The following is a 57,671-nucleotide window of genomic DNA, read 5'->3' as shown; positions in this document are numbered from 1 at the left end:
CTCCCCCGCATCCGGGGCAGTGAGACGAGGCGGCGATCCGCGCACTGACAAATCGGCCATGAGCAAGGGCACACCGGTCAGCCTCGCTGAGGCGCGCGCCGAGGCGGCCAAGACGGCGCGCATCGATCGCGACAAATATCAGACCCTCCGCAGCCTGCCCGAGCTGAACGCCTGGCTTGCCCGCGTCCATGACTTTGGCCGTGTCACCATCGAGGTCAAGGCCAGCTCGATCGATCCGATGCAGGCCAATCTGTGCGGCATCGCGCTGGCGCTGGCGCCCAACGACGCCTGCTACATCCCGCTGGCGCATCGCCAGGCCGGCGACGGCGGCGGCCTGTTCGATGCCGGGCTCGCGCCCGACCAGATCAAGGACGGCGACGCGCTCGAGGCGTTGAAGCCCATCCTGGAATCCGCCGGCATCCTGAAGGTCGGCTTCAACATCAAGTTCACGGCCGTGATGCTGGCGCAGGCCGGCATCACGCTGACCAACACTGATGACGTGCAGCTGATGAGCTACGCGCTGGACGCCGGACGGGGCTCGCAGAAGCTCGACTCGCTGGCTGAACACGTGCTCGGTCACGCCATAATCAGTGAAGGCGAGCTGATCGGCAGCGGCCGGAACAAGCTGACATTCGAGCAGGTCGCGATCGACCGCGCCACCGCGCATTCGGCCGAAGCCGCCGATGTCATTCATCGGCTGTGGCGCGTGCTGAAACCGCGGCTGGTGGCCGAGCGCATGACCGCCGTCTACGAGACGTTGGAACGGCCGCTGGTCGCCGTGCTCGCGCGCATGGAGCGGCGCGGCATCTCGATCGACCGCCAGGTGCTGTCGCGCCTGTCCGGCGATTTCGCCCAGACCGCCGCCCGCGTCGAGGCCGAGTTGCAGGACCTGGCCGGCGAGCCGATCAATGTCGGCAGCCCGAAGCAGATCGGCGACATCCTGTTCGGCAAGATGGGCCTGCCCGGCGGCAGCAAGACCAAGACCGGCGCGTGGTCGACATCCGCGTCGATTCTCGACGACCTCGCCGAGCAAGGCAACGATTTCGCGCGCAAGATCCTGGAATGGCGCCAGGTCTCCAAGCTGAAATCGACCTACACCGATGCGCTGCCGACCTACGTCAACCCGCAGACCCATCGCGTGCACACCACCTACGCGCTGGCCGCGACCACCACGGGCCGGCTGTCGTCGAACGAGCCGAATTTGCAGAACATCCCGGTGCGAACCGAGGACGGCCGCAAGATCCGCCGCGCCTTCATCGCGACGCCCGGCCACAAGCTGGTCTCGGCGGACTACTCTCAAATTGAATTGCGCCTGCTCGCCGAGATCGCCGACATTCCCGTATTGAAGCAGGCCTTCAAGGATGGGCTCGACATTCACGCCATGACGGCCTCCGAAATGTTCGGCGTGCCGATCAAGGACATGCCGAGCGAGGTCCGCCGCCGCGCCAAGGCGATCAACTTCGGCATCATCTACGGCATTTCCGCGTTCGGCCTCGCCAACCAGCTCGGCATCGCCCGCGAGGAGGCCGGGGCCTACATCAAGCGCTATTTCGAGCGCTTCCCGGGCATCCGCGCCTACATGGACGAGACCCGCGAGTTCTGCCGCAAGCACGGCTATGTCACCACGCTGTTCGGCCGCAAGTGCCACTACCCCGAGATCAAGGCGTCGAACGCCTCGGTCCGTGCCTTCAACGAGCGCGCCGCGATCAACGCGCGGCTGCAGGGCACGGCTGCCGACATCATCCGCCGCGCCATGACGCGGGTGGAGGATGCGCTCGCGCAGAAGAAGCTCTCGGCGCAGATGCTGCTGCAGGTGCATGACGAGTTGATCTTCGAGGTCCCCGACGACGAGGTCGCCGCGACCTTGCCGGTGGTGCAGCACGTGATGCAGGACGCGCCGTTCCCAGCCGTGCTGTTGTCGGTGCCGCTGCACGTCGACGCCCGCGCCGCCAACAATTGGGACGAGGCGCATTGAGCTGCGCGCACAGCCCTCTCCTCCGTCATTGCGAGCGCAGCGAAGCGATCCAGACTGCCGCCGCGGAATGATTCTGGATTGCTTCGCTGCGCTCGCAATGACGATGCGGCGAGGCTGCTTTGATGTGTCATCGCATCGCTCAGCCCAGCGCGAGGTGCCACCCTCCCCTGGAGGGGGAGGGTCGCACCGCGAAGCGGGCGAGCGGGGTGGGGTGAAGCCGCAGACGCTGGTGCGTGTGGAGACATCACCACACCCCGCCTCACATTCGCTGCACTCATGCCAGGCGACCCTCCCCTGGAGGGCAGGGCTATCGCATATGAAGATCTGAGTCGTTTCGCTCCGCTGCCTCCACGTCGTCATGCCCGGGCTCCGTCCCGGGCATCCACGTCCTTCCCAGGATGCCGAACGACGTGGATGGCCGGGACGGAGCCCGGCCATGACGGTGTGGAGGGAGCCGAACTCAAAGTTGGACCGTCACATGCGATAGCCCTGCCCTCCAGGGGAGGGTGGCAGTGTACGCCGTGGCGGGCATCGCACGCGCAATGGAAAATCCTTTTCAACTAACAAATAGCGCAAGGGATGAAACGAGGTGTGGGCACGCCTCCATGTTCTCGCGGCACGATCTGCCCAAGCGATGCATGGTGCCCGCCCTCCAGAATTCGATGAGGGCGCAGGGAAGGCCGGACCTCGACTGAGGCCCGTGGCCCGCCTGCTCAAAAAAATGCAGGCGGCAGGTACCACAGGTTCAGCCGGATGACCCGGCCCTCCCTGCGCGACGGCTTTAACGGCTGCTTCGCGTTCTCCCTGGTGCGCCGGGCTTGTTGGCCACCATCCCCACGCGAAGCGAAGCTTCGTCATGAGTTGATATCAGCATCGGGATATCAGGACCGCGCGACTTGACCGTGCATGCCCTGCTGTTCGTCCGCACGGTCAGACCATGCTGCAGCAAGACACACCCATCGCATCCCACTGCCAACGGTCCGTGACGTTCGCGAAACGCCCCTCATGCGGCAACGGGACGTGCGGAAATGTGCGGCTGATTTGCCCGACGGTGCAACATCGTCGGCCTGCGACAAAGTAACCCGACGGGCAGTTTGCGCATGGGACGCATGCGACGCTTGCGGTTGGTTGCACGTCATCCCGGGCTCGTCCCGCCTGCGCGGCCGAAGCCGCTTCGGCGCGGACAGCGCCCGGCCATGACGACGCGGAGAGAGCTGACAACGAACCATGATCCTTGTGGGCGACGCGCTGCCGCACCTCGCAGCAATCCAGCGGCGACTTTACCCTTCGTTGACCATGATGGGGATCGGCGGGCGCCGACCTGCGCGCCGGTAACACGGCTTGCAACGGGCTTGGGCAAGACTGGCGCAGGAAGCGCATGCGAGCCATCGCGTGACGTCTTCAATCATCCCGATGTTACAGCCGCGCCCGATCGCGCCGAACACGAACACGCTGGCCCGAAGAGTCCCATGACCGCGACGTCATCCGCAGCATCCAATCAGACGCGCGATCGCAATGCGCTCCTGATTCTGCTGGTTGCGCTCTGGCTCTACAACGGCCTCTATCTCGTCAGCTGGTGGCTGTCATCGCCGCAGCCGGCATTCGGCGATTTCTCCGGCCTGTGGTCGTTCGGCAAATTCGCGGCGCAGTCGGGCGCGGGGATCTACGATCCGTTCGCGCTCGCCGACTATCAGCAGAAGCTGGATCCCGGGCTCAATGGCGGCGGCTTCCCTTATCCCTATCCGCCGACCTTTCTGCTGGCGCTCATTCCGCTCGGCATGATGGCGCTGCCCTCAGCCTATGTCTGCTGGATCGCCACAACATTCGCGCTCTACGTCCTGGCGACCTTGGGACGCGAATGGCGCTCGCTATCCGGCCTCGCCCTGCTCGCCGCGCCGACGACGCTGATCAACGCGATTACCGGCCAGAACGGCTTTCTGTCGGCCGCACTCCTGATCGGCGGATTGCGCCTGCTCGCAAGCCACCCGATGACAGCCGGCGCCCTGCTCGGCCTGCTCGCCTACAAGCCGCAATTCGTGCTGCTGATGCCCATCGTCCTGCTGGCGTCACGCAATTGGCGCGCCATCCTCTCCGCGATCGCCACGACCGTGATCGTCGCCGTCATCACGAGCGCTGCGCTCGACTGGTCGATCTGGATCGAGTGGATCGCACGCTTTCCGAGCTATCAATCGCTGTTGCAGGCCAACCAGGCCAGCCTCGACCACATGATGCCGACGGTGATCGCCGGCGTGCACGCGATCGGTGCACCGATCGCGATCGGCTATGGGCTGCAGGCGCTGTTGTCCGGCGCCGTCGTTGTGCTGGTCTGGCGCGCCTGGCGGCGCGGCATGACCGATCAGGCGATCGCGCTGGTCGCGATCGGCAGCATCGTCGTCACGCCCTATGCGATGATCTACGACATGCCGATGGTCGCCGCAGGGATCGCGATCCATTGGAAGGCGCGGGTCGACGCCGGTGAGCCGATCGCAGCACTGGAGATCGGCCTGGCGATCGCGCTGTCGGCGTGTCTCCTCGCCATGATCGGACATTCCGTGCCGTTCGCAGCGGCGATCCTGCTGGTGCTGCTGCTCTCGAGCGTGGCGGGTGTGTTCAGCCGCGTTGGGCGTTCGGCACCGACGCTCAACGTCGCGCCGCCGGCTACCAGCTGACACGATGATCGACGCGTGAGATGGCGTTGCACTTCGACGTCGCGCAAAACCGGACCATTCGCACCGGGACAGGCCGTTCGCGGCACGATCGCGATCATCTTCTATTTGGCATAGGCGCCGCGATAGCGCCCGGCGCGGATGCTGGCCATGATCTCTGCTTCACGCTGCTCCTGGGCGCGCACGGCGTCCAGCAGCGCAGGCGCGATCGCCGGCGCGAATGCGACGACACCGTCGGCGTCCCCGACCACCACGTCACCCGGCGCGACGATCATGCCGCCGATCGACACCGGCACGTTGATCGCACCCGGACCGTTCTTGTAGGGGCCGCGATGATTGACGGCGCGCGCGAACACCGGGAAGCCGGAGCTCATCAGCACGCTGGAATCCCTGATGGCGCCGTCGACGACGATCCCGGCCGCGCCGCGCTGCTCGGCGATGGCGGCGATGATCTCGCCCACCAATGCCCGCGTCTCGTCGCCGCCGCCATTGACGACGATGACATCGCCCGGCTTCACGAGATCGAGCGCCCGATGGATGAAGAGGTTGTCGCCCGGCGCCGTGTTCACCGTCAGCGCGGTCCCGGCCATCGGTGCGCCCGTATAGAACGGCCGCAAACTCGCGGCCCCCGGCAACCGTTCCAGATTGTCGCTGATCACGGCGGTGGCAACGGACTTGAATGCCGCCATGATGGCGGGATCGACCGCCGTGCCGGGTTGCGTGTCTCCGTGGCTCATCCGCGCTGATCCCTCGCCCGCACTGCCCATCGCTCTCTCCCATGCCATCGCGGCACCGGATGTGACGATGCCGCTCGCGTCAAGTGATCCAGCGATGTAGGACTCGCCATGAATTCGGAAAACAGATAAATAGCGATGCTGACGCATCTCTTTTTCGAATGTCGGCATGATCACGCTGAAGCAGCTCGAGGCCTTGAACTGGATCGCGGAGCTCGGCACCTTCGAGCGTGCCGCGGCCAAGCTCAACACGACGCAATCGGCCATCTCCAAACGCATCCAGGAGCTCGAGGCCTCGGCCCGCGCGCCGCTGTTCGACCGCAGCCAGCGCGGCGCCCGTCTGACCGAGCGGGGCGAGCAGATCCTGGCGCTCGGCCGCCAGATGCTGGCGCTGCAGGACCAGATCCTGGAGCTGAAGGACGGACGGCAGGCGCCGGCCCGCCGTCTCCGCCTCGGCGCAACGGAGCTGTCGGCGCTGACATGGCTGCCGCGTCTGGTCTCGGCCATTCGCGAAGCTCATCCGGCGGTGATGATCGAGCCCGAGGTCGACACCAGCCGCAGCCTGTACGATCGGCTGATCGAAGGCAGCATCGACCTCATCGTGATCCCGGACGTGTTTTCCGATCCGGAGGTGACGTCGGTCAGGCTGGCCGAGGTCCAGAACGTCTGGACGGCGCGCCCCGGCCTGGTGCCAACGCGCCGGGCTCTCGGCTTCGACGAGCTCGGCGAGCACACGATCCTGATGCAGGGCCGCCGCTCGGGCTCCGGCCTGTTCTTCAACAAATGGCTGACGGCAAACGGCGTCTCCTTCAAGCGCGCCATTTCGATCGATAACCTGACCGCGCTGGTCGGACTCGCGGTGGCCGGCCTCGGCATCAGCTATCTGCCGCAACGCTGTTTCCGTCCGCTGTTCGAGGAGCGAAAGCTCGCCATCGTGCCGGTCAAGCCGGCGCTGCCCGCGGTGCCCTATGCGGCCATGTATCGCAACGACAGGCCCTCGGCCTTCACCGCCGCGATGGCCGAGCTGGCGCGCAGGACCTGCGACTTCGGCCGCCAGCTCCAGGGTTAGCGCGGCGCGTGATCCGGACGCCGTCAGACGCCTGTCAGGCAGCAATAATCTCTTTTTGGAATGAAACATGAAGCATTTTTATCCCTTTTCATCGTTGCCCGCGACAGCGAGGCTGGCATCGACAGCACGGGCAGTCCGCTGCGGCGTGCCAACAGGATTGCTGCGAGGAGGGGCTTCAATGCGCGTATGGGGATTTCTGCTGACGGTGGCGCTCGCTGCCAACGCTGCGAGCGCCGAAGAATTGACGGGCACGCTGCAGAAGATCAAGGAGACCAACCGGATTTCGATCGGTTTCCAGGAGTCGTCGGTGCCGTTCAGCTACCTCGACGGCAACCAGAAGCCGGTCGGCTATGCGCTCGATATCTGCGCGCGCATTGCGGATGCCGTGAAGAAGGAGCTCGGGCTGCCCAACCTCACGGTCGAAACCGTTCCGGTGACGTCCTCCAACCGCATTCCGCTGATGACCAACGGCACCATCGACCTGCTGTGCGCATCCACCACCAACAACGCCGAACGCCAGAAGCTCGTGGCCTTCGCCAACACGCACTTTCTCAGCGCCACCCGCTTTGCGGCGAAGAAGTCGCTATCGATCGACACGATCGACGACCTGAAGGGCAAGACGGCCGTCGCGATCGCCGGATCGACCAACATCGCGCAGCTGAACAAGGTCAATGTGGAACGCAAGCTCGGCATCAACATCGTTCCGGCCAAGGACCAGGCCGAGGCATTCCTGATGCTGGAGACCGATCGTGCGCAGGCCTATGTGCTCGACGACGTCCAGCTCGCGGTCGCGATCGCGCGGTCCAAGGACCCCGCGGCATACGCGATCAGCAAGGACGAGTTCTCGAAGCCGGAGCCTTTCGGCATCATGCTGCGCAAGGACGATGCGCCGTTCAAGGCCATCGCCGACCGTGTCACGGCCGAGATCTATCGGAGCCCGGAGATCGAGGCGATCTACAGGAAGTGGTTCGAATCGCCGGTGCCGCCGATCGGGATCAATTTCAATTATCCGATGCCGTCGGCCCTGCGCGCCGCATTCAAACAACCCAGCAGCAGCCCCGATCCGGACGCCTACGCGCAGAACTGAGGCCGGACGCCGCTGTCATGCAATCGGCGGAGGAACGAGCATCGGCTGCTGGAGGCAGCCGATCTCGAACCGGGACGCCTCGGCAAGGCATCCGGCCGCTGCGCGATCTCGGGGGCTTCAATCCAGCTTCGCCTCCATGCCCCGCTTCACCGCCGGCCGTGCCATCAGGGTGTCGTACCAGCGCTTGACGTTGGGGAAGTCGGCGAGATCGACCTTGTGGCGCGGATGGCGCCAGGCCCAGCCGAGGATCGCGAAATCGGTGATCGACAGCGGGCCGGCAACGAACTCATGTGACGCGAGCCGGCGGTCGAGCACGCCGTAGAGCCGAACCGTCTCGGCCATGTAGCGCTTCAGGCCGTAGGCACGGTCCTGCTCGCTATCGAGCGCGATGAAATGATGCACCTGGCCCGGCATCGGGCCGAACCCGCCCATCTGCCACATCAGCCATTCATAGACCGGGATGCGCTCGGAGAGCTGCTTCGGCAGGAATTGGCCGGTCTTCTCACCGAGATAGAGCAGGATCGCGCCCGATTCGAACACGCTGACCGGCTTGCCATCGGGGCCATCGGGATCGACGATCGCCGGGATCTTGTTGTTCGGGCTGATCGCCAGAAACGCCGGCGCCATCTGGGCGCCCTTGGTGATGTCGACGGGGACCACGCGGTAGGGCAGCCCCATCTCCTCCAGCGCGACCGAGATCTTGCGGCCGTTGGGGGTGTTCCAGGTGTGCAGCTCGATCGTCATGGGCGGTCCTTCCGGGAAATTCCTGCTTGCAGGCTGGCTCCCCCATTAGCTCGAAACTGCGCCCGCTTCCAAACGTACCGTTGTTGATGGGGCATCCTGGCGGCTGGCCTACGCGGCCCGACCCCGATAGATTGCGCCACCCAAGAATCCTGAAGACCCCCAGGGGAAAACGCCGTGTCCAAATCCGCCTCCCGCGCCCGCCTCTTCGAGATCATCCGCAGGCGCTCGTTCGGCCGTGGCGAGGTCACGCTGGCCTCCGGCCGCAAGAGCGATTTCTATTTCAACCTGAAGCCGACCATGATGGACCCGGAGGGCGCCACCCTGCTCGCCGAGCTCACCTATGAGGCGCTGAAGGACGACGGCTACGACTATATCGGCGGGCTCGAGATGGGCGCGGTGCCGCTGGCCGGCGCGATCGCCCAGATCTCCTGGATCAAGGGCCATCCGATCGCGGCCTTCTTCGTCCGCAAGAAGCCGAAGGAGCATGGCGCCAGGCTGGCGATCGAGGGCCTGACCCGGGACGAGACCCTGGCCGGCAAGCGCATCGTCGTGGTCGAGGACGTCACCACGACCGGCGGCTCGGCCATGAAGGCGGTGGAGGCGCTGCGCGAGGCCGGCGCGGAGGTGGCGCTGGTGTTCACCATGGTCGACCGCGAGGAAGGCGCCGCGGAGACCTTCGCCGAGGCCGGCCTGCCGTTCCGGGCGCTGTACAAGGCGCACGAGTTTATCTGACGCGTTTTCGTCCGGCCGCGCGCATTTTGCGACCCCGGCGCCCCGCGCGCACACGGCTCATTTACCAACGCCCGTTAAGGTTACCGCAAAGCTGATGGCGCCGTGCCTTGGGCATGGCCCGTTCGATCGCACATGATCGGAGGCGCGCGGGCTGGCCCGCGTCCGGGCAGGGCTTGCGGTGGATATCTTGGCGGTGACGGTGGGAGTGGGTGTTGCGTAGCGTGTCGTCGTTTCGGCGGGTGCCCCGCCGCGTGCTGTTCGCGACCGCGATCGGCATCGCCGTATCGGTGGCGCTGACGCCGCACATGGCCGCGGCCCAGGGCCTGTTCGATTTCCTGTTCGGCGGCTTCAACAAGCCGGCCTCGCAGCGCCAGGCGCCGCAGGGCAATTTCTTCTCCGATCCGTTCGGCAGCAATCCGCAAGCCGCACCGCAGCCGCGCGCGGCCTCCGGCGGATCCGGCGCGGCATTCTGCGTGCGCAGCTGCGACGGCCGCTATTTCCCGCTGGCGCGCGGCCTCGCCTCACCCGTCCAGATGTGCCAGGCGTTCTGCCCGGCCAGCGCGACCAAGGTCTATTTCGGCTCCAACATCGACTACGCGACCGCGGCCAATGGCGAGCGCTACGCCGATAGCGACAACGCGTTCGCCTATCGCCAGGCGCTGCGTCCCGACTGCACCTGCAATGGTCGCGATCCGGCCGGGCTGGCTCCGGTCGACCTGTCGCTCGACACCTCGCTGCGACCCGGCGACGTGGTCGCGACCAGCGACGGACTCGTCGCCTATTCGGGCCCGCGCGGCGGCAACAGCCAACCGGCCGATTTCAAACCAGTGGCGTCCTATCCCGGGTTGAACTCGGATACCCGCGCCAGGCTCAACGAGATGAAGGTCGCGCCGGTGCGTGCCGACACTGTCGGCGCCGACTTGCCACCTGCGCCCGCACCAGCCGAGGTCAATGTCAGCGTCGCGCCGCCGATAAGCATTGCGCCCAAGCCTGCCGTGAGCCGCGAGAAGCGCGCGGATGTGAATTGAGGTCTCGATAAGAGACCCTGCCCGACTCGAGATGCCGCGTTCGCGCCGTGCGCGCCCGGAATGACGGCCGAAGTCTTTAACGCCCGACGATGACGCCGATGACGTTCGGTGCGGTGAGATATTTCTCCTCGATCGCCACGCGCGCGGCCTCGCGGTTGTCCGGCGTCAGCAGACCCCGCTTCTCGGCCAGGATCATCCAGCAGAAGCCCCACCAGTCGGTCAGCATGCCCTCGTCGTCGACGAGATCATAGCCCTGCTCGGCGGCGAAGATGCGCGCCCGCGCCTCGTCGAGGCCATCGAGGAAGGTGTGGTCGGTGGCCGAGAACAGATCGTCGGAAATGTCGTCGGTCGTGTAGCCCCAGACCGACATGCAGACGGCGTTGAACGCACGGTCGATCTGATCGTCGTCGACGGCGCGTCGCCGCGCGGTCTTGTGCAGCCGCGTCAAGGTGCGCGCGAAATCGGCAATGCGGGTCAGGGCCAATGGATCGAAGGCGGTGGTGGACATGGTATCCTCGCGTGATGCGCTGATGCCGGGAGCGTCTGGCGGAGAGATCGAATCGAACCACAGATAACGATCGCTTGCTAAATTGTTCTTAATTTGTTCTTGCCGAAAAGGGAAGTGCTCATTTATCGTCGTCCCGGCCCCCGAGCCGGGACCCAGACCCACCGCAGCTGTTTGGTTTGCACGACCGATGAGCACCGAGGCCGCATGGACGGTCTACATCCTCGCCAGCGGGCATCACGGCACGCTGTACATCGGAGTGACGAATGATCTGAGACGGCGGCTGGAAGAGCATCGTGCTGGTCGAGGGTCTAAGTTTGTCAGCAAGTACAGGGTTTTTCGGCTCGTTCACGTCGAGCGCTTTGCGAGGCCGCTCGAGGCGATCGCCCGCGAGAAGCAGCTGAAGAACTGGCATCGCGATTGGAAGGTCGAGCTCATTCAAAGAGACAATCTCGATTGGAGCGACCTGTCGGGCCTCATCTTCGGCCGGTGAGTCTGGATCCCGGCTTCCGCCGGGATGACGACGGAGGACCATGTGCACATGCAGCATTATCGCCCCCGTTCCTCATCGGAACCCGGCCCGAACCTTGCATAATTTTCTATCACCGAGCTGTGCGGACCGGCCCTTCCCCGGGTTTCGATCCGCACCCAACCATCGTATGCTTTTTTCTGGTTCCACGTAGCATCACAGGTTTCCAAGGTGACAGACCACCCGCCCCAGCGCAGCTTCGCCACCTCTGGCCAGCCCGTCGACGAATTGGCGGTCGCCGAGATCAAGAGCGACGTCCTCGCCAAGCTCCGGCTTGCCATCGGCAAGGAAGCAAGCCAGGCGACGGCGCAGGACTGGTACCATGCCGCGGCGCTGACCCTGCGCGACCGCATCGTGCATCGCTGGCTGACCGCAGACAAAGAGAGCTACGACGCCGGACGCAAGCGCGTCTATTATCTCAGCCTGGAATTCCTGATCGGCCGCCTGTTCACCGACGCGCTCAACAACATGGGGCTGATGAAGGTGTTCGAGACCGCGCTCGGCGATCTCGGCGTCGGCCTGACGGATCTGCGCAAATGCGAGCCGGACGCCGCACTCGGCAATGGCGGCCTCGGGCGGCTCGCGGCCTGCTTCATGGAGAGCATGTCGACGTTGCAGATCCCGGCGATCGGCTACGGCATCCGCTATGATTTCGGCCTGTTCCGGCAGGTGATCGTCGACGGCTGGCAGCACGAATATCCGGACGTCTGGCTGTCGTTCGGCAATCCCTGGGAATTCCAGCGTCCCGAGGTGGTCTATCACGTCCATTTCGGCGGCGGCGTCGAGCACATCGACGACAAGGGCCGCGCCCGTGCCGTCTGGCATCCCGGCGAGACCGTGCAGGCCGTCGCCTACGACACGCCGATCGTCGGCTGGCGCGGCCAGCACGTCAATGCGCTCCGGCTGTGGTCGGCGCGCTCGCCCGATCCGCTGAAGCTCGACGTGTTCAACTCCGGCGACTACCTCGGCGCATCGGCCGAAGAAGCGCGTGCGGAAGCGATCTGCAAATTCCTCTATCCGAACGACGAGAGCCCGGCGGGACGCGAACTGCGGCTGCGCCAGGAATATTTCTTCGTCTCGGCCTCGCTGCAGGACCTCGTCAAGCGCCATCTCGGCTCCGACGGGCAATTGCGCAGCCTGTCGCAGAAGGCCGCGGTGCAGCTCAACGACACGCATCCGTCGCTCGCGGTCGCCGAGTTGATGCGCATCCTGGTCGATCTGCATAATTTCCGCTGGGACGAGGCCTGGAAGGTCACGGTCGCGACCCTGTCCTACACCAACCACACGCTGCTGCCGGAAGCGCTCGAGACCTGGCCGGTCGAACTGTTCGAGCGGCTGCTGCCGCGGCATCTCGAGATCATCTACCGCATCAACGCGCAGCATCTGGCGCTGGCCGAGGAGCGCGCGCCCGGCGACATCGACTATCGCGCCTCGGTGTCCCTGATCGACGAGAGGAGCGGACGCCGCGTGCGCATGGGCCAGCTCGCCTTCGTCGGCTCGCATCGCATCAACGGCGTCTCGGCGATGCATTCAGACCTGATGAAGGAGACCGTGTTCCACGATCTCAACCATCTCTATCCCGGCCGCATCACCAACAAGACCAACGGCATCACCTTCCGCCGCTGGCTCATGCTGGCCAATCCGAAGCTGACCAGCCTGTTGCAGGAAGCCTGCGGCGACGCCATCGTCGATGATCCGACCCTGCTTCCGAGCCTGGAGAGCTACGTCAGCGACAGCGCCTTCCATCAGAAGTTCCGCGCCGTGAAGCATCACAACAAGGTGCAGCTCGCGCGTCTGATCGGCGAGCGCATGAACGTGCGCCTCGATCCCGCCGCGCTGTTCGACGTGCAGATCAAGCGCATCCACGAGTACAAGCGGCAGCTGCTCAACATCATCGAGGCCGTCGCGCTATACCAGGACATGAAGGACGACCCGCAGCGCGACTGGGTGCCGCGGGTGAAAATCTTCGCCGGCAAGGCGGCGGCGAGCTACCGCTACGCCAAGCTTATCATCAAGCTGATCAACGACGTCGCCGAGGTCGTCAACAACGATGCCGCGATCGGCGGCCGGCTCAAGGTCGTGTTCCTCGCCGACTACAATGTCAGCCTGGCGGAAGCGATCATTCCCGCGGCCGACCTCTCCGAGCAGATCTCGACCGCCGGCATGGAGGCCTCCGGCACCGGCAACATGAAGCTGGCGCTGAACGGCGCCCTCACCATCGGCACGCTGGACGGCGCCAATATCGAGATCCGCGACAATGTCGGCGCCGACAACATCGCGATCTTCGGCATGGAGGCGATGGACGTGATGCTCCGGCGCAAGCAGGGCCTCGACGCCACAGATCTCATTCGCCGCTCGCCGCGGCTCGCGCGCGCCATCGATGCGATCGCCGCAGGCGCCTTCTCGCCGGGCGAGCCGGGCCGCTTCGAGCCGATCGCGCATGCGCTGCGCCATCTCGACCACTACATGGTCTCGGCCGATTTCGATTCCTACTACGAGGCCCAGCGCGGCATCGATGCACGCTGGCAGACGGTGCCTGCCTGGACGCGGGCCTCGATCCTCAACGTCGCGCGCATGGCGTGGTTCTCCTCCGACCGCACCATCCGCGAATATGCCGACGACATCTGGAACGTGCCGGTCGGTCCTATTGCGGCAACACCGGTGCATGCGCAGCGGGCGTGAAAAGGTGACAACGCTCCGTCGTCATTGCGAGCGAAGCGAAGCAATCCAGGGCAAAGTGAAAAGACTGGATTGCTTCGTCGCGAGAGCTCCTCGCAATGACGGCAGTGGTCGAGAGTAGTCAGCGCCAATGCAGCCCCGCGAATATGTCAGCCCCGACGGCCTGCTTAAGTTTCTGGTCATCTGTCCTGACGGCGATTTGACGATGGGGTTCGACGGCTGTCCCTGGCATACCCACGGCAGCACCCTGGCTGACCTGTCCGGGTTGAGCGAGACTGAAGCGACCGAGCGCCTGGTGACTGACCTCATCACGAGCGTCAGCGTCATCACCGTACAGCGTATCGGCGGCAAGATCACCGACGCGTGGATCTCGGCTGATCCAGCCGGTGATCTTGCCGGCTATCGACAATACGGTGAGCTGACCGAAACGATCGAATTTCGGCGGTGGGATGGCACGCAAGTCGAGGTGCGGACGGATCATGCTTCCTGAAAGCTCAGCTCACCTGTTCGACGACGCCACCCGCGTCACCGCCGGCGACAGCCGCTGGCAGGGCCGGACCAGCCCGGACTACTGGGCCTTCGTCGGCCCGTTCGGCGGTGCGACCGCGGCGACCGTGTTGCGCGCGCTGATCGAGCATCCGCAAATCCAGGGCGATCCGCTGGCGCTCACGGTGAACTATTGCGCGCCGATCGCGGAGGGGCCGTTCGATCTCGACGTGCGGCTGGTGAAGGCCAACCGCTCCTCGCAGCACTGGTGCGTCGAGCTGAGCCAGGGCAATGCGGACGCTGCGACGCTCGCCACCGCCGTGTTCGCCGAGCGGCGGCCGTCATGGTCGCACCAGCCGGCCGTCAAGCCCGAGGCGCCGCCGTTCGATCAGGTCAAGCGTCATCCCAATACGAACATGTCGTGGACGAAGCAATACGACTTCCGCTTCATCGAAGGACGCCCGGCCTCCGGCGCCTCACCGTCGGGCGAGCCGCACAGCAGCTATTCCCGTCTCTGGATCTCCGACCGCAGGCCGCGCAAGCTCGATGGCCTGTCGCTGCTGGCGATGTCGGATGCGTTCTTCGGCCGCGTCTTCCATGCCCGCGGCGAGCTGGTGCCGTTCGGCACAGTGTCGCTGACGACCTATTTCCACGTCAGCCGCGATGAGTTGGCCGCCGAGAACATCACGCATGTGCTCGCGACCGCGGATGCCAAGGTGTTCAACCGCAGCTATCAGGACCAGCACGGCGAGCTGTGGTCGCCGTCGGGCCGGCTGCTCGCGACGACGACGCAGATCGCGTATTTCAAGGCGTGAGACGGATGGTCGGCGCCACACTATCGGTGTCGTCCCGGCCTTGAGCCGGGACCCATAAACACCGTCCTAGATTTGGCGGAGGCTGAAGCTGCCCGCACGCCTCACTACGCTGTCCTGTGGTTATGGGTCCCGGCGTTCGCCGGGACGACAGCTGTGGATGCAGCTTAACCTCGCCCATCACGGGGAGAGGTTTGGAGACAGCTACTCCGCCGCCAGCTTCAGATCCGGCGCGGCGGCGCGGACGTCGGCGTCGACCTGGGCTTCGAACTTGGCAAAGTTCTTCTGGAACATGCCGACCAGCGCGCGCGCGGTCTTGTCGAACTCGGCCTTGTCCTTCCAGGTGTTGACCGGATCGAGGATCTCGCTCGGCACGCCCGGCAGCGCTGATGGCACCGCGAAGCCGAAATATTTGTCGGTGCGGAACTCGACGTTGCGCAAGGAGCCGTCGAGCGCCGCCGTCAGCAGCGCGCGCGTCACCTTGATCGGCATCCGCGTGCCCGTGCCATACTTGCCGCCGGTCCAACCGGTGTTGACCAGCCAGCAGTCGACATTGTGATCGGCGATCAGCTGCCGCAGCATGTTGCCGTAGACCGAGGGGTCGAGCGGCAGGAACGGCGAGCCGAAGCAGGTCGAGAACTCCGGCTGCGGCTCGTTGCCGAGGCCGCGCTCGGTGCCGGCGACCTTCGCCGTGTAGCCCGACAGGAAGTGGTACATCGCCTGCGCCGGCGACAGCTTGGCGATCGGAGGCAGCACGCCGAAGGCGTCGGCAGCGAGCATCACGACGTTCTTCGGATGCGGCGCGCGGCCGGTGCGCGAGGCGTTCGGAATGTAGTCGAGCGGATAGGCCGAGCGAGTGTTCTCGGTCTTGGAGCCGTCGTCGAAATCGGGAACGCGCGTATCCTCGTCGAGGACCACGTTCTCCAGCACCGCGCCGAACCGGCTCGACGCCGCATAGATCTGCGGCTCGGCTTCCTGCGACAGCTTGATGCACTTGGCGTAGCAGCCGCCCTCGAAGTTGAACACGCCGGACGGACCCCAGCCATGCTCGTCGTCGCCAATCAACGTGCGGTTCGGATCGGCCGACAGCGTCGTCTTGCCGGTGCCGGACAGGCCGAAGAAGATCGCGGTGTCGCCCTTCGGACCGACATTGGCCGAGCAGTGCATCGGCATCACGCCGCGTCCGGGCAGATAGTAGTTGAGCGTGGTGAACACGCTCTTCTTCATCTCACCGGCATAATAAGACCCGCCGATCAGGACGATCTTGCGGGCGAAATCGATCGCGACGACGTTCTGCGAGCGCACGCCGTGACGTTTCGGATCGGCGCGGAAGCTCGGCATGTCGATGATGGTGAGCTCCGGCACGAAGGTATCGAGCTCGATGGTCTCGGGGCGGATCAGCAAGGTGCGGATGAACAGCGAGTGCCAGGCGAGCTCGGTGAAGACGCGCGTCTTGATGCGGAAGGTCGGATCGGCGCCGCCATAGAGATCCTGCGCGAACAGGGTCCTGCTTTCGGCATGCTTGACGAAGTCCTGATACAGCGCCTCGAACTGCTCGGGCGTGATCGCCTGGTTGCCCGCCCACCACATCTTCTCGGTGGAGGCATCGCGAACCGTGAACTTGTCCTTCGGGCTACGACCGGTGAACTCGCCGGTATCCGCGCACAACGCACCATCGGAAGACAGCACCGCCTCGCCCGCCGCCAGCGAATATTGATAGAGCTGGGGAGCGCCGAGATTCCAATGCACCTGCTTGAGATTCTTTAAGCCGAACTTGTCGGCACCGAAGGCACCGTTGCGTAGACCCGTCTCTTGCACGAAAGTCCCTCCTGAGAACCCGCATCTGTTGCGCGCGAAAATTCGTGGCGCGTCGCGCGGTGACCGTTACCGTTTACATCGCCTTACCAAAGCGCGGTCGTCGACCTAATACTGATCAACGCTGGTCTTGCCAAGACGATCCGGTCGAATTGGTTATTGCCGGCAGCTGATGCGCGTAGCTCATTTTTGGCAGGCAATTGCTCATCAGAGCAGCAAACGGCACCAGGCCCGAAGCATGCTGCAGCGCAACAGATATATCAGCGCACTTCGGTTTCGCCGAGAAGCAGGAATGCCGCCCAAACCGAAGGATACGCGCTGGCCGGCGAAGATCGATCATCGAGGACGGCCAGCATGGCGCGCCGCAGCGCCTCGCTGCGACCAATCGTCGGACTGTCCTTGAGCCGGTGGAACGTATCGGTCATCAGCCGTGTCGCAGCCGCCGAATCGACGGCCCAGTGCGTCACCAGCAGTGCCCGCGCACCGGCATAGAAGAACGCCCGAGCAAGACCCGACAGCGCTTCCGCCCCAGGCCTGTCTCCTGCGATCGTGTTGCAGGCCGACAGCACGACGAAATCGGCGTTGAGCTTCAACTGCGCAACTTCGCTGGCCGTCAGGAGTCCGTCGTCGAGCGCCGACGGCACGGCCGGAAGGCTGAGTGCCAACGACGGCTCGGCGATGCCTTTGACGTCGCCGGCCACCAGGCCGTGCGTCGCGAAGTAGACGATCCTGTAATCCGTCAACGGCGCGCGCTTGACGGTCGTTTCGCTGGCATCAATGCCGAGATGAACATCCGACGGGGCGACGCCCAGATCGCCTGCGATCGCATTGAGCTCATCCGCCGTATCGGGCAGTTGCGGCAGAGCGCGCGCGAGCTGGGCGCGATCGACGCCGGCGCCGCGCCAGAAGTCGGTGTAGGCGAGCGTCGCGATGTTGCGCGCGGCCTGCTTGGCGGCGCCCGTGGGGGGCGCGCCGGTACGAGTGGGATCGAAGACGGGATCGCCGAAGCCAACCATGGCCTTGCCGCCACGGTCACCCCGCGCCGTGCCGCGCAACGCCTTGAGGCTGCCGAGCGACGGCAGCACCGAGACCGCCTGGCGGCGCAACAGCCAGGCCGCATCCCGGTAACCGGTCACGGCATCGGGAACCGCTTGCGCCGGCGGCTCCGTCACCAGCAGATGGAACGGCAGTGCGGTCAGCGCGGCTGCCGGCACGATCAGCAGACTGCGCTTGTCCTTCGTCAGCGCTTCGACCGGCGCCAGCAACGTGGTGTACAGCTCGCTGGCGACTGCGAGATCGAACAGGTCGGACCTGGCGGCGCCCTCCGTCACAGCACCGGGCGCGAGACCACGGCGAAACCGCACGACATCGCGCGCGAGCGCAGCGGCGCCGCGCGGAATCTGTTGCCAATCGAAGCCATCGCGCGTGATCGCCAGGACGAAGCAGCTGTGGTCGAGCACCGCAAACGCGACCAGCGCCTCGCCGTCGGCCAGCAGCGGCTGGATCTCGGACAAATTGAGCGGCAACGGATTCGACAGCGCGGCAAAGTCCGGAAACTCGCGCGCAAGCGCCGCTCGCAATCCGACGCGCTCGGCTGCAACCGCGGCAACGCGCGCCTTGTCGCGCTTCTCGGCGGCGAGATCGCGCTGCCGGGCAGGACGCGTCACCGCGGCGATGATGGCCTTGTCGAGCGTCTCGCTTTCGGCAGCGAGATCCTGATCCCTGCGCACGAGCTCGGCGAGCCGGTCATTGCCGGCGGCGAGCCGGACGGCAAGCTTGTCGACGGCGGACGCGGCCTGCGACTGCGCGCTGCGCTGAAGCACGTCGATCGCGCCGTCGAACGCCTTCCCCGCCGGCAGGCTGCCGTCACGTCCCGCCGCAAACAGCACCGGCAGCGCCACCTTCGGCTGCGCCTGCCCGCGCTGGACGGTGCGATCGACCAGCGGCAGCGCATCCGAGTTGCGCCCGGCAGCCTGATACAGCCCGGCGAGGTTGTTCAACGCAGCGACGGTGTCGGGATGATCGGGCCCCAGCGCATGCTCGCGGATCGAGAGCGCGCGGACGAACAGCGGCGCCGCGTCGTCATAGCGCTGCTGACGCTGCTTGAGGTCGGCGAGGTTGTTGAGCGAGCGCGCGACGTCCGGGTGGTCGGCGCCGAGCAGCGTCTCGCGAATGGCAAGGGACTGCCGGATCAGCGGCTCCGCCTCCGCGAGCCGGCCGTCGCTCTTGGTGAGCTGGCCGAGATTGTTGAGCAGGGTCGCGGCCGGCGCGCTCTCGTTGCCGACGGCCTTGCGGTAGATCGCGAGCGCGCGCTTGAACAAGGGCTCGGCGTCGCCATGGCGATCCTGACGCTCGTAGAGCGTGGCGAGATTGTTCAGCGCCTGTCCAACATCGGGATGACCGGCTCCGAACGCCTTCTCGCGGATCGACAGCGCGCGCTTGAACAGCGGCTCGGCCTCGGCGTAACGCTGCTGGCGCTGATACAGCGCCGCGAGATTGTTGAGGGCCGGCGCGATCTCCACGCTGTCGAGCCCGAGCGCCGCTTCATAAAGCGCCAGGGCGCGCTTGGAGATCGGCTCGGCCTCGGCATCGCGGCCGAGCGAGGCCTGGACCTGACCGAGATTGGTGAGCGCCGCCGCAAGCTCGCGCTTGTTGGAGGTCGCTTCGAGGCTCGCCACCATGGCCTGCGCCAGCGGCAGCGCCTCGCGGTATTTTCCGGCACTACTCAGCGCAATGATCCGCCCGCTCTCGGCGGTGAGATCGGTCTTAGCCAGGCACGGCTGCAGCAACCCGCTCGCGATCAGCGAGGTCCAAACTGCGATTGCCACGCGCTTGCAGATTCGCATGTTCGGACCTCCGCCACGACGGAGATAGGTCGCAGCGGCGCGCGGCGGCGTTCAAGCGCGCCGTCCTCGTCTTAGGCTACAGGACCTTGCAGCGTGCGCGGCGTTCACCTGTCCCGCAAGCGCGGCGAGGGAGCCCATCGCCTGCATGGCCCGAGCGCGGCTCCAACTTCAGGAGAGCCAGGCTCAAACTAATCATCACTCCTTCGCGCGCGCCTCGTCGGCGAGCCGCACCAGCATCTTGCGCAACTCGCCGGGCGAGGTCACGCGCTCGGGGAAATCCAGCCGCAATGTCTTGCCGTCAGCCGTCAGATCCAGCCCTTCGGGATCGCAGCCGCTGCAGCGCCACTCCAGAGCTTCGGCGCCGAGCAGCTTCGTCGCGTAGAGGGCGAGAGCATCGCGATGATCCGCATTCATGTGATCGACGGCGCCCTGCTCGGCAGCGAGCAGCGAGGCCGCATCGGAAACGTCGGTGAGAAACTGCTCGGGCTTGAGATCGACGATGCGGCCGAAGCCCGCGACGAGATGCGTGCCGGAGGGACGAATGAGGAAGAACGAGAAGTCGGCGAAATCGGCGTAGTCCGCGGCGGAAGGATGCGCATTGAGATACCGACGGCGCAGCGCTTCACGATTCTCGTCCGTGGCCTGCTCGGCCTTTCCCGACAGCATGATTCGCGCGCCTTCCAGCGGATCTCCCGGCGCGCGTTCATCGAGCATCAGCGACACCCGCGAATCCGCCACCACATTCTTCGTGTGCACGGCTAGACGCGAGATCAGGATGATCGGTGCGCCATCAGCGGCGGAGGCGACGTTGACGAGGGAACAATAGGGATCGCCCGAACCCGTCATCAGGGTTGCAAGTGCACCCTGCCGGCTCCGTCGCAGCAGGGAGGCGGTGACGCGGTTAGGGTTAAAGCTCGGCTGCATCGTCTTTCCCTCGTCCATCCTGTTGCAATGAAGGCCTTTTTTCGGCTAAACGGGCTGTAGACTTAGGCACGGCACAAGACTTTGCCATGGTATTTGTGGAACTCGGTCACACTTCAGCCCAGCTTGCATTGCTCGTTGACCATGTTCGAAGCCCATTTATGCGGCCCTTATCCGGATTATCGCAGTCTCGGCTAACCAGACTCTGAAAGCAGGCTCATGCCCACAATCGCCTTGGTCGATGACGACCGCAACATTCTTACATCCGTCTCGATCGCGCTCGAGGCCGAAGGCTATCGCATCATGACCTACACTGATGGTGCGTCGGCGCTCGACGGCTTTCGGACGAGTCAGCCGGATCTCGCCATCCTCGACATCAAGATGCCGCGCATGGACGGCATGGAGACATTGCGGCGGCTGCGGCAGAAGTCCGACCTGCCGGTGATCTTCCTCACCTCCAAGGACGAGGAGATCGACGAGCTGTTCGGCCTGAAGATGGGCGCGGACGACTTCATCCGCAAACCGTTCTCGCAGCGGCTGCTGGTCGAACGCGTCAAGGCCGTGCTGCGCCGCTCGCAGCCGAAGGATCCGACGGCGCTGCCGAAGGAGAACGACGCCAAGGCGCTCGATCGCGGCCTCCTGCGCATGGACCCGGAACGGCACACCTGCACCTGGAAGAACGAGCCGGTGACGCTGACCGTCACCGAGTTTCTGATTCTTCAGGCGCTCGCGCAGCGTCCGGGCGTCGTCAAGAGCCGCAATGCGCTGATGGACGCGGCCTATGACGATCAGGTCTATGTCGACGACCGCACCATCGACAGCCACATCAAGCGGCTGCGCAAGAAGTTCAAGATGGTCGACGAGGAGTTCGAGATGATCGAAACCCTCTACGGCGTCGGCTATCGCTTCAAGGAAACCTGAAGCATCGCCTGGGCGGCGTCACGTGACCTTGCGCGCTGACGTCGCGAACGGGGTTGGGCAGGATGGGCGGGCTCCGGCGCCTCTCGAGCGCAGATGCCGGAGACGGGCAGCTGGTGCGGCGAACTTGACGTTCTCATTGGAGCCGTCGCACATGCCTTGCGAACGTCGGAATCGGAGCACTCACATTGCTCGATCGAACGCATCCTGACCCAGGTCTCAGCGCCGAGGGCACCGCGGCTTCCGACGTGACCGACGGCGCAGCCGACGAGACGCCGCAGGTCTCGGGCTGGCAGCGCCCGGTGAGCTGGCTGCGCCGCGCCGGCCAGTTCCTGTTCGCGCTGTCGTTCTCGAGCCTCACCCGCCGCATCGTCTCGCTGAACATCGCCGGCCTGCTCGCGCTGGTCGCCAGCATCCTCTATTTGTCGCAGTTCCGCGCCGGCCTGATCGACGCGCGGGCGCAGAGCCTGCTGGTGCAGGCCGAGATCATCGCTGGCGCGATCGCGGCCTCGGCCACGGTGCAGACCAACACGATCACGATCGACCCCGATCGTCTGCTCGACCTCAAGCCGGGCGAGAGCTACGGCGCGCCCGACGAATATTCGCCGCTCGATTTCCCGATCAATCCGGAACGCGTTGCACCGGTGCTGCGTACGCTGATCTCGCCGACCAAGACGCGTGCGCGCATCTACGATCCCAATGGCGGCCTCCTGCTCGACAGCCGCAACCTGGAGAACGTGCTGCGCTTCGATCTGCCGCCGCCGTCCAGCGAAAAGCCGGGCCTGGTGGAGCGCGCCATGATCTCGGTGCGCACCTGGCTCAACCGCGGCGACCTGCCGCTGTATCGCGAATACGGCCCCGAGAACGGCAACGGCTACGAGGAAGTCACCGACGCGCTGAAGGGCCAGAAGCGCAGCATGGTCAGGGTCAATTCGCGCGGCGAGGTCATCGTCTCGGTCGCCGTGTCGGTGCAGCGGTCGCGCACCATCCATGGCGCGCTGATGCTGTCGACGCAAGGCGACGACATCGACCAGATGGTCACTGCAGAGCGTCTCGCGATCCTCAAGGTCGGCGGCGTCGCCTCCGCCGTGATGATCGTGCTGTCGCTGCTGCTCGCCAGCACCATCGCAGGTCCCGTGCGACGCCTCGCCGACAGCGCCGAGCGCGTCCGCCGCCGGATCAAGACGCGCGTCGAAATTCCCGATTTCACCCGTCGCCGTGACGAGATCGGCCATCTCTCCGGCGCACTGCGCGACATGACCGACGCGCTCTACAACCGGATCGAGGCGATCGAGATGTTCGCCGCCGACGTCGCCCATGAGCTCAAGAACCCGCTGACCTCGCTGCGCTCGGCGGTCGAGACCCTGCCGCTCGCGCGCAACGACAACAGCCGCAGCCGCCTGCTCGCGGTCATCGAGCACGACGTGAAGCGGCTCGACCGCCTGATCTCCGACATTTCCGACGCCAGCCGGCTCGATGCCGAGCTGCAGCGCCAGGACATGACCCTGGTCGACATGCGCCGCCTGCTGACGACGCTGACCTCGGTCGCCAACGAGACCAAGCTCGGCACCGACGTCACCGTCGAGGTGCGGTTCGAGGGCCGCGGCGCCAACGACACCTTCTCCGCGCCGGGCCACGATTCCAGGCTCGGCCAGGTCATCTCCAACCTCTTGTCGAATGCGCAATCGTTCTCGACGGCGGCGGGCAAGGTGCGCATCACCTGCCGGCGGGTGCGCTCCGAGATCGAGATCGTGGTCGACGACGACGGTCCGGGCATTCGCGAGGACGCCCTGCAGCGCATCTTCGAGCGCTTCTACACCGACCGGCCGCATCAGGGCTTCGGCCAGAATTCCGGCCTGGGGCTGTCGATCTCGAAGCAGATCATCGACGCCCATGGCGGGCGGATCTGGGCCGAGAACCGCCCCGGCCCAGTGGATGACGAAGGCAATCCGACCGTGGCCGGCGCGCGCTTCATCGTCCGGCTGCCGGCGTCGTGACCAGCGCAGCGCCGAGCATCCATGCATCAGCCGTTCGGGTGGGGGAGCTCGCTGTCCTCATCCGGGGCCCTTCCGGCTCGGGCAAATCGCGGCTCGCCTTCGATCTGATCCTGGCGGGCCGGTCCGGACAGCTGCCGCAGGCGGTCCTGGTCGGCGACGACCGTGTTCATCTCGCCACACGCGGCGGAGAAATGTGGGTCAGCCCCGCCCCTGCCCTGGCCGGCCTGATCGAGATTCGCGGCCTTGGAATCCGCTCCTGCGACCATGTGTCAGAGGCAAAACTGGGGCTGGTGGTCGACCTGATGGCGGAGGACGCCGCCCGGCTGCCGAACGCCGAATCGCTGTTCGTTCATCTGAACGGTATTGAATTGCCACGAATACCCGTCGGACCGGGCTTTTCACCCCTCCCTCTGGTTGCAGCAGCACTGATTACCAGCATGACTTCATGTTCCGGTAATCTTTCGGACGATTGTGTGAGGCAAATTGGTAACCATATCAGCCCCACAATTGCCACCGAGTAGACCTTCGCCAGCTTCCCCTTCCGTATGCCAGAATCCGGGAGTATCGCGAACATGCCCTCTTGCGCAGGGGCTCCGGATGGTCAAAGTGGCGCGTTCGTGCGGTGCACCCAAGGCGCCCGCGAGGAGTATCCGATGATTGGCCTGGTATTGGTGACCCATGGGCGCCTCGCCGACGAGTTCCGAGCGGCGCTCGAACACGTTATGGGTCCTCAAAAACAAATCGAAGCGGTCACGATTGGCGCCGACGATGATTCCGATCTCTGTCGAAGCGACATCATCGAAGCCGTGAACCGTGTCGACACCGGTGACGGTGTCGCCATTCTCACCGACATGTTCGGCGGCACGCCGTCGAACCTTGCCATCTCCTGCATGAGCCGGCCCAAGGTCGAGGTGCTCGCGGGCATCAACCTGCCCATGCTGGTGAAGCTCGCCAAAGTGCGCGAGGAACGCTCTCTGCCCGATGCGATCGCGATGGCGCAGGAAGCCGGCCGCAAATACGTGACCATCGCCAGCCGGGTGCTCGCCGGCAAATGAGCGACGAGGACGCGCCGCAGGACCATGTCGCCGGCCCGGCCGTGCCTGCAGGTGCATTGTCCCGGGAACTGCTGATCACCAACAAGCGCGGACTGCATGCGCGCGCCTCGGCCAAGTTCGTTCAGATGGTGGAGCGCTTCCAGGCCGAGGTCTGGGTGACGCGCGGTGGCGAGACCGTCGGCGGCCGCTCGATCATGGGCCTGATGATGCTGGCGGCCGCACCGGGGACCACCATCCTGGTCTCGGCGGCCGGCCCAGAGGCGGAGGCCGCCCTGCAGGCGATCACCGATCTCGTCAACGACAAGTTCCACGAAGAGGGCGTGTAGGCGCCATCCAGTCAAACCCGTCATTCCGGACGACGCGCCCAGAGCGCGTCGATCCGGAATCTCGAGCTTGTTGTGCGAAACTGAACCCCAGCTCGAGATTCCGGGACGTATCTCCGTGACGAACGTCACGAAGATACGTCCCGGAATGACGTGCTCTGGATTATTGTCCCGGCGCCTGAATATACACCTTCCAAACGATTGCAGGGCCCGCCTGGCCGTGGAAGAAGCGCTGCGTGGTCATCACCAGCGGCTCGCCCTTGGGCGCCTCCTTGGCCATCCAGGCCTCACAGGCGGCGATGCGGTTGTCGGTGGTGTCGCAGACGCCAATGAAGCCTTCCCGTTTCAGATCGTCGAGCGAGCTGAGGCCGGAGCCCCAGGTCTCGTCCGCCGTGTAGGGCACCGTGTACGGCCGCGGATGATCGGGGCTGTAGAACGTCATCGGCGTGTTCATCTCGGAGTAGCCGGCGACCAGCGGCCAGGGCGAGCCGAACCGCGCGTGCCAGGCCCGCGTCAGCTGCACGGCCAGCTGCGACCGCGCACCATAGCCGGTGGCGCCGTTCGGATTGGCGGCCATCTCGCGCGCCGCGATCCATGGTGAGGCGGCCAGCGTGATCAGCGACAGCACCAGCCAGACGGCCGCCAGCCGCGGCAGCATGGCGCGCCGCAATCGCAGCGCGGGGATCGCGACCAGTGCCAGCGGCACCAGGAAGAACAGCGAGATGCCCCAATCGGTCTTCATATAGATCGTGAAAGCCAGCCCGCCGAGCGGCGGTCCGATCGCGACGATCGCCTGCACCAGCCAGACGTTGAGCGCCTGGCTCACATCGACGCCCGGATTGGGGCCGCGCCGCCAGTTGCGGAACGCCAAGCGCGGCGGCCAAGCCAGCACCAGCGCCGCCAGCGCGACCGGCAAGGCGAGCAGCGCGGCATTGTGGCCGATATAGCCAAGCACCAGTTCGGCAGCCCGGCCGCGATCGGACAGCGTGTAGACATCGCCTGCATAGGTGAGCGGAACGAAATCGACTCTCCAGAGCCAGACCAGATGCGGGATCATCGCGACCAGCATCGTGACGATGGCGACCCAGGGCGCGGGCGAAGCCAGGAAGCGCAGCCGCTCCGGATGCAGCAGCGCCGCCAGCCCGATGGCGCCGATCATGGTCAGCACCCAGTATTTCGTCATCAGCGCGGCGGCGCCGGCGAGGCCCAGCCAGAGGCCGGAGGCGATGCTGCGCTTCTCGAAGGCATGGAGATAGGCCAGCACCAGGAGCGGCAAGGTCAGCAGCTGGACCAGGTCGGCGTTGTATTTGAAGCCCTTGAAATTGAAGATCGGGTACAGCGCGACCATGACCACGACGAAGAACGCCCTGCGACGGTCGACCACCTTGAGGCTCGCGAACCAGCAGACGACGAGACCACTGCCTGCCACAGCCATCGCCAGCGCATACGTCGCCCAGTCCTTGACCGGGAACACCGTGAACCAGAGGCCCGCGATCCAGCCCGACAGCGGCGGATGCTTGCCGTAGCCGAGCAGAAACCGGCTGCCCCAGGCATAGGCCTCGGCGACGTCCATGTGAACGTCCTGCGCGGCCTTCAGATTGGTCAGGATCACCGTCCACAGCGCCGCATGAGCGACCGCGAACGCTAGGACGGCCCAAAACGATGTCGCAGGCGCGGTGGCGCGCGCCACCAGCCAGGCGGCTAAACGCTGCGGTCCGAGGCGGCTGCGCGGCCGGGTCGCCAGATGCGGGAGAGAGGTACTCGACATCCGCCCTCGGTAGCCTGTTTTCGGCGCACAGGAAATCAGCTTGCCGTGAAGAAAGACCCTGGAAATTCAGCAATATGGTTGCTGCTCGGGGGCTTGGGATGCTATCTGCGCGGCGATGACGACCGTCCCCATTCCCAACATCCGCAACTTCTCCATCGTCGCCCATATCGACCATGGAAAGTCCACTTTGGCCGACCGCCTGATCCAGATGACGGGCGGCCTGTCGGACCGCGAGATGGCGGGCAAGGAGCAGGTGCTCGATTCGATGGACATCGAGCGCGAGCGCGGCATCACCATCAAGGCGCAGACCGTGCGCCTGAACTACCGCGCCAAGGACGGCAAGGATTACATCTTCAACCTGATGGACACGCCCGGCCACGTCGACTTCGCCTATGAAGTCTCGCGGTCGCTGGCGGCCTGCGAAGGCTCGCTGCTGGTCGTAGACGCGAGCCAGGGCGTCGAGGCGCAGACCCTCGCCAACGTCTACCAGGCGCTCGACAACAACCACGAGATCGTCCCGGTCCTCAACAAGATCGACCTGCCGGCGGCCGAGCCGGACAAGATCAAGCAGCAGATCGAGGACGTCATCGGCATCGACGCCTCCGACGCCGTCATGATCTCGGCCAAGACCGGCCTCGGCATTCCCGACGTGCTGGAGGCGATCGTCACCCGCCTGCCGCCGCCTAAGGGCGATCGTAGCGCGACCCTGAAGGCGCTGCTGGTCGACAGCTGGTACGACGTCTATCTCGGCGTCGTCGTGCTGATCCGCGTCGTCGACGGCGTCATGAAGAAGGGTAGCCGCATCCGGATGATGGGCACGGGCGCGGCCTATGACGTCGAGCGCGTCGGCTTCTTCACGCCGAAGATGACACAGGTCGACGAGCTCGGCCCCGGCGAGATCGGCTTCATCACCGCGGCGATCAAGGAGGTGGCCGACACCCGCGTCGGCGACACCATCACCGACGACCGCAAACCCGTCACCGAGATGCTGCCGGGCTTCAAGCCCGCGATCCCCGTCGTGTTCTGCGGCCTGTTCCCGGTCGACGCCGACGATTTCGAGACTCTTCGCGCGGCGATGGGCAAGCTCCGCCTCAACGACGCGAGCTTCTCGTTCGAGATGGAGACCTCGGCCGCGCTCGGCTTCGGCTTCCGCTGCGGCTTCCTCGGGCTCTTGCACCTGGAGATCATCCAGGAGCGGCTGTCACGCGAATTCGATCTCAACCTGATCGCGACCGCGCCAAGCGTCATCTACAAGATGAAGCTGACCGACGGCGAAGAGATCGAGATCCACAACCCGGTCGACATGCCCGACGTAGTCAAGATCGCCGAGATCCAGGAGCCCTGGATCGAGGCCACGATCCTGACGCCCGACGAATATCTCGGCAGCGTGCTGAAGCTGTGCCAGGACCGCCGCGGCAATCAGAAGGAGCTCACCTACGTCGGCGCCCGCGCCATGGTGAAGTACGAGCTGCCGCTCAACGAGGTCGTGTTCGACTTCTACGACCGGCTGAAATCGGTCTCCAAGGGCTACGCCTCGTTCGACTACCACCTGACCGACTACAAGCCGGCCGACCTCGTCAAGATGCAGATCCTCGTCAACAACGAGCCGGTCGACGCGCTGTCGATGCTGGTGCACCGGACGCGTGCGGAAGGCCGCGGCCGCGCCATGGTCGAGAAGATGAAGGAGCTGATCCCGCCGCACATGTTCCAGATCCCGATCCAGGCGGCGATCGGCGGCAAGGTGATCGCGCGCGAGACCGTGCGCGCGCTGCGCAAGGACGTCACCGCCAAGTGCTACGGCGGCGACATCACGCGTAAGCGCAAGCTTCTGGAGAAGCAGAAGGAAGGCAAGAAGAAGATGCGGCAGTTCGGCAAGGTCGACATCCCGCAGGAAGCCTTCATCGCAGCCCTCAAGGTCGACAGCTGAGACGGCCGTGCCTGTCCGATCGCTGAACGTTCGGTCGACACACAGCGAGGACCGAGGACGACGCCACGCGCTCAGCGTTCTGCGCGCTGGCGCCTGTTTGGTTTGGCCGCAGAAGGCGGCTCCCTCAGACCGAGCAGCGCGTTGCGGACGATTTCAAGCGCGGGCTCATTCATCTTGTTTCGGTGTTCGATCAGCGCCAGCGTGCGCGACAGCGGCGGGCTCAGCGGCCGCACGATGAAGTCGGACTGGTGCATGGCGACCGCGATGTCCGGCACGACGGCCATGCCCAGATTGGCCGCAACCGCGCTCTTCAGCGCCTCGACAGTGCCAAGCGGCGTCGGCCCTCGTGCCGGTAACCGCCCCGACAGCCAGCCGATGACCAGCGAATAGGCCGCGCTGCTGGCCTGCTCGACCAGCAGATTGTGCTGCACGACGTAGTCGGGAGTGATCTCCTCAGGAACGCCGCGAGTCCCGGCCGGAAAGATCGCCACCATCGCCTCCGAGAATAGTGGCGTGATCTTGAGCTGCCGCTTGCTGATCGGCATATGCACGAGCGCGAGATCGACGCGGTTTTCAATCACGTCCTGGACGCCTTTTTCCGTGGGCATGTTGGTGACGACGAGATCGATCCCGGGATGGTCGAGACGCAAACTGCGAAGCAGAGGCGGCAAGCGGTAGATCATTGCCGTCAGTGTCGTTCCGACCTGCACGCGACCGGCCCAGCCTGCTCGAAAACGCTGCATCGCAGCGTCGGCATGGTCACACTCGCGGAAGATACGCCTCGTCGCTTCTACGAGCTCGACGCCGGGCGCGGTCGCGTGCGCCTGCTTGCCCAGGCGTTCGATCAGGCGCAAGCCGAAGCGTCTTTCTAGTTCGCGAATCTGCAGGCTCACCGCCGGCTGGGTCAGGTTGAGACGACGCGCCGCAGCGGAGAAGCTGCCCTGCTCGACCACCTCGAGGAGAGCTCTCAGTTGGTCGAGGTTGAGGCCACGCAATCAAAGTTCTCCTTATCAAAAGGATTGCGACAACAAATTTGCCTTCTGAGGGCAAACGTTTCAAGTTGTTGTTCGCACAAGGATTGCAATCATAATCGGAACCTCCTGAAGTCGCATCGCCCGAATGAACGACGGCGAGGCCCGGCGAACTGTCCGGAAGCCCTGAAGATCCGATCAAACAGGCCAACTTGTAATATGAGTGAAGACGAAAAGTTGAACTCCGTCGTCAGTGACATTTATGACGCAGTGCTCAATCCCGGGCTTTGGGGAGTTGCGCTGCAACGAATTGCGAGATTCGTCGGCGGCCGGCGGGACGAGCTTCGCTTCGACGATCTGGCTGCCGGGTTTGTCCTCGCGGGCCACGATATCGGCTCCGACCTCGAATACATGCTGATGCATTCGGAGCTCTATGGCGACTTCGATCCTTTCACAGCGGTATCGCTTCTCGATGTCGAAGAGGTCTTGAGTCTTCTCGAACTTACGCCTCATCGTGACGAATGCGCCCACCTCGTCTACCGGGAGAGAAGACGATCCAACGGCACAGCCACAGGGTTGATGATGGGCGCACGTCGAGACCCGCATCGGCGGGTCGACGTGAACCGAAACGACTCCGATGACGCGGTCGACGATGACATGATCGGGCGCATATCGCTCGTAGCGCCCCACGTAAGGAGGGCAATTCTCATCGCCAAGGTATTCGGCCGAAAGCTGAGCGAAGCGGCCACGTTTTCCAGCATCCTCGACCGGCTGCGGGCGGGCCTGTTCCTCATCGACCGTGACGGACGCATCGTTCACGCCAATGCCCCCGGTCGCAAAATCCTCAACGCCGACGAGGTTCTACAAATCGTCAACGGCCGGCTTGTCGCGCGCGATGTCGATGTCAACCGGACGATACAGGACGCCATCGCACGACGGGGCAACCTCGACTTCAACATGAATGTCATCTCACTTCCGCTGACGACTGAAAATCTCGAGCGTCACGTCGTCCACGTCCTGCCGCAGGGATTCGGCGGAGATTCCCACGGCGGAAGGCCCGGCAGCGTCGCGTCCGCCATTCTCGTCTGCGAGGCCCGCCTCAAGGGCCTCGCCAACGAAGACGTCATCCGGCGCGCCTATCAACTGACGCCGACCGAGCTGCGCGTTCTGCTCGCCCTGTTCGACGTCGGCGGCATCTCCGAAGTCTCGGCCTCTCTCGGCGTCTCCAAATCGACCGTCAAGACGCATGTCGCCCGTCTGTTCGCAAAAACCGGCGCCAGCCGGCAGGCTGACCTGGTCAAGCTGGTCGCCGGCTTCATGCCGATGTTCACGACATGACGAACGGCCGTTCGGGGATGCTGACGGCGATCGGCGGCCACGTGTCCCCGACGCCGAAGGCGGACGGTGGTCCCGCCAGCCGATGGCGCAGGGTGCTCTGCGGATTGAGTCGGGACCATTCGCCCTGCTCGGGTCGACTCGCCAAATTCAACAGCCGTATAATTACGGTATCCGTTCCTTAATGAAATTTTGGGACCTTTGCGCGGCAGCAAGGAATGTCCCATGTCCCGTCTCCGGTCGATCTCCGCCCGTCTGATCATCGCCCTGTCGCTCACGGTCGCCATCGCCTGCGCCGTTCTGGGCACCTTCTCGGTGCTCCAGCAACGCGCCCTGACCCGGCTGGCGCTGGAGCAGCAGCTGAAGCTGCAATTCGACAGCGTCGTCGCCGGCATCGACTACGAGGGCCGCGCCGCGCTGGCGGTGAGCTCGACGCTGGCCGCGCTGCCGCCGATCGCCGACGCCTACGTCAAGGGCGACCGCGAGGCGCTGGGCGCCCTGCTCGGCGGCGCCATGACCTCGCTGAAGGCGCAAGGGATTCCGCTGGTGAACGTGTGGGCACCGCCGGCCACCAACTTCTACCGCGTGCACGAGCCGAAAGTATTCGGCGACGACACCTCGAAGCGACGGCTCACGGTGGTGCAGGCGAACCAGACCGGCCGGCAGATCGCCGGCGTCGAGCAGAGCCGACTGTCGCTCGGCATCTTCGGCATGACGCCGATCGTCCGCGACGGCAAGGTGATCGCAACGGTCGATGTCGGCGCGGCCTTCGGCAAGGAATTCGTCGATCGTGCCAAACAGCGCTTCGGCATCGATCTCGCCGTCTACTGGATCGACAACCAGCAGCCGAAACGGCTCTCCTCCACCTTCGGCGACGATGTCGTCGCGACGCCGGACGAGGTGCTCGCAGTGTTCAAGGGCACAGCCCTGCAGCGCGACGCGACGCTGGCGGGCCGGCCCGCCGCGGTCTATGTCGGCCAGATCAGGAACTACGCCGGCGACCCGATCGCCGTGCTCGAACTGATCAAGGACACGACCGCCTATGAGGCCGCGGCCGCCGGCGCGCAGCAGCAGCTGATCATCGGCACGATCGTGATCCTGCTGCTCGCCGTCATCGTCGCGCTGTTGGTCGCGCGCGGCATCTCGCGTCCGCTGGTTGCGATCACCGCCGTCATGCGCCGGCTGTCGAGCGGCGACACCGAGGTCACCATTCCCGGCGGCCAACGCAAGGACGAACTCGGCACGATGGCGCAGGCGGTCGACGTATTCCGCCGCAACATGATCGAGACCAATTCGCTGCGCGAGGCGCAGGAGGCGACACAGCACCGCGCCGAGCGCGAGAAGCAGGCGCTGCAGCGCCAGATGGCCGACCGCTTCGAGGCCGACGTCAAGGGCGTGGTGTCCTCGGTCGCCCGCGCCACTGAAGACATGGAGCGCGTGGTCCGCGAGATCACGGCAAGCGTCAACGGCACCTCGCAGCGCGCGGCGGCTGCAGCGTCCGCCTCCGAGGAAGCCTCGAACGGCGTGTCGACCGTCGCCGCAGCGTCCGAGGAACTCGCTTCCTCGGTGACCGAGATCGGCCGTCAGGTCGCGCATTCGAGCAAAGTGGCCGACTCGGCGGTGGTCAAGGCCCGACAGACCACCGAGATGGTCGGCAGCCTTGCGGCGGCCGCCGAGAAGATCGGCGACGTGCTGCGCCTGATCGACGCGATCGCGAGCCAGACCAATCTGCTCGCCCTCAACGCCACGATCGAGGCGGCGCGCGCCGGCGAGGCCGGCCGCGGCTTCGCGGTCGTGGCCGCCGAGGTCAAGGAGCTGGCCGGCCAGACCGCGAAGGCGACGGAAGAGATCGCCGGCCAGGTCAGCTCGATCCAGGCCGCCACGTCCGACTGCGTGACCGCGATCGGCGGCATCAGCGGCACGATCCAGGAGATCAGCGGCATTGCCGCCACCATTGCCGCCGCTGTCGAGCAGCAGGGTTCGGCGACGCGCGAGATCGCGCGCAGCGTCCAGCAGGCCGCCTCCGGCACCAATGAAGTCTCGCAGAACGTCGCCGGCGCCAGCGATGCCGCCGAGCAGTCGCGTCAGCTCGCCGACCACGTCATGGTCGCCACGCGCGACCTCGGCAAGCATGCGGACGCCCTGTTCAAGAGCGTCGACACGTTCCTGGCGGGCCTGCGCAAGGCGGCCTGAGGCTCTGGGCGGCGGAGGCAAAGTCGCAATCCGCCCTGTTCGCCGCGGCTCCCGATCATGGCCGGCGTTACCGTCCTGCGTTAGTCTGCGTCCAGCTGACATTCGGAGGCAGGCATGCAGGCAACCGCTTCTCACACCAGACGGCATCGATTGCGCACGCCGACCGCGCCAGCCGCCGTCGCCGCCGTTTTTGCAGGCTATCCGCAGCGGCTGCGCCGACGACTGGAGACGCTGCGACGATTGATCCTGGATACGGCGAGGACAACGACGGGTGTCGGTACTCTGCAAGAGACCCTGAAATGGGGCCAGCCCAGCTATCTCACGACGGAAACCGGCAGCGGCAGCACCATCCGCATCGACCGGATTGAGTCAGAGCCCGATCGCTATGCGCTCTATGTCCATTGCCAGACCGACCTCATCGCGACCTTTCGCGAGCTCTATCCGGAGCTGAGCTATGGCGGCAATCGCTGCATCCTGCTCGACGCATCCGCGGACGTGCCGGAGGACGCATTGCGGCACTGCATCGCGCTGGCGCTGACCTATCATCGCCGCAAGCGCAGAGCGGCGAGCGGATAGTTGATCCCGCCGGTCAGGCGACCCGCGCTTCTCGATCGAGCGCATCCGCACCGCACTGCGCATTCAGGAGCGCGACGATCTCGACATTGGGCCTGGGACGGCTGAACAGATAGCCCTGCCCTTCATGGCAGCCTTCGGCGCGCAGGCAGCGCAGCTCCGCCTCGGTCTCGACACCCTCGGCCGTGATCGTGACGCCGAGACCCTTGCCGAGGCTGACGATCGAGCGGACGATCGCCTGGGCCTCGCGATTGGCGGCGAGACCGCGGATGAAGGACTGGTCGATCTTGATCTTGTCGAACGGAAAGCTGCGCAGATAGCTCAGGCTTGAATAGCCGGTGCCGAAATCATCCATCGAGATGCGCACGCCGAGCGCGCGCAGCGCATGCAAGGTCGCCAGCACCTGGCCGCTCTTCTCGAGCACCAGCGTCTCGGTGATCTCGAGCTCGAGCCGGCTCGGCGGCAGGCCGGACTGCTTCAGCACGTCCATCACCTGCGACAGCACGTTGCCGACGCGAAACTGCAGCGGCGACATGTTCACCGCGACACGCACCTCGTCCGGCCAATTCGCAGCATCGCTGCAGGCCTGGCGCAGCATCGAGCGACCGAGCGCGGAGATCAGGCCGGTCTCCTCGGCGATCGGAATGAACTCGGACGGCGGGATCATGCCGCGCTCCGGATGCGGCCAGCGCACCAGCGCCTCGAAGCCCGTGATGCGTCCGGTCGAGAGGTCGATCAGCGGCTGGTAATGGGGGCGTAGCACATCGCGCTGGATCGCGTCGCGCAGCTCGATCTCGAGTCTGCGCCGGCTCTGCGCCCGCGCATCCATCCCGTTTTCGAAATAGCTGAAGGTGCCGCGGGTCTCGTTCTTCGCCCGCGAGAGCGCCATGTCGGCGTTCTTCAGCAGTTTCTCGGCGTCGTCACCGTCATTTGGCGCCATTGCGATCCCGATCGTCGCGCCAATCGTCACGGAGCTGCCGTCGATCAGGTATGGGTCGGCGATCGCCTGCAGCAGCCGGCGGCAGAGCTGGGCCGCGTCATCCGGCCGCGCCAGTCCGCCCTGCACGATCGCGAACTCGTCCGAGTTGAGACGGGCGACGATGTCCTCCTGGCGCAGGATCGAGCGCAGCCGCTTGCCGACCCCGCGCAGCAGCCTGTCGCCGGCGGCATGCCCCAGCGTGTCGTTGATCGACTTGAAATTGTCGAGACCGAGCACGAGCACCGCCATCTTCTCGGAGCCGCGCCGCATCTGCGCGAGCTTGTCGTCGATCTGCTGGCGCAGCAGGTTGCGACTCGGCAGGCCGGTCAATGCATCGTGGTGGGCCAGGAAGGCCAGCCGCGCCTCGGCGCGCTTGCGCTCGGTGATGTCCATCAGCGCCAGCAGCACCGCCGGCTGATCGTTGTGGACGAGGTGGCGCGAATAGATCGCGAGATCGATCAGGGTGCCGTCGGCCCGAACGTGCTTCCACGTGCGCGCCGCCTGCTCCTCGCTGGACTGCTCGCCGGCCCAGGGCGCCTCGCTCTCATAGGCCTGCAGGTTGCGGATGCCGAGCTGCTCGAACGCGGCGCGGCTGTAGCCGTAGTGCTTGGCTGCGGCCTCGTTGACGCCGAGCACGCGCCCGTCATCCCTGGCGCAGACAATCATCGGAACCGGATTGCCGTCGAACAGCAGCCGAAACGATTCCTCACGCTGCTTCAGCTCGGTGATGTCGACGCGCAGGCCGACGATGCCGCCATCGCCGGTCAGGCGTTCCTCGATCAGGATGGTGCGGCCGCCCGACAATCTCTGCTCGTGGCGTCCTTTCGGCTGAAACAGCCTCTCGAGCCGCTCGGCGATCCATTCCTCCTCGCGGCCGGCCGCCTCGGGATAGTCGCCGCGCGCAACGCCGACGCGGATCGTGTCCCCGAGCCGTGCGCCCGGCTTGAACAGGTCCGAGCTGCGGTTGTAGATCTCGGCGTACTTCTTGTTCCAGAGGATGTAGCGGCCGTCGGAATCGAGGAACACGATGCCCTCGGGGAGGATGTCGATCGCCTCGATGAGCCGGTCATGCGCCTTCTTGGCCTCGGCGACGGCGGCCTCGGCCTCGGCGCGGGTGCGGGCGACGTCGTCAGCCACGACCAGCTTGCCGGCGTGGTGGCGGCCCAGTCTCGGGCTCGGTCTGACCGGGCAGATCGAATCACGGGCGCGGGGCGCGCGATTGAGCTTCTTGGGCTTGTTTGGCCGAACGGGCCGCATCGCGTGCCTCACTCTCCTTCTCGCGGGCAGTCTTCGGCCAAGTTTCTGAAAAAATGGTATCTTGATGCGGGAGAAGACACCTATCGGTTGCGCGAACACAGCAAAATACTCGCGTAATACGCGCATCGATATCGGCAGGGATGGCCACCCAAAAGCTGCAACACAACCAATGGTAAGTGGAGCGGGCTCCCGAACGCTGTGAAAGACGCGCATTCCGTGTAACTCGTCCGACCTTGGCGTCCATGTACCGAACAAAATCAGGCAATTGAGCCATGTTCGGCCGGTTCCACCAATTCCGCGGCAGGGTTACCGAGCGCTTAAGACCCTCAATTGCCATCCCTGCGAACCGGCGTTCGCTCGCCGAGACACGGCCTTCCATGCCGATGGACAGCCGCTAAAGTGCCCTCATGCAGGTCCGCCTGATTCTGATTGCAGTCATGAGTTCCGCCGTCATCGCCGCGGCGGCGCCGGTCCACGCGCAGGACAAAGGCAGCGTCGAGCCGAAGGCGCTGCCGCCGCTGGCCCATCCCGACGATCCCTCGACGCCGGCCAAGGAGCTGTTCGCCCGCAGGCTGTTGCCGTCGGCGCAGCCAACCAAGGTGATCGGGACCTACAATCGCGGCTGCATCGCCGGCGCCGACCGCATGCCGATCAACGGCGAGGCGTGGCAGGTGATGCGGCTGTCACGGAACCGCAATTTCGGCCACCCGGGCATGATCGCGCTGCTCAAGCGCCTGGCTGCCAGAGCCCACAAGGACGCCGGCTGGCCGGGCATTCTGGTCGGCGACATCGGCCAGCCGCGCGGCGGCCCGGCGCTGAGCGGACATGCCAGCCACCAGATCGGGCTCGATGCCGACATCTGGCTGACGCCGATGCCTGAGCACCGGCTGTCGCGTAACGAGCGCGAGGAGATGTCGGCGGTCATGATGGTGCGCCAGGATCGCCTCGACGTCGATCCGCGCGTGTTCACGAAAGGCCACGTCGCGGTGATCCGCGCGGCAGCGCAGGAACCGTCTGTCCAGCGCATCTTCGTCAATGCCGCAATCAAGAAGGCGCTGTGCCGCGATGCCAAGGGCGACCGCAGCTGGCTCACCAAGGTACGTCCCTGGTGGGGCCACGACTATCACTTCCACATTCGCATGGTCTGCCCGCCCGGAAATCCGGACTGCCATGGCCAGACCGACCAGGCCGGCGGCGACGGCTGCAGTGCGGACGATCTCGGCTACTGGTTCTCGGACGCGGTGCTGCACCCGCCGCCACCGAAGGAGCCGCCGACGCCGCCGCAGCCGGTCACGCTGGCGCAGCTGCCGCCGGCCTGCCGCGTGGTGCTGCACGCCCCGGATGCCAAGAACTGACGCGCCGGGGGCCGACGCGATTGCGAGTCGCGATCGCACGACGCCCCCGTTAGGGTGATGTCCGCTCGCGCTGTCAGCGCGACGATCGAACGGGATGACGGTCCCTCCACCCCTTGCTATTGCGGTATCAAAATGCCGCGCGCGTTGCGCGGCACAACTCTGCGAGTCCGTCATGATCCTGGTCCGTCCCGCCGCGACTGCCCTCCTCCTCACGCTGGCCGCGAGCACGGCCGCCCTCGCCGCTGAACCCAGCGGCTGCGACAAGTTCAAATGGGACATCGCGCGCGAGCGTGCAGCGTTGACTGCCGCCGACCGCCAGAGCCTCACGTGGGGCGCTGAGGTCGCGACCGTTCCCGCCACCGGGATCGTGCTCGGATTGCGCCCGGCGGCTGATGCCAAGCTGCCGACGGCGCCGGAGCGCGCCCCCAAGGACGGCACGTTCGCAGGCGTCGCGCGCTTTACGGCGGCCCCGAGGGCGGGCGTCTACACGGTCGGCCTGTCGGCCGCGGCCTGGATCGACGTCGTGCAGGATGGAAAGACCCTCAAGCCGATCGCCTTCAGCGGCGCCACCGATTGCGACGGCATCCGCAAGACCGTGAAGTACGAACTGGGATCGCAGCCCTTCGTGCTGCAGATCAGCGGCGCGCCAGAGGATGCGATCTCGGTCGCGATCCTGCCGGCGGAGTGAGGCTCAAACCCCCGCCACCGACGACCAGAAATCGGCGAGCTTGCGCTTCATCTGCTCGGTGCGCGTCAGCACCGGCGCTTCCTCCTCGTCCTCGGGCAGCCGCAGACCGACCACACTGACGCGACCGCCGGAGATCGAGCGCGCCACCAGCACGATGGTGTCGAGCGCCATGGTGGCGCCTTCCTTCGGCGCGTGGTCGAGATGGATGTCGAAATAATCAGCGAGCGTCAGCTTGTCCTCGCCCTCGCCAAGCTTGACGCCATAGATGCCGGCGACCTCGTCGAGCGTGTGCTCGGCCGAGACCATGAAGTCGCCGAGCAGATGCGGGTCGGGCGCGGCCGACGGCGGCATATCGACGAAGAAGCGGTCGAGCGACTCGGCCTTTTCCGGCGGCGCCAGCAGATAGAGGTAGTCGCCCGGCGCGATCGGCTCGGCCTCGGGCGGCGACAGGATCTGCTGGTTGCGGATCACCAGGGTCGGCTTGGACCAGGACGGGATCAGGCCCCGGCGAAAATACAGGCTCTTGGAGCGGATCGCATAGCCGACCAGCTGCTGCTCGAGCTGTCCGGGCAGATCGAGCTCGATGCGGCGTGGGCCGCGATCGGTGCGCGGCAGCGCCACGTGCAGCTTGCGCGCGGCGACGCCGAGCGTCCAGCCCTGCGCCAACAGCGAGATGATCACGACGACGAAGGCGACGTCGAAATAGAGATAAGCCTTGGACAGCCCGACCAGCATCGGGATCGAGGCCAGGAAGATCGCGACTGCGCCGCGCAGGCCGGTCCAGGCGATGAAGGCCTTCTCCCGCCAATTGAAGCGAAACGGCATCAGGCAGAGAAACACCGCGGCCGGCCGCGCGACCAGCATCAGCACCAGCGCCACCCCGATCGCCGGCACGATGCTGTCGAGCAGCCGCTGCGGCGACACCAGAAGGCCGAGCAGCACGAACATCACGATCTGCGCCAGCCAGGTCGCGGCATCGAGGAAGGTGACGACCGAATTGTGCGCGCGTGTCGGCCGGTTGCCGATGATGATGCCGGCAAGATAGACGGCGAGGAATCCGGAGCCGTGGGCGATCTGCGCCATGCCGAAGATGACGAGCGCGGCCGTCGCCACGAACGGCGCGTGCAATCCCTGCGGCAACGCCACCTTGTTGAGACCGATCACCACCAGCCGCCCGCCGACGATTCCGAACAGCGTGCCGAGCACGGCCTCGCGGAGCAGCTCGATCGCGAAATGCGAGAACGAGCCGTGGCCGACCGAGATCAGCTCGACCAGCATCAAGGTCAGGAACACCGCGAACGGATCGTTGCTGCCGGACTCTGCTTCCAGCGTCGCCCCGACGCGCGGCCGCAGCCGCAGCCCCTGGGCATGCACCAGCAGGAACACGGCCGCCGCATCGGTCGAGGCGATCACGGCGCCGACCAGCATCGCCTCGGTCCAGCCGAGGTCCAGGGCATATTTCGCGACCGGCGCGGTGATGAACGCGGTCATCAGCACGCCGATGGTGGCGAGCACCATCGATGGCGCCAGCACGGTGCGGATGCTCTGGAAACGCGTCCGCAGGCCGCCGTCGAACAGAATCAGCGCCAGGGCGACCGAGCCGACCAGATAGGTGGTACGGACGTCCTGGAATTCGATATGACCGGGGCCGGAATCACCCGCCAGCATGCCGATCACGAGGAACACCAGCAGCAGCGGCGCGCCGAAACGCAGCGCCAGCAGGCTGGACAGGATCCCGGCCATGACCAGGACCGCGCCGAGGAGGATGGCAATGCTGACGGCGTCGAGGGATGTCATGAAAAAACGTTGATGAATCCGAGTTTTACATCCTTATCGTCGCCACACTTACGCGCCAACCGGATTTGCTCATATCGCGGCGATATGCCCATTTTTCCATCCCTGCCCGCGTTCGGGGTATATTTCATCGCAATCACGCATCACGAAAACGAGCTAAATCCTACGCGTCGGGTCCCCCCGCGCCTCCATTCCTCTCCGAGACCCTGCTGATGGACCTCGACTTAAAAGACGTTCTCGAATTCCTGCAGACCGTGGCGCGCTCGATCGGCGCCGAGGTCACCTCGCCCTGGTTCTACCTTCAGCTCGGACTGGTGCTGAGCGGCGCCGGCATTGCCTTTGCGGCAAGCGCCGCGGTGCGCGCGCGCATCGACTTGACCTCGCTGGCAATGGGCTGGCCCGGCCCGCTGCGGCAGCTGCTGCGGGTCCTGCTGGAGAGCGTCGCCACGGTGGTGTTCGTGATCCTGATGCGGATCGCGCGCACCGGGATGGTGCTGTGGACCTGGCCGAGCCGCAGCTATCTGCTCGCGATCGCGCTCAAGCTCGCGCTGGCCTGGCTCGTGATCCGGCTGATCACCTCGGTGATCCGCAGCACCTTCATCGTGCAGATCGTGTCGATCTCGGCCTGGCTGGTCGCGGCGCTCAGCATCATCGGCCAGCTCGACAACGTCGTCGATGCGCTCGACTCGGTGTCGGTCGTGCTCGGCGGCCTCAGGCTGACGCCGCTGCTCGTCATCAAGCTCGGCGTGCTTCTGCTCGCAGTGCTGTGGCTGACCAACGTCGCGAGCAATTTCGTCGAAAGCCGGATCACGCGCTCGACCGACCTGACGCCGTCGATCCAGGTGCTGCTGATCAAGATGGTCCGCATGGGCCTGATGATCCTGGGCATCGCGATCGCGATCAGCGCGGTCGGCATCAACCTGTCGGCGCTCGCGATCTTCTCCGGTGCGGCCGGTGTCGGTATCGGTCTCGGCCTGCAGCGCATCGTCGCCAATTTCGTCGCCGGGATCATTCTGCTCGCCGACAAATCGGTGAAGCCGGGCGATCTCGTCACCATCGGCGACAGTTCGGGACGCATCAGCGCGATGAACACGCGCTACATCTCGGTCGCCGCCGGCGACGGCCGCGAGTTCCTGATCCCGAACGAGGATCTCGTCACGCAGAAGGTCACCAACTGGACCTATACCGACAAGAACACGCTGGTGAAGGTCAATTTCGGCACCAATTACGACGCCGATCCCAGGGTCGTCTGCAAGCTCTCCACCGACATCGCGGCCGAAATCCCCCGCACGCTGAAATCGAAGGCGCCGAACTGCCTGCTGACCGAGTTCACCGAGGCCGGCATGAAATTCTCGCTGACCTGCTGGATCGCCGACCCCGGCTACATGGACAGCGTCAAGAGCGAGGTCATGCTGTCGCTGTGGGAGGCCTTCAAGCGCGAGGGCATCCGCGTGCCCTATCCGGTGCGAGAGCTTCGTATTCGCGGCGGCGCACTCCCGGTGGAAACCACCGTCGAGGTTCCGACCGGTTAGCGGACCGGCCGTGCAGACCCGGCTTGCGCCGGCCGGCACGATCATTAAATTAGGCGGTCACCCCACGACCATTCCGGGAACGAAACAGGCCCATGAGCTACATCGAAGCCACCGACACCGCTGCGCGCAAGAACGGCCAGATCAAGCTGCATGGCGCGAGCGGCCTTGCCGCCATGCGCAAGGCCGGCGCGCTGGTGTCGAAATGCCTTGATGCGCTCACCGACATCGTCAAGCCGGGCGTCCCGACCTCCCGGATCGACGATTTCGTCCGCGACTTCGCCTTCAGCCATGGCGCCTATCCGGCGACGCTGATGTATCGCGGCTACCGCTACTCGACCTGCACGTCGATCAACCACGTGGTCTGCCACGGCATGCCGAACGACCGGCCGCTGAAGGAGGGCGACATCATCAATGTCGACGTCACCTTCATCGTCGACGGCTGGTACGGGGACTCGAGCCGCATGTATGCGATCGGTCCGATCTCGCGCAAGGCCGAGCGGCTGATCGAGGTGACCTACGAATCGATGATGCGCGGCATCGCCGCGGTGAAGCCCGGCGCCACCACCGGCGACATCGGCCACGCCATCCAGAGCTTCGTCGAGCCGCAGGGCATGAGCGTGGTACGCGATTTCTGCGGCCATGGCCTCGGCCGCCTGTTCCATGACGAGCCGAACATCATCCATGTCGGCCGCCCCGGCGAGGGCGTGCTGTTGAGGCCCGGCATGTTCTTCACGATCGAGCCGATGATCAATCTCGGCAAGCCACATGTGAAGATCCTGTCCGACGGCTGGACCGCGGTGACGCGCGACCGCTCGCTATCGGCGCAGTTCGAGCATTCGGTCGGCGTCACTGCCGACGGCTGCGAGATCTTCACGCTGTCGGAGCGTCATGGCGAGAAGCCGCTGACGCAGGTGTGAGCGGCAACGCCGGACACACTCGGCTCAGGCAAGCAGCCTGTGACGGGCGAACTGCTCAGCCGGGCTCGCGTTTCGGCAACGTCACCTCGCCACGGTGAGGCGCGCCATTCAGTAGCGAGTCGAAGACGACCACGAATCGAACCGTGCCGTCCGCGACATCCAGCACGGTGAGCCCCTCGGCCTTGCCCGCCGTCATTTTTCCTTTCACCTTCTGGCTGAGGCCCTCCAGCGTGCCGAGGTCGGCTTTCGCGTTGTTCGCCGGCTCGACGAGGTACAGCTTGTAGGACAAGTCCGAGTCCTGGGCTGGACCCGCGAGAACCAAGATGCGTCCGTCAGGCAGCGGCGCGAGGTCGCGGATGCCGCGGCCGTCCAGCTTGATGCCGACGGTATTCACCGATCTCACGGACTGATCATGTCCAGCATGGAAGAGTTCCGAGATGCTGCCGGACACCAGATAAGCATCGCCGTCCTCGGTCACCGGTGCGCGCAGGCCTAGCCACAGCGTATCGTCGATGGCGGCGATGCCCTCGATGTTCAAGCCGTTCTCTTTCGCGTCGAGATTCTTGGCGAAGAACGGCGCCACCTTGTCGGATTTCTTCAACAGATCCGACACCCGGTAGGTTGTCGTGACGTCGTTCGAATCCAGGCTGACCCGCGCGAGGATGAAGGACGACAAGTGAAACTCGCCGTGCTTGCGCGAGCAGCCATGCGACCCGACCACATAGAAATAGGAACCGGCATACGCAACGCCTTCGCCGTCGAGATCATCGAAGCTGTCGTCTTGACAGCCTCCTTCGGCAGGTTTGGGTGGCTGTCCAAGTGTCTCGGGATCAGGCCTCTTGCCGATCAGCTTTATAGTCTCGCCAACCTTGAACTTGTCCTTCCTGTCATTGAAGGTTGCGAACTGCGCCTCCCTGTTTTGGTCATTGACGAGCAGGCAGGTTCGCTTGCCGTTCTTCGGCGACAGGCAGGAAATGCCAGAGATGTCGGCGGCGGTCTTGCCGTCCTTGCCCTCGAAATCGCGTGAGACGTCCACCGGCGTGAGCTTGATCACCTTCTGCTGGTCGGCAAACTGCTGGTCGGCAAAGCACTGCTGGCCCGTCATGCAGCCGATCAGAATCAGCGCGGCGGCTGGAATTTTCGCGCGCATGGAGCGCTCCCGACATGAAATTCATTGGCCCCTGAAATCAACCCAGGCTTGCATTTTCGCCAGGAGACTGCAACGTCGTCAGGCAATATGCGCTGAACCAACCGGCAGCATGTCTGACCTTCCGGCATCGTCCGATTGTTGCCATGCCCTGGTGATTTGACTGCGGCATCAACCTTCGTCGGAGGCGCTCTTGGCGAACGCAACCCGCCGCGGCTTTCTTGGGCTCGTCTCCACGAGCGCCGCTCTGCTCGCACCCTCGGCCCGCGCGGCGTCAGAGGCCGTCACGCCATCTGCAGGCGCCGACGACGCCTGCATCCTCACGCCGCAATCCGAATCCGGCCCCTATTATCTCGACCCCAAGCTGGTGCGCGCCGACATCGCCGAGGGCCGGCCGGGCGTGCCGTTGAGCCTGCGGCTGCGCGTGATCGAGGCGGGCTCGTGCACGCCGATATCAGGCGCGCGCGTCGATATCTGGCACTGCGACGCCCGCGGCATCTACTCCGGCTATCCCGGCCAGAGCGACGATCACAAGGTCGACCAGACCGGCAAGACCTTCCTGCGCGGCACGCAAATGGCCGACAATTCGGGCTGGGCCGGCTTCAGGACCATCTATCCCGGCTGGTATGCGGGGCGCGCGACGCACGTCCACTTCAAGGTGTTCCTCGACGAGGCGACGGTGCTGACCGGACAGACCTTCTTCCCCGAAGCCCTGAACGAGTTCATCTACAGCAACGTGCCCGATTACACCGGCCGGCCGAAGCAGCGGCTCGTCATCAACGCCAATGATCGCGTCGCCACCGAGGCCGATCCCGATCACCGCGCCTATTGCGCGATCAAGGAGGAGCGCGACCATTATCTCGCGACCTTGACGCTGGCGGTGAGCCGCAAGGCGGCCGCGCCGGTCGAGATGCCCACGGGGAAGCTGCCGCCGGCGCCCTGGATCAAGGACCGGCTGGCGGCGCTGGTGCCCGGACTCAAGCGCACCCCGTTCTGATCGCCTCTATTCCGTCGACAGATAGGCCAGCGCCGCGACCGGAAGCGCGATTCCGAGCGCGGCCGCAAGCGTCCAGCCGCCATGCGCATAGGCGAAGGCGCCGATGCCCGAGCCGGCTGCACCCGCGACGAAGAACGTCGTCATGTACAGTCCGTTGAGCCGGCTGCGGTGGCCGGCGCCAAGCACGAACAGCACACGATAGCCGAGAATGAGGCTGAGCTGCGCGCCGCAATCGATCGCGATCGCCGCGACCACCAGCGTGGCAAGCGACCAGTTCGTCCCGAGCGGAAATGCCAGCGTCAGCGCGAAGCCGATGGCGCACAGCATGATCGCCGCCACCGTGGCCGGCTTCGTCCAGCCGCGATCGGCAATGCGGCCCGCCACCGGCGCCATGATCGCACCGGCGACGCCGGCCAGCGCGAACAGCGCAATGCCGGTCTGCGACATCCGGAAGTCGGGTCCCGCCAGCAGCAGCGGCGTGGTGGTCCAGAACACGCTGAAGCAGCTGAACAGCGCGGCCTGGTACAGCGCCCGGCGGCGCAGCGCCGGCGTGTCGCGATAGAGCTGCACCATGGAGCCGAGCAGCTGGCCATAGTTCAACTGCGTCTGCGGCCTGCGTGGCGGCAGGGTCAGGCGCAGCACGATGGCCAGCGTCACCATGGCCAGCGCCGACGCCGCATAAATGACGTGCCACGAGGTGTGCGCCGCGACGAAGCTCGCGACCGGCCGGGCCAGCATGATGCCGAGCATCAGGCCGGTGGTGACGTTGCCGACCGTGCGGCCGCGGATCGCCTCCGGCGCCATGTGTCCGGCATAGGGGATCAGGATCTGCACCGCGACCGAGCCAAAGCCGATCAACAGCGCCGAGACCAGGAAGGTCGACGGGCTGGTCGCCAGCGACGCGCAGGCCAATGCGACGGCGCCGACGATGACCGTCGCGATGACGAGCTTGCGGTTCTCGATGAGATCACCGAGCGGAACGACCAGCAGAAGCCCCGCGCCGTAGCCGACCTGGCTCATGGTCACGAGCAGGCCAGCCAGTTGCGGCGGCAGGCCGAGATCGGCGCTGATCGGCCCGATCAGCGGCTGGGCATAATAGATGTTGGCGACGATCAGCCCGCAGGAGAAGGCCAACAGCAGAGTGATCCAGGCCGACAGGCTGTCGGCGGAATCGGATGTCACGGTGGTCAATGCAGATATCTCCCAGGTCGGCCCCCGTCAGGCCCGGCGAGCCACCGGCAAGCGACGGCTCCGTCGCCCGATGCGCTCGCAGGTCGTGCAGGCGGAAACCTCCCAATAGACGAGGCGGGTTGGCGAGACGACGCCGCGGGCGCGGCATCCAGCGAGAACACCGATATAGGAAACGATCGCTTCCTATACAAACTCACGTCTGCGTGGGCGCGCCGGTGGGCAGGACGCCGACAAAACCGCCTGCCCTGCACCGACGATCCGATCAATCAGGCGCGGCGTCCGAACATGCGCGGCAGCAGCATCGGAACCCGCTGGCGATAACGCTGGTAGGTCTCGCCGAACTGGGCGATCAGATCGCGCTCCTCGAACTGCAGTCCGACCAGGATGTAGGCCGTCGTCATGGTCGCAAACAGCAGGTGGCCGATCGTCATCTCCGGCGTGGCCCAGAATGTCAGCAGGAAACCGAGCATCAGCGGATGCCGCACCAGGCGATACAGCAGCGGCGTCTTGAACGGCTGAGCCGGCGCCTCGGCGCCGCGCCAAGCGAAGTAGGCCTGGCGCAGGCCCGACAGATCGAAATGATCGATCATGTAGGTCGAGGCGAGAACGATCGCCCAGCCGAGCCAGTGGATGCCGATCAGCACCCCGGCGGCGAGGCCCTCGACCTGCCAGACCGGAGACGGGATGGGTCGCCACTGCCAGAACAGCAGCAGCAGGATCAGGCTGGACAGCAGCACATAGGTGCTGCGCTCGCTGGCCGCCGGAATGATGCGCATCCACCATCGTTTGAAGACCGGCCGCGCCATGACGCTGTGCTGGATCGCAAACAGCGCAAGCAGCAGCAGGTCGACCAGGATGGCCTCCACGACATTGGTCGGGTCACCCACGTCGATCGATTTGGAGGCGAGCTGGTTGTAATTGCCGACGAAGCCGACCGCCCACATGAACGAAACGAGGAAGACGGCGTAGCTCGTGATGGCGTAGAACATGATGAGGAGACGGACGAACATGACTGTTTCCCTGTTGAGCGGACGGTGGCGCTGCCGGCGAGATCGGATTCATCATCCGAGGGCACGCAGCGCGATCGGACCTGATCGCTAGCAGGCGGCCGTCCCCTGAGCGTCCCCCCGGACGCCGTCATTCCAGGTCGTGTCACGATGGTTCGGTTCAGCGTACGGACATTTGGCTTTCCGGAGATCCGCCGGGACGATCAATTGTGCCGGTTGTCGCTGCGCAAGGGGCTGGCATTGCTGGTCTATCTGGCCGAGGCCAAAGGTGCCGTCGCGCGCGAACTGGTCGCGACGATGTTCTGGCCGGACAGTTCCGAAGAGGTGGCGCGAGCGCGGTTGCGGCGGCTGTTGCACCGCCTCCAGCTCACGCTCGGCGACGGCAGCCTCACGACCGACCGGACGACGATTCGCTGGTCGGCGGCGATCGACCTGCAGGTGGAATCCGGACGGTTCGAAACGGCCTGCGATCGCGGCGATTTCGAACTGGCCTGCCGCCTCTATCCGGGTGACTTCCTCGAAGGCTTCACGCCGGGCGACTGCCCGCAGTTCGACGAGTGGGCGTTCTTTCGCCGCGAGGCCCTGCGCGGCAGGGCGATCCAGGCGCTCGAGCGCGTGGTGCACGACAGGAGTGCTGCCGGCGACCACGCGGCGGCGGCCGCCCACGCTCGCCGCCTCGTCGAGCTCGATCCTCTCAGCGAGGTCTATGGCCGCGCCCTGATCCGCAATCTGATGCTCGCGGGCGATCGCGCCGCCGCCGAGCGCCACCTCGAGGCCCTGACGCAGCGCCTTCGCGACGATCTCGACATCGCGCCCGAAGCGGAGACGCTGGCGCTTCTGAATCAAGGCGCAGCGGCGCGAAGCCAGGACCCACCGCCGACACGCTATGTCAGCGGAGACGGCGTTCATCTCGCATTCCAGACCGCCGGCGCAAGCCAGGTCGACATTCTGCTGCTGCCCGGCTTCGTGTCCCACGTCGAACGGATCTGGGAGGAGCCGCGCTGTCGGGCCTTGCTGTCCTCGCTCGCGACGATGGGCCGTCTCATTCTGTTTGATCGCCGCGGCATCGGGCTGTCCGACAGGGTTGGATTCAACCCCGGCGTCGATGCCACGGCGCGGGACATCGAGACGGTGCTCGACGCCGCCGGCAGCCGGCGCGCCGTGCTGCTCGGCGCGTCCGAAGGCGGCCCGGCCTGCATCAAATTCGCCGCCGATCGTCCCGATCGCGTCGCCGGACTGATCCTGTTCGCCTCACTGGCCAAGGGCAGCGCCACCCCCGATTATCCGCACACGCTGCAGGCCGCCCAGTACGACATCTGGCTGCAGCAGCTGGTTGCGGAATGGGGTGGACCTGCCGGCATCGAGACCTTCGCACCGAGCCTGTCCGGCGATCCCCAGGCGAGAGCCTGGTGGGCGGGCCTGCTCCGGGCCGCATCGAGTCCGGGCGCCATCAAGGGCCTGATCGAGGCTCTCAGGGATACGGACGTCCGGCATCTGCTGGGCCGGGTATTGGCGCCGACCCTGGTGCTGCACCGTCGCAATGATCGCGCCGTCCGCATCGGCGCCGGCCGGCATCTCGCCAGCCACATCCCGCGGGCGCGCTTCGTCGAGTTCGACGGCGCCGATCACTGGATCTTCGCCGGCGAGCAGCGGGAAGTCCTCGCCAGCATCGAATCATTCGTCGGCAGCCTGATGGCGTGAGCACGATCGGCCGTGGTGACCTGGCGCGCGGCGCGGCCTCGGAGGCTCACTGCGGACACTTCGAGGTTGCAAAAACGCCGCGGCGCGGCATGCTGACGCCGATGCCGGAGAAAGCCGTCCCACCGAACGATCCGCCGCCCGAGACGCCGCATTATCACGGCCATCGGCAGCGGCTACGCGAGCGCTTCCACAGCGCCGGCCCCGATGCGCTCAACGACTACGAGCTCTTGGAGATGGTGCTGTTTCCGGCGCTGCCGCGGCGCGACGTCAAGCCGCTGGCGAAGGCGCTGCTGAAGACATTCGGCTCGTTCGCGGAGGTGATCCACGCGCCGGAGCCGCGGCTGCGCGAGATCGACGGCGTCGGCGACGCCTCGGTCACGCAGCTCAAGCTGATCGCGGCCGCCGCGCACCGCATCGCCAGGGGCGAGGTGCGGCAGAAGCACGCGCTGGCGTCGTGGCAGGACGTGATCACCTATTGCCGGACCAGCATGGCGTTCGCCGACAAGGAGCAGTTCCGGCTGCTGTTTCTCGACAAGCGCAACCAGCTGATCGCCGACGAGGTGCAGCAGACCGGCACCGTCGATCATACCCCGGTCTATCCGCGCGAGGTGATCAAGCGCGCGCTGGAATTATCGGCCACCGCGATCATCCTGGTGCATAACCACCCCTCGGGCGACCCGACGCCGTCGCAGGCCGACATCCGCATGACCAAGACCATCGTCGACATCGCCAAGCCGCTCGGCATCACCGTGCACGACCACATCATCGTCGGCAAGAACGGCCATTCCAGCCTGAAGGGGTCGGGGCTGATGTGAGGCCGTTTCGCTCGAGGCACGGCGCCGGAGCTGGAGTGGTCAGGTCAGTTCTTTGAGCCCGGCGGGTGTTTCGATGAGCGCGCGATAGCGCAAGGTGGGGCCGGTCACCACCATCGGTCCGCCATCGATGTTGAGGTCTCGGTAGAGCGCCTGCACGGCGCAGGGGTCCGGATGTTCGAGCGTCAGAGACATCAGTCGCGCGCCGAGATCCGCTATCGTGGCCATCGTCCGCGGCCTTCCGCGCCGGTCGATGATTGACGGAGCCGCACCGTCGAGCGGAAGCGAACCATCATCCGGAATAGCGAAATCAAACGACGGGTCGGCCGGCGGAAGCGGCACTTTTTCTCCAACGATGTCTCCATGGGTTGCCGTGATGACATCGATCATGTCCGTTCTCGCCACCCAGCCGCGCAAGCGCCGGCCTTGCTCCCAATCGGACCGGACCCTGTTCTGGTCATCAAGACCGAACCAGCGTGGGCGGTCCGGCGAATTGGCATCCGGGTCGAGCGCTATGACTTCCAGATAGACCGTATCTCCGAGCTGGAGCAGGTGATTGTAGGTGCCCATGTACGCGTGGCGCTGTCCAAACGGAATATCGAGTCCAAGACAGTCTCGAACGTGCCGAACTCCTTCCGTCAGGCTCGGGGCGATCACAGTGATATGGTCGAGCTTGAGCATCTCACAGGACCAGCTGGCGACAGCCGCATTATGGCTCACTGTCTCGCGCTGACAACATCGGCTTGCATGTCTGGCTCAAGGCGACGCCGCTGCAAGCGCGATCAGGGCGCCAAAGACGCCGGCCGCGAGCAGCCGGATTGAAGAAGCATGCACCATCTCAAGCGAGCCCGATGATCAGAGGCACGGCCGCCAGGACCATGATCACGGCGGTGAGGCCGTGCATGCCGAAGGCGAGCTTCGCCGAGCCCTTCGCTGCGAGGATGACCAGCATATCCCCCACGGGGATGATGGCCTCCACGAGCAGAATGATGCCGACCGCGCCGGGCGAGCCCCACATCATGAACGCCAGCACGGCCAGCCCCGATACGATGTCGCGCACGCCCTTGAGGCGAAGCCACCACGCGATGTTGGCGCCGGTCTCGGAAAGCGGCAGACCGAAGCTGCGTGTCGCGGTCAAAGGGCGCGCAACATATTGGATGCCGATCGCGATGATCCCGACAGCCAGGAGAGACGCCATTCCGAGCGCAAGCCAATGCATCATGGTCTCCATTTCTAGCCGCGAATGACAATCTAGCGGCGCTAGATATCTAACCTAGCATTGCTAGATCGTCAAGCGTCGGTATGATGTGGGCCGTGCAGGTCTGGGAGATCGCGGATTGGGTGTCGCCGAGCGGAAAGGCAGGGAGCGGGCTGAGCGCGAGCATCGCATTGTCGCGGCAGCGCGCGCGATCGCGGAGCGGGACGGATGGGGTGCCGTTACAATCCGTCGCCTGGCCGAAGAAATCGAATACAGTCAGCCAGTCCTCTATTCGCATTTCGAGAACAGGGATGCGATTGTCGCGGCAGTTGCAGTCGAGGGTTTCAAGGACATCACGCTGGCTCTTCGGGAAGCGGCAGGCGAAGCGACCGGACGACGAAATGCCCTCAAGAATGTCGCCATGGCCTATCTCGCCTTTGGGCTCAGTCGTCCTGCACTCTACGAGGCCATGTTCGTCCTGCCGACGAATTTGCAGTTCGCCGAAGCTGGCACCAGACCAGAACTGCAGGCCGCCTTCGACGCGCTTGCGGCTGTCGTAACGCCGTTCTGCGCTGATGTAGAAGCCGTGACCGAGACGTTCTGGGCAGCGCTTCACGGGCTCGCAGAACTCGAACGTTCAGGCCGAATCAGGCCCACGGCGCGTGGCGAACGCATCGCGCTTATTGTCCAGGCGATCGCCGGTTCCGGAACCAGGCCGCCTGCTCGCGGCCGATAACATTCAGTTGATGGCTTCGACGCATCGTCCGACACGACCACGACGCCTGAGCCACGCGGTGTTCGTCGTCTCTCTGACTGTCGGCTACTGACCCAAAGCGAACAATATCGGTTGGTCGAATGACCGCTTTGCGCCACCAGCAGTCGTTCGATACCAAGTAAAGAAACGGTCGTCGAAAGGTACCGCTTGTGATCTGGTCAGGTGCCTCTATCAAATATCGTCAAGACCATGGGCAAGGAGATACGAGATGGCCAATACACCTTCTCCGTCAGCTTCCGCGATCCCCGCCGACGATCCCGGCCGCGCCTTGACGGTAGCCGATCCCGACGGCGCCGGCGTGCCGCATATCTCGGTGGCCGGCGGCACCTACACGGTCCTGGTGTCGGGCGCGCAGACCGCGGGACGCTATTGCCTGGTCGACATGCTGGTGCCCGCCGGCGGCGGGCCTCCGCCGCACCGCCACGACTTCGAGGAAATGTTCACGCTGCTCGAGGGCGAACTCGAGTTCACCTTTCGCGGAAAGTCGCACACGGTGCGTACGGGATCGACCGTCAACGTTCCCGCCAACGCCCCGCACGCGTTCAAAAACGTGTCCGGCAAGACGGCCCGTATGCTCTGTATGTGCACGCCGGCGGGACAGGACGAATTCTTCCTGGCGGTCGGATTTCCGGTCGAAGGCCGCACATCGCCACCGCCGAAGCCAACCCCGGAAGAGATGGCCGAGAAAGGCAAACTGATCGCGGCGCTGCTGCCGAAATATCGCACCGAGATGGTGAAGATGTGAGGCGCGCCGGACCCAGCCGATGTTTGGAATGACCGGCTTGCGCCAATAGCGGACATTCGGTGCAAGTCAGGTTTTGGCCCACAGCCGAACTCTCCGGCCCTGCCCGGTGATACCTGCTTCTGACAGAAGCAAGACATTCCTCGTATCGACGGAATGGCTCGAATCGCACGGCGTCGAGGCCTCATGGTCCCGGTCGCAGCGCCGGGGTTGCCGGCATGCTCTCCTTGAACCGATCGCGCGTTGCAAGCCACTCAATCTCGGTGAAGCATGAGCAGGGACTTGCAGATGCGCGCGGCCTCGATCGGACTTCTGTTGGGCCTTCTGGCCGTCACGCCGGCAGCCGCCTATGACGCCAACGATCCGGCCAACTGCAACGGCATCGGCTGGGACGATGCGCGGCCACTCACGGTCGCCAAGGTGAGCGGACAGGCCCGCATCAACTTCGTCAAAAGCCCTTATGACGATGACTTCAAGGCCGCAGGCTGTCCAGCCATGACCGACGCTTGCCGCAAGAAGGCGTATCTCGTCAGCGACGATCTCGTGCTGGTCGGCAAGACCAGCGGCGAGTTCACCTGTGTCAGCTACCAGGCGCCGCGCGCACGAAGCCAGAGCTGGACCACGGGATGGCTGCCGAGCGCGGCACTCACGAAGGTCGCGCCGATGGCCGCGCCGGCGCCCGCGGATTGGATCGGCAGTTGGGAGCATCCCGGCGGCGGCCTGACGATCAGGACGGCGGGTGGCGGACGGTTGAGGATCGAAGGCGACCAGGTCGTGCCGGCCGGACGCGACCTGCACAATGGATCGCTCGGCGCGACCGCAGAACCGAAGGGCGGCGTCGTTGCCTTCGTCGATGATGGGACGACGCCGTTCGAGCGGCCCAACGCGGGCGACGAGTGCCGTGTCCGTCTGCAGCGTGTTGGTCCTTCGCTGCTGGTCGAGGACAACAATGATTGCGGCGGCGCCGGCGTCAGCTTCACCGGGCTTTATCATCGCAAATGAGCACGCCGCGTCAGGCGAAGCGCCGCGCGGTGGCGACGCACAGCACGACGACGCCGGCTGTGCCGATCATCGTTGCAGACACCGGCTCGTGCAGCAGCAGGCTGGCGAAGGCGAGGCCGAGAAAAGGCTGCAGCAACTGCAGCTGGCCCACCGTCGCGGTGCCGCCGCGCGCGAGGCCGTGGTACCAGAACGCGAAGCCGATGAACATGCTGAAGACCGAGACGTAGGCCAGCCCGAGCCAGGCCGGCGCCGTGATCTCGTGTGGCGAGACCGGCAGCGTCAGGACCGACAGCAGCAGCATCAGCGGCGACGACAGCACCAGCGCCCATGAGATCACCTGCCAGCCGCCGAGCCGTCGCGTCAGCATGGCGCCTTCCGCGTAGCCAAGGCCGCAGACGATCACGGCCGCGATCATCGCGAGATCGCCGATGGGAGACGCCACGCCATCCTGCGACAAGGCAAAGCCCGAGACGGCGGCAGCGCCGAGGCCCGAGAACAGCCAGAACAGCGGCCGCGGCCGCTCGCCGCCGCGCAGCACGCCGAACAGCGCGGTCGAGAGCGGCAGCAGGCCGATGAAGACGATCGCATGGGCTGACGTGACGTGCTGGAGCGCGAGCGCGGTCAGCAGCGGAAAGCCGACGACGACGCCCAGCGACACGGTCACAAGCGAAACCAGCTCGCGCCGGCCGGGAAGCGGCTGGCGCAGCAGCGCCAGACAGAGCGCGGCAAGGGCCGCCGCGAGCGTGGCGCGTGCGCCGGTCAGGAACAGCGGCGGGAAGCCTTCGAGTGCGGCGCGGGTCGCCGGCAGCGAGCCGCTGAAGATCGTCATGCCGACGACGCCGCTGCCCCAGCCCTCGATCGATCCCTTCATGGCCGCGTCCTCCTCATGAGGTCCGCTTAGCCCGCCACGCCTTGTTACGGCAGCCACAGATCGATACAATCTGGCCAAACTGTATCAAAACAAATGGCAGTACACCTGACATCAGCGATGCCAGACCCGCGCCGCGCCGGCGCCCGAACCGCCGCCGTGATCGAAGCGATCCGGCAGCGGCTGGCGACGCGCGCGCTTGCTCCCGGCCAGCGCCTGCCGTCGATCCGCGCCTTTGCCGCAACGATGGACGTGTCGCCGGCAACGGTGGTCGAAGCCTATGACCGGCTGGCGGCCGAGGGGGTGATCCGCGCCCGGCGCGGATCCGGATTCTATGTTGCCGACATGGCGCTGCCGCCGCTCGCCCTCGTTGCGGGCGAGCCGCGCCGTCCACGCGCGGTCGATCCGTTCTGGGTGTCGCGGCAATCGCTCGATGCCGACGAGGGAACGCTGATGCCCGGCTGCGGCTGGCTTCCTGCGGACTGGATGCCGCAGGATGCGCTGCGCCGCGCGGTCCGGGCGGTCGCGCGCAGCAGCGGGCCTGCCCTGACTGACTACAGTACCGCGCGCGGATCGGGTGCGCTGCGGCGCGTGCTGCAGGGCCGCCTCGCCGGCCTCGGCATCGATGCGTTCAGCGAGCAGATCGTGCTGACGTCGTCGGGCACACAGGCGATCGACCTGATGTGCCGGATGCTGCTGCGCCCCGGCGACACCGTGCTGGTCGACGATCCCTGCTACTTCAATTTCCTGGCGCTGCTGCGCGCGCATCAGGCGCGGATCGTCAGCGTGCCGATGACGCCCAGCGGACCGGATATCGCGCAGTTCGAGACGGTGCTCGCCGCCGAGCGTCCGCGGCTCTACATCACCAATTCCGGGCTGCACAATCCGACCGGCGCGACGCTGTCGCTGCAGGCGGCGCACCGGCTGCTCAATGCCGCCGCCGCGCATGACATGCTCATCATCGAGGACGACATCTATGGCGACTTCGAGCCGGAGCCCTCGCCAAGGCTCGCCGCGCTCGACGGGCTGCAGCGGGTGATCCTGATCGGCAGCTTCTCCAAGACCCTGTCGGCGTCGGTGCGCTGCGGCTACATCGCTGCGCGGCCGGACTGGATCGAGCCTCTCATCGACCTGCAGATCGCGACCGGCTTCGGCGGCCCCGGACAATTTGCCGCAGAGACGCTGGCGCAGGTGCTGACCGGCGGCAGCTACCGCAAGCACATCGAGGAACTGCGCGCGCGTCTTTCGCGGGCGCGGCCGCGCGTGGCCGCAAGGCTGCAACGCCTGGGCGTCACGCCCTGGCTGATGCCGCGCGGCGGCTTTCATCTGTGGTGCACGCTGCCGGAGGGATGCAGGGCGATCGACGTCGCCCAGGCCGCGCTGGCGGACAACGTCGTGCTGGCGCCCGGCGACGTGTTCAGCGCGGCGCAATCGGCGGCTATGATGATGCGCTTCAACGTCGCGCATTGCGAGGATATCAGCGTCATCGCCGCGCTGGAGCGCGCGATCAATTGACCGGACGGCGCGTCTCAGCGCGCAGTCCGTCCTTCACGTCGCGGATCGGAGAAGCTTAGTAGCAGTAGCGCGGATGCACGCGGACATAGGCGCCGTCACCCCGCTGCAGGTAGCAGCCGTTGCGATAGGCGTAGTAGCCGCCACGGCGGCGCTCGCCGTCGGCCGCGATCGCAGCACCCGTCCCCGCACCGATCACGGCGCCGATCGCGGCACCGCGTCCGCCGCCGATCGCGCCTCCGAGAATCGCACCGCCGGCGCCGCCGAGGATGGCTCCGCCCAGCACGTCCTGCGCGGCAGCCTGATGCAGCGGAGCGACGACCGCAAGCGTCAGCAGCGCCGCTGCGCCCAGGCGGGCGGCAAAGGGAATCCCCAGACGTCGGATCATGGACAGGCCTCCGTTCCGAGCTTGATATCCGGCCCGGTCCGGCCGTTCTTGATGCAGATCAAGGCGACGTCAAGGCAGGAGAATCCCGGACGTCGCCACCTGACGCGTCATGCCGCAACGCGCTGAGCCGCGGTGCGATCCTCGATGATGCTGAGCAGAAACTTCGGCTCGCCCTCGCCGATCGAGATCGGAAGCCTGCGCACGACGATGTCGCGCGAACCGTTTCCGGGTGTCACGATATTGTGGGCTTGCGCCTCATCGTCGCCGCGTCCGGCGAGCTGCTCGCGCGCAGCTTCCTCGAGGATCGAGCCGGTCGGCTCGGAGAACAGCTCGCGCGGCGTGCGGCCGATGATCTCGGTGCGCGGCAGGCCGAACAGGGTTTCGGCGGCCCGATTGACGAACACGTAGCGCAGCGACTGCGCATCCTTGGCCAGCACGGCCTGCGGAATGTTTTCGAGCAGCGCCGCCAGGAAGTATTCGGCACGCGCGAGGATCCGCTCGTTGCGGCGCTGCACGGTGAAGTCCTCATGCGTCGCGATCCAGCCGCCGCCCGCCATTGGACGTTCACATACGCGGATGATGCGCCCGTCACCGAGCTCGAACTCGGTGGTGGTCGGCTTGCCGTCCTTCATGCGCTGCCTGAGCGCGGCGAGAAAGTCGGCCGGCTTCTCGCGCAGCAGGCCGAGCCTGGCGCGATGCGCCAGGATGTCGCGGACATGAGCGCCGGGCCGGGCGATCGAGGCAGGCACGCCGTAGAGCTCGCGGTACTGCTCGTTGACCACCAGAACGTAGCCGAAGCTGTCCAGCATGATCAGCGCCTGCGCCATGTTGGCGACCGCCGCATCTAGCCGCTGCTGGCTGCTGAGGGCACCCTGCTCCAGCCGGTCGCGCTCGCGCAGGACATCCGCCTGCTGCTGCTCGAATTGGAGTTCGTGCTGCTCTAATTCCTGGATACGAAACACGCCGTTCTGGAATGTCTCGACCGCATGCGCGACCCGGCCGATCTCGTCGTGCCGCCGCGCATGCGGGATCGTCAGCTTGATGCGACCCGAAGCAATGCGATCGGTGACGCGGGCGATATCCAAGAGCGGCATCAGCACACCCCGGCGCAGCGCCAACGCCGCTGCAGCGATCAGCACCACCAGCAGGACGCCGATGCCGCCGAGATAGAACGCGACCAGGCCGCGTGCGTCGGCGGCGGCGTCGAGCTCGGTCATCCGGTCGTCGTAGAGGCGCGACAGCCGCTCGAGATCCTCGTTGAGCGCGGTGCGCACGGCGCGGTTGTCGTCATTGTCGCCGAGCTCGCGCGCCGCGGACGAACCGACTGAGATCGTGCGGCGCGCCATCTCGGTGCGGAACGTCACGAACTGGTCGATCCGCTGCTTGAACGGGGCGAACAGCGACGCATCATCAACCGTCACCAGCTCCTGCCATTCCTCGACGATCTTGGTCAGTTGCCCAAGCTTCACAAGCTGCGAATCGGCATAGCGCCGCGCCGCGTTGCGGTCCGGCGACATGTAGATGCCGCGCGATTCCATCACGACGGCGTAGATCGCGGCGTTGGCGCGCTCGATGTTGCGGGATGACGCGGCCAATACCTCGAACCGGTCGTGGAACAGGCGCTGCTCGCGCAGCGCGGCCAGCGACCCCAGCGTAAACAGGGCGACGAGAACGGCGAACGCAGCGGCAGCCGCAGAGATCTTGTCGTTGAGACTGAACGACGGCAGCGACTTGGTGAACCTGCGCAACAACTCCTGCATGGCCGGCTCCCTGTATGGGCGCAACCATCAGACGCAAGATGCGTAAACAGCACGTTCCACCGGTAGAACCCCGGGGTGCAACGAAGCCTTAACCATGTTTCAAGGCCGGCGGACGACGATGTCCGGACGATCAAACGCGGCGCTCCGACGACGCGCGGTCCGCCTCACTGCCGCAGCATGATCAGCGGATTGGCGCTGTCCGGCACCAGCCGCCATTGCGCATTGTCGTCGGCTTCGAAACGCCAGGTCTCGCCGCGGTCCGACATCAGCATCATCTGGCCGTGCTCGAGCCGCCACTGCGTCGGCGCGAAGGCCGTGATCGCAGCATCGCATTTCGGCTTCACGAACACCTGAAAATTAT

49 protein-coding genes (2 of these 49 running past the window's edge) are annotated in these 57,671 nt (G+C 65.6%); 30 read left to right on the top strand and 19 right to left on the bottom strand.

Features of this window, described 5'->3' with window-relative positions:
• Together polA and LQG66_RS25190 are read left to right on the top strand one after the other, a co-directional pair.
• Positions 1-1,975, top strand: partial view of a DNA polymerase I gene (gene polA / locus LQG66_RS25195; protein ID WP_231318351.1) — the 3' portion only. 1,106 nt of this gene lie to the left of the window's left edge; 1,975 of the gene's 3,081 nt are visible here — the last part of the coding sequence; its start codon lies beyond the left edge, outside the window; its stop codon occupies positions 1,973-1,975.
• Between the two features lie 1,469 nt (positions 1,976-3,444).
• Positions 3,445-4,644, top strand: a complete 1,200-nt coding sequence (locus LQG66_RS25190) for a glycosyltransferase family 87 protein (protein ID WP_231318350.1) — start codon at positions 3,445-3,447, stop codon at positions 4,642-4,644.
• Between the two features lie 101 nt (positions 4,645-4,745).
• Here the strand turns inward: LQG66_RS25190 and LQG66_RS25185 are convergent, their stop codons facing one another.
• Positions 4,746-5,378: an RraA family protein gene (locus tag LQG66_RS25185; RefSeq protein ID WP_231318349.1), complete on the bottom strand. Its 633-nt coding sequence runs from the start codon at positions 5,376-5,378 to the stop codon at positions 4,746-4,748.
• A 166-nt stretch (positions 5,379-5,544) separates the two neighbouring features.
• Here LQG66_RS25185 and LQG66_RS25180 point away from each other — a divergent pair, with 166 nt between their 5' ends.
• Both LQG66_RS25180 and LQG66_RS25175 read left to right on the top strand, forming a co-directional pair.
• Entirely contained in the window at positions 5,545-6,444 is a 900-nt protein-coding gene (locus LQG66_RS25180; RefSeq protein WP_231318348.1) for a LysR family transcriptional regulator, read from the top strand.
• A 178-nt stretch (positions 6,445-6,622) separates the two neighbouring features.
• Positions 6,623-7,531 (top strand): amino acid ABC transporter substrate-binding protein, encoded by a 909-nt coding sequence (locus tag LQG66_RS25175; protein WP_231318347.1) that lies wholly within the window; start codon positions 6,623-6,625, stop codon positions 7,529-7,531.
• 117 nt (positions 7,532-7,648) lie between these two features.
• Here the strand turns inward: LQG66_RS25175 and LQG66_RS25170 are convergent, their stop codons facing one another.
• Entirely contained in the window at positions 7,649-8,275 is a 627-nt protein-coding gene (locus LQG66_RS25170; protein ID WP_231318346.1) for a glutathione S-transferase family protein, read from the bottom strand.
• Between the two features lie 174 nt (positions 8,276-8,449).
• Between LQG66_RS25170 and pyrE the strand changes: the two genes are divergently transcribed.
• Both pyrE and LQG66_RS25160 read left to right on the top strand, forming a co-directional pair.
• Positions 8,450-9,007 carry an orotate phosphoribosyltransferase gene (pyrE, locus tag LQG66_RS25165; RefSeq protein ID WP_231318345.1) on the top strand — a complete coding sequence of 186 codons (558 nt, stop codon included), beginning with the start codon at positions 8,450-8,452 and terminating at the stop codon, positions 9,005-9,007.
• A gap of 212 nt (positions 9,008-9,219) precedes the next feature.
• Complete coding sequence (locus LQG66_RS25160; protein WP_231318344.1) at positions 9,220-10,035, top strand: DUF2865 domain-containing protein; 816 nt, start codon at positions 9,220-9,222, stop codon at positions 10,033-10,035.
• A gap of 76 nt (positions 10,036-10,111) precedes the next feature.
• Here LQG66_RS25160 and LQG66_RS25155 read toward each other — a convergent pair whose 3' ends face one another.
• Positions 10,112-10,543, bottom strand: a complete 432-nt coding sequence (locus tag LQG66_RS25155) for a hypothetical protein (protein WP_231318343.1) — start codon at positions 10,541-10,543, stop codon at positions 10,112-10,114.
• A 187-nt stretch (positions 10,544-10,730) separates the two neighbouring features.
• Between LQG66_RS25155 and LQG66_RS25150 the strand changes: the two genes are divergently transcribed.
• The 4 genes from LQG66_RS25150 to LQG66_RS25135 all read left to right on the top strand — a co-directional run bounded on the left by LQG66_RS25150 (position 10,731) and on the right by LQG66_RS25135 (position 15,049).
• Positions 10,731-11,033 (top strand): GIY-YIG nuclease family protein, encoded by a 303-nt coding sequence (locus LQG66_RS25150; RefSeq protein ID WP_231318342.1) that lies wholly within the window; start codon positions 10,731-10,733, stop codon positions 11,031-11,033.
• Positions 11,034-11,240: 207 nt separating this feature from the next.
• A complete protein-coding gene (locus tag LQG66_RS25145) occupies positions 11,241-13,751 on the top strand; it encodes a glycogen/starch/alpha-glucan phosphorylase (protein WP_231318341.1) in 2,511 nt (836 codons plus the stop codon).
• 127 nt (positions 13,752-13,878) lie between these two features.
• The gene (locus tag LQG66_RS25140) at positions 13,879-14,238 is read left to right on the top strand and encodes a hypothetical protein (RefSeq protein WP_231318340.1); all 360 of its coding nucleotides are present in this window, start codon (positions 13,879-13,881) and stop codon (positions 14,236-14,238) included.
• A complete protein-coding gene (locus LQG66_RS25135) occupies positions 14,228-15,049 on the top strand; it encodes an acyl-CoA thioesterase (RefSeq protein WP_231318339.1) in 822 nt (273 codons plus the stop codon). Before LQG66_RS25140 ends, LQG66_RS25135 begins: the two co-directional genes overlap by 11 nt.
• Positions 15,050-15,250: 201 nt before the next feature.
• On the opposite strand, the gene LQG66_RS25130 is transcribed toward LQG66_RS25135, so the two are convergent.
• The 3 genes from LQG66_RS25130 to LQG66_RS25120 form a co-directional block, all read right to left on the bottom strand.
• On the bottom strand, positions 15,251-16,864 hold the full coding sequence (locus tag LQG66_RS25130) for a phosphoenolpyruvate carboxykinase (protein WP_231318338.1): 1,614 nt from the start codon (positions 16,862-16,864) through the stop codon (positions 15,251-15,253).
• Positions 16,865-17,121: 257 nt separating this feature from the next.
• Positions 17,122-19,707, bottom strand: coding sequence for a CHAT domain-containing protein (locus LQG66_RS25125; RefSeq protein WP_231318337.1), 2,586 nt, complete (start codon positions 19,705-19,707; stop codon positions 17,122-17,124).
• Positions 19,708-19,902: 195 nt separating this feature from the next.
• The gene (locus tag LQG66_RS25120; protein ID WP_231318336.1) at positions 19,903-20,631 is read right to left on the bottom strand and encodes a HugZ family pyridoxamine 5'-phosphate oxidase; all 729 of its coding nucleotides are present in this window, start codon (positions 20,629-20,631) and stop codon (positions 19,903-19,905) included.
• A gap of 216 nt (positions 20,632-20,847) precedes the next feature.
• Between LQG66_RS25120 and LQG66_RS25115 the strand changes: the two genes are divergently transcribed.
• The 5 genes from LQG66_RS25115 (at position 20,848) to LQG66_RS25095 (ending at position 24,924) form a co-directional block, all read left to right on the top strand.
• Positions 20,848-21,549, top strand: coding sequence for a response regulator transcription factor (locus LQG66_RS25115; RefSeq protein ID WP_006611449.1), 702 nt, complete (start codon positions 20,848-20,850; stop codon positions 21,547-21,549).
• A gap of 185 nt (positions 21,550-21,734) precedes the next feature.
• Positions 21,735-23,543, top strand: a complete 1,809-nt coding sequence (locus LQG66_RS25110) for a sensor histidine kinase (RefSeq protein ID WP_231318335.1) — start codon at positions 21,735-21,737, stop codon at positions 23,541-23,543.
• Positions 23,540-24,064: an HPr kinase/phosphorylase gene (locus LQG66_RS25105; RefSeq protein WP_231318334.1), complete on the top strand. Its 525-nt coding sequence runs from the start codon at positions 23,540-23,542 to the stop codon at positions 24,062-24,064. Before LQG66_RS25110 ends, LQG66_RS25105 begins: the two co-directional genes overlap by 4 nt.
• Before the next feature lie 132 nt (positions 24,065-24,196).
• Complete coding sequence (locus LQG66_RS25100) at positions 24,197-24,598, top strand: PTS sugar transporter subunit IIA (protein WP_006611446.1); 402 nt, start codon at positions 24,197-24,199, stop codon at positions 24,596-24,598.
• Positions 24,595-24,924, top strand: a complete 330-nt coding sequence (locus LQG66_RS25095) for an HPr family phosphocarrier protein (protein ID WP_231318333.1) — start codon at positions 24,595-24,597, stop codon at positions 24,922-24,924. Before LQG66_RS25100 ends, LQG66_RS25095 begins: the two co-directional genes overlap by 4 nt.
• A gap of 160 nt (positions 24,925-25,084) precedes the next feature.
• Here the strand turns inward: LQG66_RS25095 and LQG66_RS25090 are convergent, their stop codons facing one another.
• Positions 25,085-26,689, bottom strand: coding sequence for a glycosyltransferase family 39 protein (locus tag LQG66_RS25090; RefSeq protein WP_231318332.1), 1,605 nt, complete (start codon positions 26,687-26,689; stop codon positions 25,085-25,087).
• Positions 26,690-26,804: 115 nt separating this feature from the next.
• On the opposite strand from LQG66_RS25090, the gene lepA reads away from it, so the two are divergent.
• The gene (gene lepA, locus LQG66_RS25085) at positions 26,805-28,616 is read left to right on the top strand and encodes a translation elongation factor 4 (RefSeq protein ID WP_231318331.1); all 1,812 of its coding nucleotides are present in this window, start codon (positions 26,805-26,807) and stop codon (positions 28,614-28,616) included.
• 71 nt (positions 28,617-28,687) lie between these two features.
• Here the strand turns inward: lepA and LQG66_RS25080 are convergent, their stop codons facing one another.
• Positions 28,688-29,611, bottom strand: a complete 924-nt coding sequence (locus LQG66_RS25080; RefSeq protein ID WP_231318330.1) for a LysR family transcriptional regulator — start codon at positions 29,609-29,611, stop codon at positions 28,688-28,690.
• Between the two features lie 213 nt (positions 29,612-29,824).
• Here LQG66_RS25080 and LQG66_RS25075 point away from each other — a divergent pair, with 213 nt between their 5' ends.
• The 3 genes from LQG66_RS25075 (at position 29,825) to LQG66_RS25065 (ending at position 33,691) form a co-directional block, all read left to right on the top strand.
• Positions 29,825-30,925: a helix-turn-helix transcriptional regulator gene (locus tag LQG66_RS25075; RefSeq protein WP_231318329.1), complete on the top strand. Its 1,101-nt coding sequence runs from the start codon at positions 29,825-29,827 to the stop codon at positions 30,923-30,925.
• 222 nt (positions 30,926-31,147) lie between these two features.
• A complete protein-coding gene (locus tag LQG66_RS25070; RefSeq protein ID WP_231318328.1) occupies positions 31,148-33,115 on the top strand; it encodes a methyl-accepting chemotaxis protein in 1,968 nt (655 codons plus the stop codon).
• 114 nt (positions 33,116-33,229) lie between these two features.
• Entirely contained in the window at positions 33,230-33,691 is a 462-nt protein-coding gene (locus tag LQG66_RS25065) for a DUF1801 domain-containing protein (RefSeq protein ID WP_231318327.1), read from the top strand.
• Positions 33,692-33,704: 13 nt separating this feature from the next.
• Here LQG66_RS25065 and LQG66_RS25060 read toward each other — a convergent pair whose 3' ends face one another.
• The gene (locus LQG66_RS25060; protein WP_231327930.1) at positions 33,705-35,924 is read right to left on the bottom strand and encodes a putative bifunctional diguanylate cyclase/phosphodiesterase; all 2,220 of its coding nucleotides are present in this window, start codon (positions 35,922-35,924) and stop codon (positions 33,705-33,707) included.
• 407 nt (positions 35,925-36,331) lie between these two features.
• Between LQG66_RS25060 and mepA the strand changes: the two genes are divergently transcribed.
• The gene (mepA, locus tag LQG66_RS25055) at positions 36,332-37,279 is read left to right on the top strand and encodes a penicillin-insensitive murein endopeptidase (RefSeq protein WP_231318326.1); all 948 of its coding nucleotides are present in this window, start codon (positions 36,332-36,334) and stop codon (positions 37,277-37,279) included.
• 172 nt (positions 37,280-37,451) lie between these two features.
• The gene (locus LQG66_RS25050) at positions 37,452-37,967 is read left to right on the top strand and encodes a hypothetical protein (RefSeq protein WP_231318325.1); all 516 of its coding nucleotides are present in this window, start codon (positions 37,452-37,454) and stop codon (positions 37,965-37,967) included.
• A 3-nt stretch (positions 37,968-37,970) separates the two neighbouring features.
• On the opposite strand, the gene LQG66_RS25045 is transcribed toward LQG66_RS25050, so the two are convergent.
• Complete coding sequence (locus LQG66_RS25045; protein WP_231318324.1) at positions 37,971-39,764, bottom strand: potassium/proton antiporter; 1,794 nt, start codon at positions 39,762-39,764, stop codon at positions 37,971-37,973.
• 209 nt (positions 39,765-39,973) lie between these two features.
• On the opposite strand from LQG66_RS25045, the gene LQG66_RS25040 reads away from it, so the two are divergent.
• Both LQG66_RS25040 and map read left to right on the top strand, forming a co-directional pair.
• A complete protein-coding gene (locus tag LQG66_RS25040; protein WP_231318323.1) occupies positions 39,974-41,293 on the top strand; it encodes a mechanosensitive ion channel family protein in 1,320 nt (439 codons plus the stop codon).
• A gap of 92 nt (positions 41,294-41,385) precedes the next feature.
• Entirely contained in the window at positions 41,386-42,210 is an 825-nt protein-coding gene (gene map, locus LQG66_RS25035) for a type I methionyl aminopeptidase (RefSeq protein ID WP_231318322.1), read from the top strand.
• A 55-nt stretch (positions 42,211-42,265) separates the two neighbouring features.
• On the opposite strand, the gene LQG66_RS25030 is transcribed toward map, so the two are convergent.
• On the bottom strand, positions 42,266-43,264 hold the full coding sequence (locus LQG66_RS25030; RefSeq protein WP_231318321.1) for a DUF3616 domain-containing protein: 999 nt from the start codon (positions 43,262-43,264) through the stop codon (positions 42,266-42,268).
• A gap of 286 nt (positions 43,265-43,550) precedes the next feature.
• Between LQG66_RS25030 and LQG66_RS25025 the strand changes: the two genes are divergently transcribed.
• Positions 43,551-44,354, top strand: a complete 804-nt coding sequence (locus LQG66_RS25025) for an intradiol ring-cleavage dioxygenase (protein ID WP_231318320.1) — start codon at positions 43,551-43,553, stop codon at positions 44,352-44,354.
• A 6-nt stretch (positions 44,355-44,360) separates the two neighbouring features.
• Here the strand turns inward: LQG66_RS25025 and LQG66_RS25020 are convergent, their stop codons facing one another.
• Both LQG66_RS25020 and mddA read right to left on the bottom strand, forming a co-directional pair.
• Entirely contained in the window at positions 44,361-45,545 is a 1,185-nt protein-coding gene (locus tag LQG66_RS25020; protein WP_231318319.1) for an MFS transporter, read from the bottom strand.
• Positions 45,546-45,811: 266 nt separating this feature from the next.
• Positions 45,812-46,555 (bottom strand): methanethiol S-methyltransferase, encoded by a 744-nt coding sequence (gene mddA / locus LQG66_RS25015; protein ID WP_231318318.1) that lies wholly within the window; start codon positions 46,553-46,555, stop codon positions 45,812-45,814.
• Between the two features lie 147 nt (positions 46,556-46,702).
• Between mddA and LQG66_RS25010 the strand changes: the two genes are divergently transcribed.
• The gene (locus LQG66_RS25010) at positions 46,703-48,253 is read left to right on the top strand and encodes a bifunctional AfsR/SARP family transcriptional regulator/alpha/beta hydrolase (protein WP_231318317.1); all 1,551 of its coding nucleotides are present in this window, start codon (positions 46,703-46,705) and stop codon (positions 48,251-48,253) included.
• A 101-nt stretch (positions 48,254-48,354) separates the two neighbouring features.
• Positions 48,355-49,068, top strand: a complete 714-nt coding sequence (radC, locus tag LQG66_RS25005; protein WP_231327929.1) for a RadC family protein — start codon at positions 48,355-48,357, stop codon at positions 49,066-49,068.
• A gap of 39 nt (positions 49,069-49,107) precedes the next feature.
• On the opposite strand, the gene LQG66_RS25000 is transcribed toward radC, so the two are convergent.
• Complete coding sequence (locus LQG66_RS25000) at positions 49,108-49,746, bottom strand: VOC family protein (RefSeq protein ID WP_231318316.1); 639 nt, start codon at positions 49,744-49,746, stop codon at positions 49,108-49,110.
• Between the two features lie 157 nt (positions 49,747-49,903).
• Positions 49,904-50,284: a DUF4267 domain-containing protein gene (locus LQG66_RS24995; RefSeq protein ID WP_231318315.1), complete on the bottom strand. Its 381-nt coding sequence runs from the start codon at positions 50,282-50,284 to the stop codon at positions 49,904-49,906.
• Positions 50,285-50,402: 118 nt separating this feature from the next.
• Between LQG66_RS24995 and LQG66_RS24990 the strand changes: the two genes are divergently transcribed.
• The 3 genes from LQG66_RS24990 to LQG66_RS24980 all read left to right on the top strand — a co-directional run bounded on the left by LQG66_RS24990 (position 50,403) and on the right by LQG66_RS24980 (position 52,782).
• Positions 50,403-50,999 carry a TetR/AcrR family transcriptional regulator gene (locus LQG66_RS24990; RefSeq protein ID WP_231318314.1) on the top strand — a complete coding sequence of 199 codons (597 nt, stop codon included), beginning with the start codon at positions 50,403-50,405 and terminating at the stop codon, positions 50,997-50,999.
• A 247-nt stretch (positions 51,000-51,246) separates the two neighbouring features.
• The gene (locus LQG66_RS24985) at positions 51,247-51,783 is read left to right on the top strand and encodes a cupin domain-containing protein (RefSeq protein ID WP_231318313.1); all 537 of its coding nucleotides are present in this window, start codon (positions 51,247-51,249) and stop codon (positions 51,781-51,783) included.
• 285 nt (positions 51,784-52,068) lie between these two features.
• Positions 52,069-52,782, top strand: a complete 714-nt coding sequence (locus LQG66_RS24980) for a hypothetical protein (RefSeq protein ID WP_231327928.1) — start codon at positions 52,069-52,071, stop codon at positions 52,780-52,782.
• A 10-nt stretch (positions 52,783-52,792) separates the two neighbouring features.
• Here LQG66_RS24980 and LQG66_RS24975 read toward each other — a convergent pair whose 3' ends face one another.
• On the bottom strand, positions 52,793-53,653 hold the full coding sequence (locus tag LQG66_RS24975) for a DMT family transporter (RefSeq protein ID WP_231318312.1): 861 nt from the start codon (positions 53,651-53,653) through the stop codon (positions 52,793-52,795).
• 117 nt (positions 53,654-53,770) lie between these two features.
• Between LQG66_RS24975 and LQG66_RS24970 the strand changes: the two genes are divergently transcribed.
• Complete coding sequence (locus LQG66_RS24970) at positions 53,771-55,165, top strand: aminotransferase-like domain-containing protein (RefSeq protein WP_231318311.1); 1,395 nt, start codon at positions 53,771-53,773, stop codon at positions 55,163-55,165.
• A 55-nt stretch (positions 55,166-55,220) separates the two neighbouring features.
• On the opposite strand, the gene LQG66_RS24965 is transcribed toward LQG66_RS24970, so the two are convergent.
• From LQG66_RS24965 to LQG66_RS24955, 3 genes are all read right to left on the bottom strand, one after another.
• On the bottom strand, positions 55,221-55,550 hold the full coding sequence (locus tag LQG66_RS24965) for a hypothetical protein (RefSeq protein ID WP_231318310.1): 330 nt from the start codon (positions 55,548-55,550) through the stop codon (positions 55,221-55,223).
• A gap of 107 nt (positions 55,551-55,657) precedes the next feature.
• Positions 55,658-57,310 (bottom strand): PAS-domain containing protein, encoded by a 1,653-nt coding sequence (locus LQG66_RS24960; RefSeq protein ID WP_231318309.1) that lies wholly within the window; start codon positions 57,308-57,310, stop codon positions 55,658-55,660.
• Positions 57,311-57,474: 164 nt separating this feature from the next.
• Positions 57,475-57,671 carry the 3' portion of an AprI/Inh family metalloprotease inhibitor gene (locus LQG66_RS24955; RefSeq protein ID WP_231327927.1) on the bottom strand. Its footprint extends 400 nt past the window's final position, so 197 of the gene's 597 nt are visible here — the last part of the coding sequence; its start codon lies off the right edge, out of view; it ends in the stop codon at positions 57,475-57,477.

The sequence above is a fragment of the Bradyrhizobium ontarionense genome (assembly GCF_021088345.1).
Lineage (GTDB): Bacteria > Pseudomonadota > Alphaproteobacteria > Rhizobiales > Xanthobacteraceae > Bradyrhizobium > Bradyrhizobium ontarionense.
The sequence above is the reverse complement of the archived record's forward strand: the minus strand, read 5'-3'. Positions and strand labels throughout refer to the sequence as shown.

Excerpts from the sequence above, each read along its gene's own strand:
- LQG66_RS25190 (WP_231318350.1), top strand. The coding sequence starts at position 3,445 with ATGACCGCGACGTCATCCGCAGCATCCAATCAGACGCGCGATCGCAAT.
- LQG66_RS25185 (WP_231318349.1), bottom strand. The coding sequence starts at position 5,378 with ATGAGCCACGGAGACACGCAACCCGGCACGGCGGTCGATCCCGCCATC.
- LQG66_RS25180 (WP_231318348.1), top strand. The coding sequence starts at position 5,545 with ATGATCACGCTGAAGCAGCTCGAGGCCTTGAACTGGATCGCGGAGCTC.
- LQG66_RS25175 (WP_231318347.1), top strand. The coding sequence starts at position 6,623 with ATGCGCGTATGGGGATTTCTGCTGACGGTGGCGCTCGCTGCCAACGCT.
- LQG66_RS25170 (WP_231318346.1), bottom strand. The coding sequence starts at position 8,275 with ATGACGATCGAGCTGCACACCTGGAACACCCCCAACGGCCGCAAGATC.
- LQG66_RS25155 (WP_231318343.1), bottom strand. The coding sequence starts at position 10,543 with ATGTCCACCACCGCCTTCGATCCATTGGCCCTGACCCGCATTGCCGAT.
- LQG66_RS25150 (WP_231318342.1), top strand. The coding sequence starts at position 10,731 with ATGAGCACCGAGGCCGCATGGACGGTCTACATCCTCGCCAGCGGGCAT.
- LQG66_RS25140 (WP_231318340.1), top strand. The coding sequence starts at position 13,879 with ATGCAGCCCCGCGAATATGTCAGCCCCGACGGCCTGCTTAAGTTTCTG.
- LQG66_RS25135 (WP_231318339.1), top strand. The coding sequence starts at position 14,228 with ATGCTTCCTGAAAGCTCAGCTCACCTGTTCGACGACGCCACCCGCGTC.
- LQG66_RS25125 (WP_231318337.1), bottom strand. The coding sequence starts at position 19,707 with ATGCGAATCTGCAAGCGCGTGGCAATCGCAGTTTGGACCTCGCTGATC.
- LQG66_RS25120 (WP_231318336.1), bottom strand. The coding sequence starts at position 20,631 with ATGCAGCCGAGCTTTAACCCTAACCGCGTCACCGCCTCCCTGCTGCGA.
- LQG66_RS25115 (WP_006611449.1), top strand. The coding sequence starts at position 20,848 with ATGCCCACAATCGCCTTGGTCGATGACGACCGCAACATTCTTACATCC.
- LQG66_RS25100 (WP_006611446.1), top strand. The coding sequence starts at position 24,197 with ATGATTGGCCTGGTATTGGTGACCCATGGGCGCCTCGCCGACGAGTTC.
- LQG66_RS25095 (WP_231318333.1), top strand. The coding sequence starts at position 24,595 with ATGAGCGACGAGGACGCGCCGCAGGACCATGTCGCCGGCCCGGCCGTG.
- LQG66_RS25090 (WP_231318332.1), bottom strand. The coding sequence starts at position 26,689 with ATGTCGAGTACCTCTCTCCCGCATCTGGCGACCCGGCCGCGCAGCCGC.
- lepA (WP_231318331.1), top strand. The coding sequence starts at position 26,805 with ATGACGACCGTCCCCATTCCCAACATCCGCAACTTCTCCATCGTCGCC.
- LQG66_RS25070 (WP_231318328.1), top strand. The coding sequence starts at position 31,148 with ATGTCCCGTCTCCGGTCGATCTCCGCCCGTCTGATCATCGCCCTGTCG.
- LQG66_RS25065 (WP_231318327.1), top strand. The coding sequence starts at position 33,230 with ATGCAGGCAACCGCTTCTCACACCAGACGGCATCGATTGCGCACGCCG.
- LQG66_RS25060 (WP_231327930.1), bottom strand. The coding sequence starts at position 35,924 with ATGCGGCCCGTTCGGCCAAACAAGCCCAAGAAGCTCAATCGCGCGCCC.
- mepA (WP_231318326.1), top strand. The coding sequence starts at position 36,332 with ATGCAGGTCCGCCTGATTCTGATTGCAGTCATGAGTTCCGCCGTCATC.
- LQG66_RS25050 (WP_231318325.1), top strand. The coding sequence starts at position 37,452 with ATGATCCTGGTCCGTCCCGCCGCGACTGCCCTCCTCCTCACGCTGGCC.
- LQG66_RS25045 (WP_231318324.1), bottom strand. The coding sequence starts at position 39,764 with ATGACATCCCTCGACGCCGTCAGCATTGCCATCCTCCTCGGCGCGGTC.
- LQG66_RS25040 (WP_231318323.1), top strand. The coding sequence starts at position 39,974 with ATGGACCTCGACTTAAAAGACGTTCTCGAATTCCTGCAGACCGTGGCG.
- map (WP_231318322.1), top strand. The coding sequence starts at position 41,386 with ATGAGCTACATCGAAGCCACCGACACCGCTGCGCGCAAGAACGGCCAG.
- mddA (WP_231318318.1), bottom strand. The coding sequence starts at position 46,555 with ATGTTCGTCCGTCTCCTCATCATGTTCTACGCCATCACGAGCTACGCC.
- LQG66_RS25010 (WP_231318317.1), top strand. The coding sequence starts at position 46,703 with ATGGTTCGGTTCAGCGTACGGACATTTGGCTTTCCGGAGATCCGCCGG.
- radC (WP_231327929.1), top strand. The coding sequence starts at position 48,355 with ATGCCGGAGAAAGCCGTCCCACCGAACGATCCGCCGCCCGAGACGCCG.
- LQG66_RS25000 (WP_231318316.1), bottom strand. The coding sequence starts at position 49,746 with ATGCTCAAGCTCGACCATATCACTGTGATCGCCCCGAGCCTGACGGAA.
- LQG66_RS24995 (WP_231318315.1), bottom strand. The coding sequence starts at position 50,284 with ATGCATTGGCTTGCGCTCGGAATGGCGTCTCTCCTGGCTGTCGGGATC.
- LQG66_RS24985 (WP_231318313.1), top strand. The coding sequence starts at position 51,247 with ATGGCCAATACACCTTCTCCGTCAGCTTCCGCGATCCCCGCCGACGAT.
- LQG66_RS24980 (WP_231327928.1), top strand. The coding sequence starts at position 52,069 with ATGCGCGCGGCCTCGATCGGACTTCTGTTGGGCCTTCTGGCCGTCACG.
- LQG66_RS24975 (WP_231318312.1), bottom strand. The coding sequence starts at position 53,653 with ATGAAGGGATCGATCGAGGGCTGGGGCAGCGGCGTCGTCGGCATGACG.
- LQG66_RS24970 (WP_231318311.1), top strand. The coding sequence starts at position 53,771 with ATGCCAGACCCGCGCCGCGCCGGCGCCCGAACCGCCGCCGTGATCGAA.
- LQG66_RS24965 (WP_231318310.1), bottom strand. The coding sequence starts at position 55,550 with ATGATCCGACGTCTGGGGATTCCCTTTGCCGCCCGCCTGGGCGCAGCG.
- LQG66_RS24960 (WP_231318309.1), bottom strand. The coding sequence starts at position 57,310 with ATGCAGGAGTTGTTGCGCAGGTTCACCAAGTCGCTGCCGTCGTTCAGT.